The sequence below is a fragment of the Klebsiella sp. HMSC25G12 genome, from assembly GCF_001807705.1.
GTDB lineage: Bacteria > Pseudomonadota > Gammaproteobacteria > Enterobacterales > Enterobacteriaceae > Klebsiella > Klebsiella variicola.
This window is the reverse complement of sequence record NZ_KV789920.1, coordinates 56,042-98,302: the sequence shown is the minus strand read 5'-3', so window position 1 is coordinate 98,302 and position 42,261 is coordinate 56,042. Positions and strand designations below refer to the sequence as shown.

The window sequence follows — 42,261 nt, the reverse complement described above, 5'->3', positions numbered from 1 at the left end:
CTGGGGGTGATCGCCTTCTGCGTGGGCACCGCCGCCGGGGTGCTGATGGCGAAGCTGATGAACGTGTTCAGCCGGCACAAAATCAACCCGCTGATCGGCTCGGCGGGGGTGTCGGCGGTGCCGATGGCGGCGCGGGTGTCGAACAAGGTGGGTCTGGAAGCGGACGGGCAGAACTTCCTGCTGATGCACGCCATGGGCCCGAACGTGGCCGGGGTGATCGGCTCGGCGATCGCCGCCGGGGTGATGCTCAAGTACGTGCTGGCGATGTAGGCCAGCCTGTTCCCGCGGCTGGCATACCGGCCGCGGAGATTTCTCATAAGGAGACGGTGATGAATGAAGCCATAGCATGCTGTCCGGAAAACCGGACATCAACACGGGAGGCGGTGGTTGACGCCATGCTGGCGTCAGGCGATGAACTTGCACAACTGCAGCCGGCGCTGAACCTGCTTTCGCCCCCGCTGAACGCCACGCCTGGTGAAGCGCTGCTGGCCAGCTGTTATGAGGCCGGCGCTGACCATAACGCTGACGAGGCGACACGGGCGGTGATCGCCTTACCGGCGGCGGTCTTGCGCTCTGCGACGCCCTCGCTGCAGCGCAGCGGTCTGCTGTGCATGGCGGCCGGGGCGCTCAGCGCCCGGCAACTTCCGCTGACGCACAACCGGCTGTGCGACGTGGCGGGGCAGTTCGCCCGCGCTATTCCTGAAGGCGATGAAGAGGCGGGCAGTGGATTTTATACCGTGCGCAGCGTGTCCCTGCCCGTTTACCGGCGGCTGCGGCGGGATAACCATTCGCACAGCGTCTGTCTGCAGCAGGCGCTGCTGCATTTGCTGGCCTGGAAGAGTGAGTCGCCCTGGGCGCGGCAGCAGGCGCAGCGCCTGCTCTGGCAGGGTGGCGTGCTGGGTGAGAAGGGGGAATTTGCGCTACTGACGCTGGATGATGAGCTTCGCGAGCGACAGATAGTCTGGCCCGGGCTGAGATCGCTGCTGGCGGTGACCGGGTTTCTGGTCAGATTCCCGGCCGGTCCGGTATTTAGCGATTAACGAGGCTCCCCAAATGGGGAGCCGTTTAGTTGGTGGCCGGGTATTCCTGAACGGCGATATGGAGCGTAATTTTCTTATCATCACGCATGATGACTACCGGAATTTCCGATCCCGGGCGGATCTCGGCCACCTGATCCATCGTCTCCAGTGCAGAAACCGCAGGTTTGTCATTCACGGAGATGATCACGTCGTTGGCGCGGATCCCGGCTTGCGCGGCCGGTCCGTCCGGCGCCACATCGTTAACCACGATCCCCTGGATCTGATCGATCCCGCCGCCCTGTGCGTGCAGCGGGGCGATCTCCCGGCCGCTAATGCCGATATAGCCGCGGATCACCCGGCCATCCCGGATCAACTTATCCATAATTTTGGTCGCTAACTGGAACGGGATCGCAAAGCCAATGCCTTCCGGCGTTTCGCCGTCATTGCTTTTGTCAAAGGAGAGGGTGTTAATCCCCATCAGCTCGCCGAGGGAGTTCACCAGGGCCCCACCCGAGTTACCGTGGTTAATCGAGGCGTCAGTTTGCAGGAAGTTCTGGCGGCCGGTCGGGTTGAGGCCAATGCGCCCTGTGGCGCTGATGATCCCCTGAGTGATGGTCTGCCCCAGGTTATAGGGGTTGCCAATCGCCAGGACGACATCGCCAATATGCGGCGTGCGTTTCGGGTTGATCGGGATCACCGGCAGCCCGCCGGTGGCGTTGATCTTCAGCACGGCGAGGTCAGTCAGGGTGTCGGATCCGACCAGCAGCGCTTCGAAGACGCGGCCGTCCTGCAGTGCGACAATGATCTGATCGGCATCGTTGATAACATGCTTGTTGGTCAGGATATAGCCGCGCTGATCCATGATCACCCCGGAGCCAAGCGTCAGCTGATTATGGCTGGTGCTGTTCAGGGCGCGGTTATAGACGTTCACCACGGCGGGCGCCGCGCGGCGTACGGCGGCGTTATAGCTCACAGGGGAGTCGTCTGCCGTATCGTTTTGGGTGGTCGGCGTCAGTTGCCACTGGCGCAGCGATGGCATCAGGGCCAGCAGCAGTCCCCCGACAATCAAACCGATGAGTATCGAACGTAATAACTTTCCAGGCATGATGCAAATATCGTTAATGAATGGTCAGACGCAGCATAGCATGAGTTGTCCGGACATCGCACATGGCGGCGATGTCCGGGAAGACAATCAGCGTAGCAGCAGATAGATGCTTTCGTTGCCGCGGATCACATTCAGGGCGATGACCGGCGGTTTGCCTTCAAGCACTTTGCGCAGTTCGGCAATCGAATGAATACGTTCCCGGTTAAGGCCAATGATAATGTCATCCTTATGCAGGCCGACCTGGGCGGCGGCGCTGCCTTTATCGACATTATCGATCACCACGCCTTTGGTACCGTCCTTCATCTGACCATCGCTGAACGAGGCTCCCTGCAGGGCAGGGATAATCAGCTCGGCGCTGGCGGTGGAGGAGGTGCTCTTATCCAGCGTCACTTCGACATCGACCGGTTTTCCGTCGCGCAGCAGGCCCAGTTTGACCTTGGTCCCCGGTTCGGTTGTAGCGATACGCGAGCGCAGTTCGGCAAAACTGTTCAGCGGCTTGCCGTTCAGACTGACAATGACGTCGCCGGATTTGATCCCTGCTTTGGCGGAACCGGAGTTTGGTAACACTTCACTGACGAAGGCGCCGCGCTGAACGTCGAGATTCATCGCCTTGGCGATATCGGCGCTCATTTCCATGCCTTTAATGCCCAGCAGGCCGCGCTTGATTTCGCCAAACTGAATGAGCTGGTCGGCGAGGGTTTTCGCCATGTTGCTTGGAATGGCGAAGCCGATGCCGATGCTACCGCCGCCCGGTGCCAGGATCGCGGTGTTGATCCCGATAAGCTCGCCGTTGAGGTTCAACAGCGCGCCGCCGGAGTTACCGCGGTTAATCGAGGCATCGGTCTGGATGAAATTCTCCAGCCCTTCCAGGTTCAGGCCGCTGCGGCCAAGGGCAGAGATAATGCCGGAGGTGGCGGTCTGGCCAAGGCCGAACGGGTTGCCGACGGCGACGGCGAAGTCGCCGACGCGGAGTTTATCGGAGTCAGCAATGGCGATTTGTGTCAGGTTCGCCGGCTTGATCAGCTGCAGCAGAGCGATATCGCTCTGTTCATCGCTGCCGACCAGTTTGGCATCAAATTCACGGCCATCGTTCAGCTGGACGCTGATCTTCTGCGCCTGATTGATGACGTGATTATTGGTTAGCACGTAGCCTTTCGCTGCGTCGATGATGACGCCGGAGCCGAGCCCTTCAAACGGCTGCGCCTGCTCCTGCGGGGCGTTATCACCAAAATATTTCTTCAGCTCTTCCGGCATATTGAGCGTCGGCGAGGCGGTGCCTTCCACCTGCACGCTGACCACCGCTGGCAGGACCTTTTCCAGCATCGGCGCCAGGCTCGGTAACGCGCCCTGGCCGGGCACCTGAGTCGGTAAGGATGCTGCTGCCGGAGGCAGGGCCGACAACGATAACCCAATGCTTAACGCTAACGCACTCAACAGCAAAGTCTGTTTCTTCATTAGATGCTGGCTCTCGTAACCTGAGGTGTATGGAAAAACGTCCTGAATAACCTGATGTTATTGAATTTTTGCACAGGTAACAATGTGGGTACTGGTTTAAATTGTAGCCGGGAAGTGGGGAAAGGAGCGGGCGCGGTGGGCGCGCCCGGAGATATTTTATCAGACGCGATCAGTTAATCGCGTTTTGCGCCACCGCGCAGTAAACCGGATGCGCCTTCAGAGTAGTCGCGCGGCATCTGGACCGGTGCCTGATCGTTGCTGGCTTCAGACTCTTCCAGACGGTTGCGGAACGGGTTGGCGTCTGCCATAGAGTCCGGCAGCAGGTTGTTAGAGCTTTTCGCCATATGCTGATACAGCTGACGATAGTCATGCGCCATGTTATCCAGCAGCTCAGCGCTGCGCGCGAAGTGGCTGACCAGCTCTTCACGGTATTCTTCAAGCTCGGCTTTATTCTTTTCCAGTTCGAACTGCAGCGCCTGCTGCTGGCGCAGTTTGCGGTTGCCGAAACGCATGGCGACGGCACCAATAATGATACCGACGACTAACCCAATTAGCGCGTATTCCCAGGTCATGAACATCTCCCGTTGTTTTGTGGTTCCGTAGGGTGGCTCTTAGGCTCTCCGCCTGCGCCCGATAGTGCCACTATAACCGCTAATTCCACAGAAGTGGAATCCTGGCGTATCATCGCGTAGTGTAGAACGGCCTTTTTTTCGTCAATCGTGAGCTTCGGCATTACGGTTTTCAAGGAATAACAATTAGATCATGCAAAGCCTGTCTCCAACATCGCGTTACCTTTTAGCCCTGAAAGAGGGCAGCCATCAACCCGACGACGTCCAGCAAGAAGCGGTGAGCCGCCTTGATACCATTTACCAGGAACTGCAGACTCAGCCCGCGCCTGTCGCGTCAGGCGGCGGTTTGCGCGCGAAATTCGGCAAACTGCTGGGCAAGCGCGAACCGGTTGTCGAGGCGGCACCTGTCCGCGGCCTGTATATGTGGGGCGGCGTGGGGCGGGGGAAAACCTGGCTGATGGACCTGTTTTACCAGAGTCTGCCGGGCGAGCGTAAGCAGCGCCTGCATTTCCATCGCTTCATGCTGCGCGTGCACGAAGAGCTGACCACCCTGCAGGGACATAGCGACCCGCTGGAGATTGTCGCCGACCGTTTCAAGGCGGAAACGGATGTGCTCTGTTTTGACGAGTTTTTCGTCTCTGATATTACCGATGCCATGCTGTTAGGCGGGTTGATGAAAGCCCTGTTTGCCCGCGGCATCACCCTGGTCGCCACTTCCAATATTCCGCCGGATGAGCTCTATCGCAATGGCCTGCAACGGGCCCGTTTTCTGCCGGCGATCGACGCCATCAAGCAGCATTGCGATATTATGAACGTCGATGCCGGCATCGATTATCGTCTGCGTACGCTGACGCAGGCGCACCTGTGGCTGTCGCCACTGAACAGCGAAACCCGCGAACAGATGGATAAACTGTGGCTGGCGCTGGCCGGGGCGCCGCGCGCTGCTGCCGGGCCGACGCTGGAGATCAATCACCGCGAGCTGCCCACGCTTGGCGTCGAAAACCAGACGCTGGCGGCGTCGTTCGCCACGCTGTGTGTGGATGCCCGTAGCCAGCATGACTATATTGCCCTCTCCCGTCTGTTCCACACCGTGATGCTGCTCGACGTGCCGGTGATGACCGCGCAGCTGGAGAGCGAAGCGCGGCGCTTTATCGCCCTGGTGGATGAGTTCTATGAGCGCCACGTGAAGCTGGTGGTCAGCGCCGCGGTGCCGCTGTACGACATTTATCAGGGAGAGCGGCTGAAGTTTGAGTTCCAGCGCTGTCTGTCGCGTCTGCAGGAGATGCAGAGCGAAGAGTATCTCAAGCGTCCGCATATGCCCTGACAGGGCGCTTTTTCCCGACGGATTGAGAGCCGGAAGGCCACCCCGGGGCCTGCCTGAAAAATCTCATAAAGGGGTCGATCTTTGACCCCGACTTCTCTATAATCTTGCGACCCCACGTTACGAGAAGGTTTTTTTCCCGAAACTTTCTATGCGCCGGCATAGGCTATTCGAAGGGGTAGGTTTGCTGGACAATGTCGTGTGAACCTCAACTGACTAAACGTTTGGGTGTTCACCAACGTGTAACTTATTATTTGGGTAAGCTTTTAATGAAAACTTTTACAGCTAAACCAGAAACCGTAAAACGCGACTGGTATGTTGTTGACGCGACCGGTAAAACTCTGGGCCGTCTGGCTACTGAACTGGCTCGTCGCCTGCGCGGTAAGCATAAAGCGGAATACACTCCGCACGTTGATACCGGTGATTACATCATCGTTCTGAACGCAGAAAAAGTTGCTGTAACCGGCAACAAGCGCGAAGACAAAATGTACTACCACCACACCGGCCACATCGGTGGTATCAAAGAAGCGACCTTTGAAGAGATGATTGCCCGCCGTCCTGAGCGTGTGATTGAAATCGCGGTTAAAGGCATGCTGCCAAAAGGCCCGCTGGGTCGTGCTATGTACCGTAAACTGAAAGTTTACGCGGGTAACGAGCACAACCACGCGGCACAGCAACCGCAAGTTCTTGACATCTAATCGGGATTATAGGCAATGGCTGAAAATCAATACTACGGCACTGGTCGCCGCAAAAGTTCCGCAGCTCGCGTATTCATCAAACCGGGCAACGGTAAAATCGTTATCAACCAGCGTTCTCTGGAACAGTACTTCGGTCGCGAAACTGCCCGCATGGTAGTTCGTCAGCCGCTGGAACTGGTCGACATGGTTGAGAAACTGGATCTGTACATCACTGTTAAAGGTGGTGGTATCTCTGGTCAGGCTGGTGCGATCCGTCACGGTATCACCCGCGCTCTGATGGAGTACGATGAGTCCCTGCGTGGCGAACTGCGTAAAGCAGGCTTCGTTACTCGTGACGCTCGTCAGGTTGAACGTAAGAAAGTCGGTCTGCGTAAAGCACGTCGTCGTCCGCAGTTCTCCAAACGTTAATTGTCTTCTGCTCACGCAGAACAATTTGCGAAAAAACCCGCTCCGGCGGGTTTTTTTATGGATAAAACGGCTGTTATCCACAATCATGCCGCCGGTTTTCGCCACTTTTTCAGCATTTCCAGAATCCCCTCACCACAACGTCTTCAAAATCTGGTAAACTATCATCCAATTTTCTGCCCAAATGCTGGTGATTGTTCATTTTTTGTTTTATTCGTGAACGAAGGTGACATCGCGCTACTGGGGTTTTTACATCTGGCCGGTCATGAGTGACTGGCAGCAGTACAAAATTCTGAATATACCTGGAGGTTTTCATGGCTGTCGCTGCCAACAAACGTTCGGTAATGACGCTGTTTTCTGGTCCTACTGACATCTATAGCCATCAGGTCCGCATTGTGCTGGCTGAGAAGGGTGTCAGTTTTGAGATAGAGCACGTGGAGAAGGACAACCCACCTCAGGATCTGATTGACCTCAACCCGAATCAAAGCGTACCGACGCTGGTGGATCGTGAGCTCACTCTGTGGGAATCTCGCATCATTATGGAGTATCTGGATGAGCGTTTCCCGCATCCGCCGTTAATGCCGGTTTATCCGGTGGCGCGTGGAGAAAGCCGCCTGTATATGCAACGTATCGAGAAGGACTGGTATTCGCTGATGAACACCATCCAGAGCGGTACCGCAGCGCAAGCTGATGCTGCGCGTAAGCAGCTGCGTGAAGAACTGCTGGCCATCGCGCCGGTCTTCACCCAGAAACCTTACTTCCTGAGCGACGAGTTCAGCCTGGTGGATTGCTACCTGGCGCCGCTGCTGTGGCGTTTGCCGGTTCTCGGTGTGGAACTGGTTGGCGCAGGCGCGAAAGAGCTCAAAGGCTACATGACTCGCGTATTTGAGCGTGATTCCTTCCTCGCTTCTTTAACTGAAGCCGAGCGTGAAATGCGCCTCGGTCGGGGCTAAATAATGGATGTATCACAGCTGACGCCGCGTCGCCCGTATCTGTTACGGGCGTTTTATGAGTGGCTGCTGGATAACCAGCTGACGCCGCACCTGGTGGTGGATGTCACTCTGCCGGGCGTGCTCGTACCGATGGAGTACGCGCGCGACGGACAAATCGTTCTCAATATTGCCCCGCGTGCGGTCGGCAATCTGGAGCTGGCGAATGACGAGGTGCGTTTTAACGCGCGCTTTGGCGGCGTGCCGCGTAACGTGTCTGTTCCGCTGGCTGCGGTACTCGCCATCTATGCCCGTGAGAACGGCGCCGGCACGATGTTTGAACCGGAAGCGGCCTATGACGAAGATGTCAGCAGCCTCAACGATGATGACGTCGCGCCTGAGAGTGAAAGCGAAACGGTGATGTCGGTGATCGATGGCGATAAGCCGGATAATCACGACGACGATCCTGACGACACGCCGCCGCCGCGCGGTGGTCGCCCGGCGCTCCGCGTTGTGAAGTAACGCCTGACAGGCCCTCCGGGGCCTGTTTTTTTTCCTGCCTGCTTTGTTAACCCCGCCACACACGACGCGCCCCTGCGGCTGGTACTGTTATTGCCACACTTATCTTTCAGGGAGCAGTCATGTCTTTACTTGCACAACTGGATCGGCGTATTCGCTATTACGGTGGGTTAATTGTCTCCTGTCAGCCGGTGCCGGGCAGCCCGCTGGATAACCCCGCCATCGTCGCGGCGATGGCGCTGGCGGCGGAACAGGCGGGGGCGGTGGCGCTGCGCATAGAAGGTCTGGCCAACCTGCAGGCCGTTCGTCCGTTAGTGACGGTGCCTGTTATCGCGCTGATTAAGCGCGATCTGCATGATAGCCCGGTGCGTATTACGCCGTGGCTTGAGGATGTGAATGCCCTGGCGCAGGCGGGGGCCGATATCATTGCGGTTGACGGCACGCGGCGCCAGCGTCCGGCCTCTGTCGCATCGTTGTTGGCGGCAATTCACCGCCAGGGGAAAAACGCGATGGCAGATTGTTCCTCTCTCGACGATGCCCTGGAATGCTGGCAGTTGGGCTTCGATATGGTTGGCACTACTCTCTCCGGCTATACCGCAGAGGAGACACCGGACGAACCGGACCTGGCGCTGGTGAAAAGCCTGAGCGCCGCGGGCTGCCGAGTGGTCGCAGAGGGGCGCTACAATACGCCTGCGCAGGCGGCTGAAGCGATGCGCTGCGGCGCGTGGGCGGTGACCGTCGGATCGGCGATCACCCGCTTAGAGCATATCTGCGGCTGGTATAATTCGGCGCTGAAAGCGGCGGTTTGCCCGGCGAATGAGCAATAAAAAAGCCCGATGGCGTTAACCATCGGGCTTTTAGGCGCTGAGGCTCAGAGCCTAATCAGACTTCAAGGTAGTTGAGGATCCCGTCCGCCGCTTTACGGCCTTCGGCAATCGCAGTGACCACCAGGTCGGAACCGCGAACGATATCGCCACCGGCGAAGATTTTCGGGTTGCTGGTCTGGAACGCGTTGTCGCTGCCTTCCGGCGCGATGATGCGGCCCTGAGAGTCCAGCTCGACGCTGTGCTTCGCCAGCCACTCCATGCTGTGCGGACGGAAGCCAAAGGCCATTACCACCGCATCAGCCGGCACCACGTGTTCAGAACCAGCGACGATCTCCGCGCGACGGCGGCCTTTCGCGTCCGGCTGGCCCATCTCGGTGCGCGCCATCTTCACGCCGCACACTTTGCCATTGGCATTCACTTCCACGCCCAGCGGCTGGACGTTGAACTGGAACTCAACGCCTTCTTCACGCGCGTTTTTCACTTCGCGTTTTGAACCGGGCATGTTCTCTTCGTCACGACGATAGGCACAGATCACGTGCGCCGCATTCTGACGAATGGAGGTCCGCACGCAGTCCATCGCGGTGTCGCCACCGCCGAGCACGACCACGCGTTTGCCTTCCATGCTGACGTAGGGCTCATCAGCTGTTTCGCCAAAGCCCATGATCTGCTTGGTGTTAGCGATCAGGAACGGCAGCGCGTCGTAGACGCCCGGGGCGTCTTCGTTGTCCAGTCCACCGCGCATCGACTGATAGGTCCCGACGCCGAGGAACACGGCATCGTACTCTTTCAGCAGGTCGTCGAGCTGTACGTCGCGACCCACTTCGGTATTGAGTTTGAACTCAATGCCCATGCCGGTGAAGATTTCACGGCGGCGGGTCATCACCTCTTTTTCCAGCTTGAACGCCGGGATACCGAAGGTCAGCAGGCCGCCGATTTCCGGATGGCGGTCAAACACCACCGCCTTGACGCCGTTGCGGGTCAGCACGTCGGCACAAGCGAGGCCCGCCGGGCCAGCACCGATGATCGCGACGGTTTTACCGGTCGGCTTCACGCCGGAGAGATCCGGACGCCAGCCCATTTCGAATGCTTTGTCATTGATATAGCGTTCGATGTTGCCGATGGTCACCGCGCCGAACTCATCGTTCAGCGTACAGGAGCCTTCACACAGGCGGTCCTGCGGGCAAACGCGCCCGCAGACTTCTGGCAGGGTGTTGGTCTGATGCGACAGCTCAGCCGCCTCAAAAATACGCCCCTCGTTGGCCAGCTTCAGCCAGTTCGGGATGTAGTTATGCACCGGGCATTTCCATTCACAGTACGGGTTGCCGCAGGAGAGGCAGCGATCTGCCTGCGCCTTGGCCTGGCCTTCTGAAAACGGCTCGTAAATTTCCACAAACTCAATTTTACGGATCTTCAGCGGTTTCTTTGGCGGATCAACGCGCTGCAGGTCGATAAATTGATAAACGTTCTGACTCATCTTAACCCCTTACTGCGCCTGCACCCGCAGCTCAGCTGCGGAACGACTACGGTGACCCAACAGTGCTTTAACATCGCTGGACTTCGGTTTAACCAGCGCAAACTTCGCGGAGAAGGCCGGCCAGTTGGCGAGGATCTCTTCGCCACGTTGCGAACCGGTAAGCTGCACATGTTCGGTGATTAAACCGCGCAGGTGCTCTTCATGGATTGCCAGAGAATCAACGTCCAGCACTTCCACCAGTTCCGGGTTCACGCGTTTACGGAAGTCGCCATCTTCATCCAGGACATAAGCAAAGCCGCCGGTCATCCCTGCGCCAAAGTTGACGCCGGTTTTACCGAGCACGCAGACGATGCCGCCGGTCATATATTCACAGCCGTTGTCACCGATGCCTTCCACCACGGTAATGGCGCCGGAGTTACGCACGGCGAAACGCTCGCCTGCGCGGCCTGCGGCGTACAGACGACCACCGGTCGCGCCGTACAGGCAGGTGTTGCCGATAATGCTGGCTTCATGGCTGCGGAACGCAGAGCCGACCGGAGGACGAATGGCCAGCAGACCGCCCGCCATGCCTTTCCCGACATAGTCGTTGGCATCGCCGGTCAGATGCAGCTCTACGCCACCGGCGTTCCACACGCCGAAGCTCTGGCCTGCGGTGCCGCTAAAGTGGGCGACGATCGGATCCCCGGCCAGTCCCTGGTCACCATGGGTCTGGGCAATATACCCGGACAGCGAGGCCCCCACGGAGCGGTCGGTATTGCGGATATCGAACCAGAACGTTTTGCTCTGCTTTTCATCCACGTACGGTTTCGCCTGCTGCAGCAGCTGCGCGTTGAGTACACCGTTATCGAACGGTGGGTTGTTCTCGGTGCAGTACAGCGCTTTGCCCGGATGCGGCTCTGCGGTCTCCAGCAGTTTACCCAGATCCAGTTTCTGCTGCTTGGCAGTAAACCCATCCAGCTCTTTGAGCAGATCGGTGCGGCCAATCAGATCCACCAGACGTTTGACGCCCAGCTGGGCCATCAGCTCGCGGGTCTCACGGGCGATAAATTCAAAGTAGTTGGTCACTTTGAACGGCAGACCGTGATAGTGGTTCTTACGCAGTTTGTCATCCTGAGTCGCCACGCCGGTCGCGCAGTTGTTCAGGTGGCAAATACGCAGGTATTTACAGCCCAGCGCGACCATCGGGCCGGTACCGAAACCGAAGCTTTCTGCGCCAAGGATCGCCGCTTTGATGATATCGAGGCCGGTTTTCAGGCCGCCGTCCACCTGCAGACGGATCTTGTGACGCAGACCGTTAGCGACCAGCGCCTGCTGGGTTTCCACCAGGCCAAGCTCCCACGGACAGCCGGCATATTTCACCGACGAGAGCGGGCTCGCCCCGGTACCGCCGTCGTAGCCGGCGATGGTGATCAGGTCGGCATAGGCTTTGGCCACGCCGGTGGCGATGGTGCCAACGCCCGGTTCAGAAACCAGTTTGACCGAAATCATCGCTTTCGGGTTGACCTGCTTGAGGTCGAAAATCAGCTGCGCCAAATCCTCGATAGAGTAGATATCGTGGTGCGGCGGCGGGGAGATCAGCGTCACGCCCGGTACGGAATAGCGCAGTTTGGCGATATATGGGGTGACTTTATCACCCGGCAACTGACCGCCTTCACCCGGTTTCGCCCCCTGGGCGACTTTGATCTGGATGACGTCGGCATTGACCAGATAGGCTGGCGTGACGCCGAAGCGGCCGGACGCGACCTGCTTGATGCGCGACACTTTATTGGTGCCGTAGCGCGCCGGGTCTTCACCGCCTTCACCGGAGTTAGAGAAACCGCCGATGCTGTTCATCGCTTCCGCCAGCGATTCGTGTGCTTCAGGGCTCAGCGCGCCGATCGACATCGCCGCGGTATCGAAGCGTTTGAACAGCTCTTTCGCCGGTTCTACGTCGTCGATACTGATAGCGTCTTCGCCTGGATTGAGCGCCAGCAGATCGCGCAGCGTGGCCGCCGGACGTTCGTTAACCAGTTTCGCGTATTGTTGATAGTCACTGTATTCGCCGCTCTGCACGGCCTTCTGCAGGGTCTGAACCACGTCCGGGTTGTAGGCGTGATATTCACCGCCGTGCACGAACTTCAGCAGGCCGCCCTGAGCCAGTGGCTTACGTGCCAGCCAGGCGCGTTTCGACAGATTCAGCAGATCCTGCTGGAAATCGTCGAAGCCGGCGCCGCCGATGCGGCTGACCACGCCCTGGAAGCAGAGATCGGAAACCTCGCGATGCAGACCGACGGCTTCGAACAGCTTCGAGCAGCGGTAGGACGCGATGGTGGAGATCCCCATCTTCGACATGATTTTGTACAGACCTTTGTTGATACCGTTGCGATAGTTCAGCATCACCGCACGGTAGGCTTTATCGATAGCTTTGCTGTCGACCAGCTTCGCCAGCGTTTCATAGGCGAGGTACGGATAGATAGCGGTCGCGCCGAAGCCGAGCAGGACCGCAAAGTGATGCGGATCGCGGGCGCTGGCGGTTTCAACGATGATGTTGGCATCGCAGCGCAGACTTTTATCGACCAGACGGGTCTGGATCGCGCCAACGGCCATCGGCGCCGGTACCGGCAGACGGTCTTTGGCGATGTTGCGGTCGGACAGCACCAGCAGCACGGTACCCTCGCGCACCATTTGCTCTGCTTTGTCACACAGGGCTTTCACCGTCTCGCTGAGCGAGGCCTCTGCCGGGTTAAACGTGATGTCGAGGACGTCGGCACGATAGTGCTCTTCTTCCATCGTCGTCAGCTGTTTGAAATCGGAGTACAGCAGGATCGGCGATTTGAAGCTCAGGCGATGGGCCTGGCCTTCCGCTTCGCAGAAGACGTTCATTTCGCGACCGATGCTGGTGGCCAGCGACATGACGTGCGCTTCACGCAGCGGATCGATAGGCGGGTTAGTCACCTGGGCGAACTGCTGACGGAAGTAATCGTAGATAATGCGCGGCTGGCTGGAGAGCACGGCGAAAGGTGTGTCATCGCCCATCGAACCGACTGCTTCCTGGCCATTTTCGCCGAGCACGCGCAGGACGGAGTCCAGCTCTTCCGCGCTGTAGTTAAACTGTTTCTGGTAGCTGGCGAGCGTGTCGTCATCCAGTTGGCGGCTGCCGACTTCTTCTTCCGGCAGATCTTCGAACGGCACCAGGCGACGAACGTTTTTCTCCATCCACTCTTTGTACGGGTGGCGGCTCTTCAGATCGTCATCGGTTTCCGCCGAGTGCAGAATGCGTCCGGCGCGGGTATCGATAACCATCAGCTCGCCTGGGCCCACGCGGCCTTTCTCGACCACTTCGTCCGGCTGGTAGTCCCAGATACCGACTTCAGAGGCGCAGGTGATGAGCTTATCTTTGGTAATGACGTAGCGCGCCGGGCGCAGGCCATTACGATCGAGGTTACAGGCAGCGTAGCGGCCATCGGACATGACGATGCCCGCCGGGCCGTCCCACGGCTCCATATGCATGGAGTTAAAGTCGAAGAACGAACGCAGCTCCGGATCCATATCCGGGTTGTTCTGCCAGGCTGGCGGCACCAGCAGGCGCATGGCGCGCACGATATCCATCCCGCCGGCCAGCAGCAGCTCCAGCATGTTGTCCATTGAACTGGAGTCAGAGCCGGTTTCGTTAACGAACGGCGCGGCGTCGTGCAGATCCGGGATCAGCGGGGTCTGGAACTTATAGGTACGGGCGCGGGCCCACTGGCGGTTGCCGGTGATGGTGTTGATTTCACCGTTGTGCGCCAGGTAACGGAACGGCTGCGCCAGCGGCCAGCGCGGCACGGTGTTGGTGGAGAAGCGCTGGTGGAACAGGCAGATAGCCGACTCCAGGCGCAGGTCCGCGAGGTCCAGGTAGAAGCGCGGCAAATCCGCCGGCATACACAGACCTTTATAGATGTTGACCAGGTTGGACAGGCTACAAACGTAGAAATCTTTGTCTTCCTGCAGGCGTTTTTCAATGCGACGACGCGCAATAAACAGACGGCGCTCCATATCGCGCGGGCGCCAGCCAGCCGGGGCGTTCACAAAGATTTGCTCAATACGGGGCAGCGAGGAGAGGGCGATTTCACCGAGGACGCCTTCGTTGGTCGGCACATCGCGCCAGCCGACAATCGACAGGGTCTCAAGCTGAAGTTCTTCTTCAACGATGCGGCGCGCCGCTTTAGCCAGCTCAGGATCTTTATTCAGGAACAGCATCCCAACGGCGTAGTTTTTGGCTAAACGCCAGCCGCGCTCTTCAGCAACGATGCGGAAGAAACGATCGGGTTTTTGCAGCAGCAGACCGCAACCGTCGCCGGTTTTACCATCGGCAAGGATTGCGCCACGGTGCTGCATGCGGGCCAGTGCGTGTATCGCGGTTCGCACTACCTTGTGGCTAGGTTCGCCTTCTATGTGGGCGATCAGGCCGAAACCACAGTTATCCCTCTCAAGGGATTTGTCGTACAACATATCAGTGAACCTCCCCAGGCTCTGCGGACACCCTCCGATACCGATTGCGCACAGGCACAGAAAGAGTATGGCGACGGGGTTTGCACCTCGCATTCGCCCTCTTTAAATCCTTTTCGCATCGGTACACAAGTTTGAGGACTTGCTGTTAAGAGGGAATCTCAATTACTGCATAAATATGATGAGCAGAGTGCTCATCCAGAAAGCTTCCAGCGGATTCCCAACTTATCGGGAATCCACACTTACGTCAAATGGCAATCTTATTAATACAAAAATGTGCTATACAGGTGTTAACTTGTTGTTTTAAAAATAAATAGTGCCATTTTTCGTGCTATGAATACGCCTCAGGAAGGTCAGGCTAGTGTGATCTGTCTCACTGTGCACGCGGCTTTGCATTACCGTTATGCGCTGAAATGCATGTCATCATTAGCATATTTGACTGCCATATATTTTCTCAATGGATATTAATACTGTTTTTTACCGTGAAGAAGATTAGGGCTATCCGCAGGTGAAATATAAGGAAAACTCATCACCACAGAGGTGAATGAAATTGCAGTAATCATGATTGTTTATGCAATGAGGGTGGCCGCCGCGCTGACGATTGATCCAGGTCATCGCCGTCGGTGACAAAAAGTGGCAGGCTTGGCCCCCTTTGTTGAGGCCGGTCTATCAGATTATGCAGTTACAGAAATTAGTCAATATGTTTGGTGGGGATCTTATGCGCCGCTATGGCGAAAAGGTCCATAAGCTGACGCTGCACGGCGGTTTTAGCTGCCCGAACCGCGACGGCACGCTGGGCCGCGGCGGTTGCACTTTCTGTAATGTGGCTTCCTTTGCCGATGAGGCGCAGCAGCATCGCTCCATCGCCGAACAGCTCGCTCATCAGGCGCAGCTCGTCAACCGGGCAAAGCGCTATCTGGCCTATTTCCAGGCCTATACCAGCACCTTCGCTGAAGTGCAGGTGCTCCGCTCGATGTATCGTCAGGCCATCAGCCAGGCGAATATTGTCGGCCTCTGCGTCGGCACCCGCCCGGACTGCGTGCCGGAGGCAGTCCTCGATCTGCTGAGTGAATATCATGAGCAAGGATATGAGGTATGGCTGGAGCTGGGACTGCAAACCGCGCACGATAAAACCCTGCATCGGATTAACCGTGGGCATGATTTCGCTTGCTACCAGCGTACTGCGCGTCTGGCGCGAGCGCGAGGGCTGAAGGTCTGCGCACATCTGATCGTCGGCCTGCCCGGAGAGGCCCTGGGCCATTGCCTGGAGACGCTGGAGCGGGTGGTGGCGACCGGCGTGGACGGCATCAAGCTGCACCCGCTGCACATTGTCAAAGGCAGTATTATGGCCAAAGCGTGGCAGGCCGGGCGTCTCAATGGCATTGAGCTGGAGGCGTATACCGTGACCGCCGGGGAGATGATTCGCCATACGCCGCCGGAGGTGATCTATCACCGGATATCGGCCAGCGCCCGTCGACCCACGCTATTGGCGCCGCTGTGGTGCGAAAATCGCTGGACCGGAATGGTTGAACTGGATCGCTATCTGAATGAGCAGGGCGCTCAGGGCTCGGCGCTAGGCCGCAGCTGGGCAGTGCCCCTGGCGGAGAAGTAGAAGCAGACGATGTCCGGGCCAAGGCCGGACATCGCTCTTCAGCCATTTATGCCTGACTGGCTTTCATCGTCATCCGTGGGGTTTTAATCACCAGCAGCACCAGCACGGCGCCAAGCGCGGCGATAGTGCCGGCGAGAATAAAGGCGCTGTCGAATTTGCCGGTGGACTGCACGATATAGCCCGTGACAATCGGCCCCACGATGCCGGAGACGCTGCCGATAAGATGGATAAAGCCGCTGGCGCCGCCGACGCGGGATTTATGCACCACGTCCTGAATAATCGCCCAGTAGATCGCCCCGGTCACATAGAGGAAAAAGATGGAGACCGACATCAGCAGAACGGCAGGAACGACGCTGCTAACGGTACCGGCGAGCCCCACGCAGAGCGCGGCCATTAGCAGGCATACCACCAGCACGATTTTGCGCGACAGCAGCAGCCTTCCGGTAAGGTTAAATATTTTATCGGATATATAACCCCCCAGCGCCAGACCGACAAAACCGACGATCCACGGGATCATGGTGGTGAGACTCATCTGTTTAATATCCAGATGGTGCTGCTGGACCAGATAGGACGGAAACCAGCTGAGAAAGAAAAACAGAATATAGTTGTAGCAGAAGAAGGCAAATGCCGTCACCAGAATAATAGGCTGCTTGAGATAATAACCCAGTGAGTGGGCCGTTTGATTTTCTACGGTTTCCAGGGCGTCCTCCTCTTGCTTCATTTTATTAATGAGCATGAGCTCTTCCTGACTGACATGCTTATGTTTGTCAGGCGAGTTGGCGGCAATAAAAAACCACACGACCATCCACACAATACCGATGGCGAAAATAATCATAAACGCGGGACGCCAGCCGAAAGCCAGGGCCAGATAACCGACGATAGGTCCGGCGACCGCGCCGCCCAGCGGAGAGCCGGCGCTGAGGAACCCCACTGCGGTTGCTGCTTGCTTTTTAGGAAACCAGCCGTTAATCATCTTGTTCGCTGAGGCGCAAATCGGGCCCTCTGCCATCCCGAAGAGCACGCGGAGCACCAGCATGGAATAAAAGCCGGTGGCAACCGCGGTTAAGCCGCAAAACAGCGACCATAACCCAACCGCCAGGCCCATCACCAATGTGGCGCCAAATTTATCGACGGCGAGGCCGCCAATAAAATTAAAGACCGCGTAGCCGAAGAAAAAGCTGCCGAAAATCATACCAAATTGTTCAGCGTTAAGTGCAAGGTCCTTTTCAATCATCGGCACCGTAATGGATAACGCCACCCGGTCCAGATAATTTATCATATACACTAAAAATAATAACAGGACGATAATCCAGCGAATATTTTTTCCCATGATAACACCATGCTCATTATATGATTTATATCAGGCGCGGCGGATCTACAGATATCCGTCGGCCGTTATTTAAAAATAATGTCGGCTTAGCCTAATTGCAGCAGCACTTTGCAGCAGGTCTTCCGATCGTTGGCGAAAATCTCCATGGCTTCTTTCACCTGCTCCAGCGGCATACAGTGGGTGATTAACGCCTCAGGATGGATAAGGCCTTTTTCCATCCAGTCGATGACCAGCGGAAAGCGCCCGCTGTTCAGCCGCGAGGAGAAAATGGAGATCTCTTTACTGGTGATGCTTTGCTGGGTCAGCGTGGACGCCTCGCCGGAGAAACCGAGTATGCCGATGCGGGCGGCAGGGGAGGCGAGGAGGATTGCCTCCTGCAGAATGGCTGGGTGGCAGGCGGCATCAATGACCAGAGTGGGGGCTATCTGCCGCTGCGCCAGCTGATCCGCCAGCGGCTGATGGGTGTTATCGAGCGTCAGATCGGCGCCGTTGTCCCGTGCCATCTGTAGACGTTCGGCAATGCGGTCCACAACGATCACCTGCTTAACGCCATACACCCCCTTCAGCGCCTGGATCACCGTCAGGCCCATCGGGCCAGCGCCGTAAACCAGGGCGATATCCTGCGGCGTGGGCTGCAGCTGGGCGGTAATATTTGCCGCAATAGTAAAAGGCTCAACCATTGTCGCCTGACGATCGCTGATAGCCTCCGGAATGCGCCAGGCATTTTTGGCCGGCACGCAGGCATAGTCGCTGAATCCCCCATCGCGGTGCACCCCGATGACCTGGAGCTGCGCGCAAACATTCGGCCGGCCAACCGAGCAGGGATAACAATGGCCGCAGCTGACCACCGGATCGACCGCGACGCGTTCGCCAATACGCGCCGGAGAGACCTGCTCGCCGACGGCATCGACAATGCCGAAGAATTCATGACCAATAACGCGGGGATATTTCGCGAAGGGGTTGTGGCCCTGATAGATGTGTACATCGGAACCGCAGATCCCGGCAAAGGCGATTTTCACCCGTACTTCATGGCTGCCCGGAACGGGAACCGGACGTGATGCAATGTTCAGTTGGCCTGGCTCTTTGACGATGACGCTTCTCATTTCTGTTCCTTCCATTGTCTGTTTCGCGAACGAATTTCGCCTGTTTTTATTACCATACAAGTATGCATTTGATCATAAATAGCTCTGGATCACATTTGGAAGAGGTCGTCAGAAAAAGCCAGACTATTATTAATCTATTGAAATAAATTGAAAAAAAATATGAATGCGCCGGGATGGGCTTGCCCGGTGCAGGAATGTGATCGTTATCACGACAGGAAAGGGCAATTCGATTATGATTGCTGGTATGGTAGTAGGGTAAAAACACAAATTATGAAGCAGGTGATAACGATGCAGATGACAATGCGCTGGTTTGGGCCAGAGGAAGACAAGGTTTCATTAGAGCATATACGACAGGTGCCCGGCGTGGAGGGGGTCGTCGGCGCGCTCTATGACGTCGCGGTGGGTGAGGTATGGCCAGTCGATAAAATTGAGCGTCTGGTCAGCCAGGCCCATGCCGCGGGCCTGAAAATGGAGGTGATAGAGAGCGTCAACATTCATGATGACATTAAAATCGGCCTTCCTTCCCGTGACCGCTATATTGCCAACTATCAGCAGACCATTCGCCACCTTGCCCGCTTCGGCGTCAAAGTTATCTGTTATAACTTCATGCCGGTTTTTGACTGGATGAAGACAGATATGAACTACGTCCTGCCGGATGGTTCGTTGACGATGGCTTTTGAGAAGAAAGATATCGATAAACGGCTGGAAGACGTAGTGAAAGAGGTACTGGAGAACTCAAACGGCTTCGCCTTGCCGGGCTGGGAGCCAGAACGGCTGGCGGAGGTGCAGACCCTGTTTGCCAAATATAGCGCGGTGGATGACCACAAGCTGCGGGAGAACCTGGTCTATTTTCTGCGGGCGGTGATCCCGGTCTGTGAAGAGGTCGGGGTGAAAATGGCGATCCATCCGGACGATCCGCCGTACTCCATTTTTGGCCTGCCGCGGGTGGTCAAAAACCGCGACGATCTGGACTGGATCTGCCGGGCCGTCGATTCGCCCGCTAACGGCATCACGCTCTGCACCGGCTCGATTGCCGAAGATCCGGATAACGATGTGTACGCCATCCTGGCCGAGTTTACCCGGCGCAAACGGATCCACTTTGCCCACGTCCGCAATATTAAGCTGATACGGGATAAAGATTTTTACGAGTGCGCCCATCCGTCAGAGTACGGTTCCCTGGATATGTACAAGGTGATGCAAGCGCTGTATGACAACGGGTTCGACGGCTATATTCGCCCGGATCATGGCCGTTTTATCTGGGGAGAGACCGGACGGCCAGGCTATGGCTTGTACGACCGCGCTCTCGGCGTGACCTACCTGAAGGGGCTCTGGGAGGCGTTAAGCAAGCGCTAACCGTTCTCCTGACCTTGCCTCTTTTTAGCGGCTGGTTCGCCTTGGCGACCAGCCGTCATATCAGCTCCTTCCCGCATTTTTTGCACAACTTACAGCGCATTGCTCAGAATTGAGTATTATTGTGCGGAGTTGTCGTGAAGGAATCCCCTATGAAGCAAATTCGTATGCTGGCGCAGTATTATGTCGACCTGATGATGAAGCTGGGTCTGGTCCGCTTTTCGATGCTGTTGGCTCTTGCGCTGGTGGTGCTGGCCATTGTGGTACAGATGGCGGTCACTATGGTGCTGCATGGCCAGGTTGAAAGTATCGACGTTATCCGCTCTATCTTCTTCGGTCTGCTGATCACCCCCTGGGCGGTCTACTTTCTCTCGGTGGTGGTGGAGCAGCTCGAAGAGTCCCGCCAGCGTCTTTCGCGGCTGGTGGACAAGCTGGAGGAGATGCGAGAGCGCGATCTGAAGCTGAACGTGCAGCTGAAAGATAACATCGCGCAGTTGAATCAGGAGATTGGCGAACGTGAAAAGGCGGAAGCCGAGCGCGAGACCACTCTCGAGCAGTTGAAGATCGAGATGAAAGAGCGTGAAGAGACGCAGATCCAACTCGAACAGCAATCCTCCTTTCTGCGCTCTTTCCTTGATGCTTCCCCGGACCTGGTCTTCTATCGCAATGAAGATAAGGAGTTTTCAGGCTGTAACCGGGCGATGGAGCTGTTGACCGGCAAAAGTGAGAAACAGCTGATCCATCTCAAACCGCAGGACGTCTATAGCGAAGAGGCCGCGGAAAAGGTGCTGGAAACCGACGAGAAGGTGTTCCGCCACAATGTATCGCTGACCTATGAGCAGTGGCTGGACTATCCCGATGGTCGCAAAGCGTGCTTCGAAATCCGCAAGGTCCCGTACTACGATCGCGTCGGTAAGCGTCGCGGCCTGATGGGCTTCGGGCGCGATATCACCGAACGAAAACGCTATCAGGACGCCCTCGAGCGCGCCAGCCGGGATAAAACTACCTTTATCTCGACCATCAGCCATGAGCTGCGTACCCCGCTAAACGGGATCGTCGGGCTGAGCCGTATTTTGCTGGATACCGAACTGACCAGCGAGCAGGAGAAATACCTGAAAACCATCCATGTCTCGGCGGTGACGCTGGGGAATATCTTCAATGATATTATCGACATGGATAAAATGGAGCGCCGTAAGGTACAGCTCGATAACCAGCCGGTGGACTTCACCAGCTTCCTTGCCGACCTTGAAAACCTCTCCGGTCTGCAGGCCCAGCAGAAGGGCCTGCGCTTTGTGCTGGAGCCGAGCCTGCCGCTACCGCATAAAGTGATCACCGACGGTACGCGTTTGCGCCAGATCCTGTGGAACCTTATCAGCAACGCCGTGAAGTTTACCCCCCAGGGCGGCGGGGTGAATGTCCGCGTGCGCTATGACGAAGGCGATATCCTGCACTTCGAAGTGGAAGACTCCGGTATCGGTATTCCTGAAGCGGAACAGGACAAAATTTTCGCCATGTATTACCAGGTCAAAGACAGCCACGGCGGCAAACCAGCCACCGGAACCGGCATTGGTCTCGCCGTCTCGCGTCGCCTGGCGCGCAATATGGGCGGCGATATCAGCGTAACCAGCCAGCCGGGTAAAGGGGCGACCTTTACGCTCACCGTCCATGCGCCTGCCATTGCGGAAGAAGTGGAAGATACGTTGGCGGAAGACGACATGCCATTACCCGCGCTTAACGTGCTGCTGGTGGAAGACATTGAGCTCAACGTCATTGTGGCCCGTTCGGTGCTGGAAAAGCTGGGCAACAGCGTGGATGTCGCCATGACCGGGAAAGCCGCGCTGGAGATGTTTGAGCCAGGCGAGTACGACCTGGTGTTGCTGGATATTCAATTGCCGGATATGACGGGGCTGGATATCTCTCGCCAGCTAAAACAGAACTTTGCCGCGGATGAGCTGCCGCCGCTGGTGGCCCTGACCGCCAACGTACTGAAGAATAAGAAAGAGTATCTCGACGCCGGGATGGACGATGTGCTGAGCAAGCCGTTGTCGGTGCCAGCGCTCACGGCCATGATCAAGAAATTCTGGGATGCGCCGGAAGAGGAAGCGCAGGAAGCGCCGGCGGCCGATCTGCATAAAGCCGACGCGGTGCTGGATACCGATATGCTGGAGCAATATATCGAACTGGTGGGACCGAAGCTTATCAACGATGGCCTCGCGGTGTTTGAGAAGATGATGCCGGGCTATATGTCTGTCCTCGAGTCCAATCTCACCGCCCGCGATCAAAAAGGGATTGTCGAAGAGGGGCATAAGATCAAAGGGGCGGCGGGTTCTATTGGTCTGCGCCACATCCAGCAGCTGGGGCAGCAGATCCAGACGCCGGATCTGCCAGCCTGGTCTGATAATGTCGCTGAATGGGTTGAAGAGATGAAATCTGAGTGGCAAAACGACGTGGCGGTACTGAAGGCGTGGGTGGCGAAGGCCGGGAAAAAATGACCCCGGACAGACCGGGGTGCGCGAATACTGCGCCAACACCAGGGAACTGGTGGTTGAGCCAGTGTTATTTGAGTGATGTTGTTACGTGGCGCAACCTGAGAAGTGGATTGCTCGCTCATTAAGATAGCAAAGCTTAACTAATTTGTTACATGAATCAGTAAAATATGTGAAGCATAGCGAGTAAATCGACATTTTTGACTGGTTTCAGCGAGTTGCATGGAGGAGCGAAAGCGATGAAAAAAATTGGTGTGGTACTGAGCGGCTGCGGCGTGTACGACGGCAGTGAAATTCATGAAGCGGTGATTACCCTGCTGGCGATCGCGCGCAACGGCGCGCAGGCGGTGTGCTTTGCACCCGATAAACCGCAGCGCGACGTCATCAACCATCTGACGGGGGAACCGCTGACGGAGCAACGCAATGTGCTGGTGGAAGCGGCGCGAATTGCCCGCGGCGACATCTTACCGCTGACGCAGGCGCGTGCGGAGACGCTGGACGCGCTGATCGTCCCCGGCGGCTTCGGCGCGGCGAAAAATTTAAGCAGCTTCGCCGCCGAGGGCAGCGAATGTCAGGTGGACCGCGATCTGCAGGCTCTGGCACTGGCGATGCATCAGGCCGGCAAACCGCTGGGTTTCATGTGCATTGCCCCGGCGCTGCTGCCGAAGATTTTTGCGTTTCCGCTGCGCATAACCATCGGGACCGATCTCGATACTGCCGATGTGGTCGAAGAGATGGGGGCGGAGCACGTGCCTTGCCCGGTCGACGACATCGTGGTGGATGAAGAGAACAAAGTGGTCACCACCCCGGCGTATATGCTGGCAGAGAATATTGCTCAAGCCGCCACCGGGATCGAAAAGTTGGTCGCCCGCGTGCTGGCGCTGAGCGCATGAGGCTCCGCGTTGCGCCCTTTGCGCTGCTAAAACGACTGGCGCTGCGTCTGCTGCTGATCGCCGCCGTCTTCTGGGGCGGGGGGATCGCGCTGTTTAGCGTGCTGCCGGTGCCGTTTTCGGCGGTGATGCTTGAGCGGCAGGTGAGCGCCTGGCTCTCCGGAGATGTCCACTATCTGGCGCACTCTGATTGGGTCGGCATGGATGAGATCTCTCCGTGGATGGGGCTGGCGGTGATTGCCGCCGAAGATCAAAAGTTCCCGGAACATTGGGGGTTCGACGTATCGGCGATAGAAAAAGCGCTGGCGCACAATGAGCGTCATGATACCCGCATCCGCGGCGCGTCAACGCTGTCGCAGCAGACGGCGAAAAACCTGTTTTTATGGGATGGCCGCAGCTGGTTGCGTAAGGGGCTGGAAGCCGGGCTGACGGTCGGTATAGAAACCGTCTGGAGTAAAAAGCGGATCCTGACCGTCTACCTGAATATTGCCGAGTTTGGCGATGGGATATTTGGTGTGGAAGCGGCCGCGCAGCGCTATTTTCATAAGCCTGCCAGCCAGCTGACGCCGGGGGAAGCGGCTCTGCTGGCCGCGGTGCTGCCAAATCCGATCCGCTATCGCGCTGACGCGCCTTCGGGCTATGTGCGCAGCCGCCAGGCTTGGATCTTACGCCAGATGCGACAGCTGGGCGGGGAAGGGTTTATGCGCGAGCATAAGCTGTATTAGCGCGTGAATCCGGCGCCGGGGCTGGTACTGTCGCCAGTCGGCCGTCGCCGGGAAGCGTGACGCTTAGTCTTCATCAAATCCGGCATTAAAAAGAGCAATCACTGCGGCGAGCGCCTCAACTTCCTGCGGACCGCTGGCTTCCACCTCTATCTGCCGCCCTTTCGCGGAGTCCAGCATCAGCAGGGCAATCACGCTGTTTGCTTCCGCCTCCGTGCCTTCATCGTTGCGCAGCAGTACTTCGGCATCGAAATTCTGCATCAGCTCAAACAGTTTCATCGCCGGGCGGGCGTGCATGCCCAGCTTATTGGTGATTTCAACGGTCTGCTTTACGGTCATGATTTACGTTTTTCCAGCGTCCGATGACGAGACTGTACGTTCTTGCCGCGGGAGCGGAAGTAGTCAGCCAGTTGTTCAGCAATATAAACCGAACGATGTTTACCGCCGGTGCAGCCAATGGCCACCGTCAGATAGCTGCGATTGTTGGTCTCCAGCATCGGTAACCATAGCTCAAGATAGCTCCGGGTCTGGTAAATAAAGTTGTGCACTTCAGTGTGCCGGTCAAGGAAGGCGGCCACCGGTTTATCCAGACCGGTCATTGGACGCAGTTTCGGATCCCAGTGCGGGTTTGGCAGAAAGCGCACGTCAAAGACGTAATCAGCATCGATCGGAATACCGTGCTTGAAGCCGAAGGATTCGAAGACCATCGTCAGTTCGCGCTCGCGTTTGCCTAACAAGCGAGTACGCAGCATTTCCGCCAGCTCATGCACCGACATTTCGGACGTATCGACGATCAGATCCGCACGGGAGCGCAGTGGCTCCAGCAAGTCGCTCTCTTCGTCGATGGCGCTTTCGAGCGACAGGTTCTTGCTGGAGAGCGGGTGTAAGCGACGAGTATCGCTGTAACGGCGGATCAGGGTATTACGATCGGCATCAAGGAACAGCAATTGCGGAGAAAAGCATTCCGGCAGGTTCTGCATCGCCTGTTCAAAGATTTCCGGTGATTCCGGCATGTTACGCACGTCGATGCTGACGGCCGCGGAGATATTACGGTCAGCCAGCGACCGCGCCAGATCGGGCAGCAGCACGACCGGCAGGTTATCCACGCAGTAAAAGCCCATATCTTCCAGCGCTCGCAGAGCGACGGATTTCCCCGAGCCCGAGCGGCCGCTGACGATCATCAGTACCATGTACCGTTTCTCCTCAGTACGATAAAGGATAAGGTGCGACTGCCGTTATGCGTCATCGCTGCTTCCTGCTTCGGTGATGATCTCATACAACTCTTCATCGCTCTGCGCCGCGCGCAGGCGACGGCAAATCGCTTTGTCCGCCAGCCGTTTGGCCACCAGGGAGAGCGTATGCAGGTGAGTCTTTGTCTGGTCGGCTGGCACCAGCAGCGCGAACAGCAGGTCGACAGGCTGATTGTCGATCGCGTCGAAGGCGATGGGGGTTTCCAGCTGGACAAAAACGCCGACAGCACGCAGCGTATCCTCTTCCAGTTTACCGTGAGGAATGGCAATACCATTGCCAATCCCGGTACTGCCCATTTTTTCGCGGGTGAGGATCGCTTCGAACACCACCTGCGGCGGCAAACTTAACTGTTTGGCGGCCAGTTCGCTAATGATTTCCAGAGCACGCTTCTTGCTCTGGCAGTGAACCTGGCTACGGGTACATTCCTGGTTCAGGACGTTGCTCAGTTGTAGAGCCGAATCGTTGTTCATCATAATTTCACCTGAGCGCCCCCGCGCCCGCCGCCGATGTTAAACCACGACGGACGCAGGGGGGCCCGGACAATTAGTGTTGTTTTAGTTTATCTTTGTGCTTCGTTAACTGCCTTGCCAGCTTGTCGATAAGACCATCGACAGCTGCATACATATCCTGCCCTTCCGCACTGGCATGGATTTCGCCACCGTTGACATGCAGATTCGCGTCCGCAATTTGCGTCACTTTCTCTACTTTTAACACAATATAGACCTGATTGATCCGGTCGAAAAATTGCTCCAGTTTGCTGAACTTCGCCGTGACGAAGTCGCGCATCGCGGGGGTGATCTCGACGTTGTGTCCTGTAATGTTGAGCTGCATAGTGTCTTCCTTATCGGTTGTGTCAGACCAGTTGTTTACGCTGGTTTGACGGCGGAATGGATAAAGACTCTCTGTACTTCGCGACAGTGCGGCGCGCGACCATGATACCCTGCTCGGACAGCATGGAGGTGAGCTTACTGTCGCTCAACGGCTTCGCGGGGTTTTCCGCGGCGATTAACTTCTTCACCAACGCGCGAATGGCCGTCGACGAGGCTTCGCCGCCGCCTTCGGTATTCACATGGCTGGAGAAGAAATACTTCAGTTCAAAAATACCGCGCGGACTGTGCAGATATTTTTGCGTGGTGACACGGGAAATGGTGGATTCATGCATCTCGACAGCCTGGGCGATATCGGCCAGCACCATCGGCTTCATATACTCTTCACCCTGTTCGAAAAAAGCCTGCTGCTGTTCAACGATGCAGCGGCTGACGCGCAGCAGCGTATCGTTGCGGCTTTCGAGACTTTTGATTAGCCAGCGGGCTTCCTGCAGATTGCTGCGAATGAACTGGCCGTCGGCGTCATTGCGGGCGCTGTTGCCCATTGCCGCATATTGCTGATTAATCTTCAGCCGGGGAATGCTGTCGGCGTTGAGCTCCACGGTCCAGCGGCCACTGACCTTGCGGACCAGTACGTCGGGAATGACATATTCCGGTTCACTGGTATGAATGGACTGGCCAGGGCGGGGATCCAGCGACTGGATCAGATTCACCGCCTCTTTCAGCACCTCTTCTTTCAGGCGCGTTACTCGCATCAGGGTGCGGAAATCGTGGTTAGCCAGCAGATCGAGATGGTCGCTGATAATCAACCGGGCCTCTTCCAGCCACGGCGTCTCTTTAGCGAATTGCGACAGCTGGATCAGCAGGCAGTCGCGCAGATCTTTCGCCGCGACGCCAACCGGATCAAAACGCTGGATGCGCTTCAGAACGGCCTCCACCTCTTCCAGGCCGATTTCGTCATCGCCAATGCTGTCGACGATGTCTTCAATCTGAATGGTGAGATAGCCCGTATCGTCGACGGCGTCGACGATGGAGGTGGCAATGGCGCGGTCGGTGTCGGTGAAGGGCGTCAGCTCGACCTGCCACATCAGATAATCCTGCAGCGTCTGAGTGGTTTCGCCTTGATAGACGGGCAGCTCGTCGTCCTGATAATCCACGCCGTTGCCTGACGGCGTACCGGCGGTATAGATTTCATCCCAGCTGGCATCGAGAGGGAGCTCGTCCGGCATCTCTTTTTGCTCAAGCGCATCGACGGTATCGAGGGACTCGCGATCCTCCACTTCTTTCGCCTCTACCTCGTCGTGAAGATCGGTTTGCTCAAGCAATGGGTTACTTTCCAGCGCTTGCTGGAGCTCTTGCTGGAGTTCTAACGTGGACAACTGCAGCAAACGAATAGCCTGCTGCAGTTGCGGCGTCATGGCAAGCTGTTGGCTAAGCCTTAATTGCAAACCTTGCTTCATGTTCAGGGTAAATATCTCCGGCTAAAACGTCTGTAACCTCTACCCTATCAGAGTCTGAAGTCTTCCCCAAGATACACGCGCTTAACCTGCTCATCTTCGAGGATCTGCTGCGGCGTACCATGAGCAATAAGGTGTCCCTGACTGACAATATACGCCCGTTCGCAGACGGCGAGGGTCTCTCTGACGTTATGGTCGGTGATCAGTACGCCGAGGCCGCTGTCGCGCAGGTGCTCAATGATGCGTTTGATATCGATAACGGAGATGGGGTCAACACCGGCAAAGGGTTCATCCAGAAGGATAAATTTCGGGTTCGCCGCCAGCGCGCGAGCGATTTCGACACGGCGGCGTTCACCACCGGAGAGCGCCTGACCGAGGCTGTCGCGCAGGTGCTCAATATGAAACTCTTCCATCAGCTCTTTGGCGCGATCTTCCCGCTGTTCGCTGGTTAAATCGTCACGGATCTGCAGGACCGCCATCAGGTTGTCATAGACGCTCAGACGACGAAAAATAGAGGCTTCCTGCGGCAGATAGCCGATGCCCCGGCGCGCGCGCGCGTGCAGCGGTAGCAGACTGATGTCTTCGTCATCGATAATAATATTGCCCGCGTCGCGCGGCACAATGCCGACCACCATGTAGAAGGTGGTGGTTTTACCGGCGCCGTTCGGGCCGAGCAAGCCGACAATCTCTCCGGAGTTAACGGTGAGACTGACATCTTCCACCACGCGGCGGCCTTTATAAGCTTTGGCGAGGTTCTTCGCAGTTAAGGTTGCCATAACGAATTAGTTACTCTTCTTTTGCTGATTGCCGCTTTTATCCTGCAGCTCAGACGGCACCAGAACGGTGGTGACGCGTCGACCTTTGTCGCTGAAGGCCTGCATTTTTTGCTCTTTCACCAGATAGGTGATCTTATCGCCCTTGATATTGCTGTCGAGCTGCTCAAGGTAAGCGTTGCCGGTCAGCACGACGTAATCATTCTGCAGCTCGTAGCGCATTTTCGACGCCCGGCCTTTTACCGGCTTGCCGTTATCCTGCATCTGGTAGAAGGTGGCCGGGTTACCGAAGCCTTCGATCACCTCTTTACCTTTCTCATTGCCCGGACGGGTGACCACCACTTTATCAGCGTTAATTTTGATCGTCCCCTGGGTGACGACCACGTTACCGGTGAAAGTGACGACGTTGCCCTGCATATCCAGTGACTGCTGATCGGACTCGATATGGATCGGCTGATCGGTATCTCCCGTCTTGGCCAGGGCCGGCAGGCTGGCGGCCAGTAAAGCGCCGGCGAGCGCAATCTTAAGGCTGAGTTTGTTTGTTCTGAATTTCATAAGAGGTTCTCACCTTTTCAATCAGCTCGGCATTTTTGCTGCGAAGGTTTCCACGCATTTTCAGGCCGCTGGAATTAAATGTGGTGCCGTATAACGTCACCATGTCATCGGAGGTAACGTCCTGTGTGACCAGATTTATCTGGGCGTTATCCGTCGTAATTTTGCGCAGTTGAGAGTCAGGCGCGAGCGCATTCACCTCAACGTGCCCGTAAAGATAGAGCATACGGTCATTCGTCAGCTTCGCTTTATCTGCCCTGATTGACCAGGTTGGCACCTTATTGGTATCAAAGGTGGTCATCACCGGCTTGGTAAACCAGGAAACCTCCTGATCGGAAAAGTATTCCACATGCTCGGCAATCAGCCGATAGCTCAGGGCGCCTTCCGGGCTGTACACGACGGTGTCGGTATGTTCGCTTTTATACGTCGGGTCGTTGGGATTGACCTCCGGCTGGGCCGTGTCGTCCGTATTCGCCAGATTCAGGCCGATGAGGATCAGCGCGAGCAGCGACAGTAAAATGATAACCCAACGTCTGGTTTTACTCATATTGATTGCCCTTTGGCCTCATCCAACTTGCCCTGCGCCAATAGTAACAAATCGCAGACTTCGCGTACCGCGCCGCGTCCGCCGTTAATGCGCGTGACATAATTCGCCCGCGGCAGCAGCAGCGGATGCGCATCGGCGACGGCGACGCTTAAACCCACTTCCGCCATCACCGGCCAGTCGATCAGATCGTCGCCGATATACGCCACTTCATCCGGACGAACCGCCAGTTTGCTGACTAATTCGCGAAACGCCAACAGCTTATCCGACTGACCTTGATAGAGATGCGTAATGCCCAGCGTCTGGCAGCGGTCTTCTACCAGTTTAGCTTTTCGCCCGGTAATAATCGCCACTTCGATGCCGGAGGTCAGCGCGCAGCGGATACCATAGCCATCGCGGACGTTGAACGCTTTCAGCTCCTCGCCGTGATTACCCATATAGATAAGTCCGTCGGATAATACACCGTCAACATCGAGGATCAGTAGACGGATCTTAGCCGCGCGATCGAGAAACGCCTGGCTTACCGGCCCATAGCATGTCGCTAACTGAGCATCAGCATTATTCATTATTTTTTCCTTACTTACACTACGCCCGCGCGCAGGAGATCGTGCATATGTACCACACCTAGCAGGTGGTCGCCATCGGCAACCAGCACGCAGGTGATATGACGGGATTGCATCAGGTTTAGCGCATCTACCGCCAGGGTGCCGGGACGGATGCGGATCCCTCCCCGGGTCATGACATCGGCAATGCTGGCATTACGCATATCGACGCCGGTATCAAAGACCCGGCGCAGGTCACCATCGGTGAAGATCCCGATGATGTTCATATCGTCATCGCAGACGGCGGTCATGCCTAAATTTTTACGCGTGATTTCCAGCAGCGCATCGCGCAGGGTGGCCTGCAGGCCGACGTGCGGGATTTCATCACCGGTATGCATAATATCATTGACGCGCAGCAACAGCTTACGACCGAGTGCGCCGCCAGGATGAGACAGGGCGAAATCTTCGGCGGTAAAGCCACGGGCTTCCAGCAGAGCGACGGCGAGGGCATCACCCATCACCAGCGCCGCGGTGGTGCTGGAGGTGGGCGCCAGCCCTAACGGGCAGGCCTCTTTGGGCACTTTCACGCACAGATGGATATCCGCTGCGCGCGCCATGCTGCTCTCAGGCCGGCTGGTGATGCAGATAAGCTTCACCTGCTGGCGCTTCAGGACCGGGATCAGCGCCAGAATTTCATTCGATTCGCCGGAATTCGACAGCGCAATCACCACATCCTGTGGAGTGACCATTCCTAAATCGCCGTGCGCCGCTTCGCCGGGGTGGACAAAAAAAGCCGAGGTGCCGGTACTGGCGAACGTCGCCGCCATTTTGCGGCCGATGTGGCCGGATTTGCCCATCCCCATCACCACGACTTTGCCGCCGCAGCGGAAAATCGTTTCGCAAGCATGGGTAAAGTCTTCATTTATATATTGATCGAGCTGGGCCAGACCTTCACGTTCAATTTCCAGCACCTGACGGCCTGCCTGTTGAAAGTCAAAATCCGTGGGCAAATCTATTTGCGACATGATGTTATCCCGAGTCATTCAACGAAGAGCGGCGCTGTCCAGAACAGCATCGCCAACCAAACCACAAAGCCGCCGACCAGCAGTGCGCCAACCAGCCGTCCCGGCTGCTGCTGGCGGCGCCAGCACAGCACCGCGAAGATCAGGCTGACCAGCAGCATCACGCCATAATCGCGAGTGAAGGCTTCGCTCGCAAAGCTCCCCGGCGCGATCAGCGCCGGTAAACCCAGCACCAGCGCAATATTGAGGATATTGGCGCCGATGATATTGCCGATAGCAATGTCATCTTCCCCTTTCCGCGCCCCGGCGATAGCGGTGGCCAGCTCTGGCAGGCTGGTACCTATCGCCACCACCGTCAGACCGACGGTCAGCTCGCTAATGGCAAAAAAGTTTGCCAATACCGTGGTGTTATCCACCACCATACGGGTAGCCATGGGCATGACAATCATCGCGACCCCTAACCAGAGCAGAGCGACCGGCAGCGATCCTTCACGCGGCAGCTCCGCCAGCTGTTCGCGAGTCAGGCTATCGCTGCCCTGGCGCTCCGCCAGACGGGCGATTTTGATGGTAAACAGCAGCCACAGAAGCGCTAACGCCAGTAAAAACAGCCCGTCGAGACGGGACAGCTGTCCATCGTAGAGCACCAGCCCGGCCAGCACACTGACCAGCAACATTAGCGGTAATTCGCGGCGCAGAATATCAGAATGCACGGTAAATGGCCTGAGTAAGGCGGCGAGTCCGAGGATCAGAAGAATATTGGTAATGTTGGAGCCGAGCGCGGTGCCGACCGCCAGATCGATCTGCCCATGCAGCGAGGCCGTGGTGGAAACCATGATCTCGGGCAGGCTGGTGCCGATACTCACCACCGTCATACCGATGATCAGCGGCGGGATCCCCAACATACGACACAGGATGGAAGCGGCATAGACCAGACGATCGGCGCTGTAGACAACCAGCAGTAAACCAATAATTAACAGAGCCGTCGCTAAGAGCATCTAAAGTCCTTTCTTCAGGTATAATCGTCGCCTCGCTGGGTTATCCCTACGCAGCGTAACGAATTCTTAATTTTGACTTTATGTGTGCCAAAAGTAAAACAAATGCCAGCTTTCGCTAACCTGTGCAGGTAAGATTCTGTAAAAATGTTGTGATTGTGGCGCAAGAAAGGGCCATGCTTGCCCGTCAGGTGTTTAGTAAGGATGATTTTATGAGCCAAACTCAGGCGAATTTAGTTGAAGTACGCGGTATCCGCTTTTCACGCGGCGATCGTGTGATCTTCGACGACATCTCGCTGTCGGTGCCGCGCGGTAAAATTACTGCGATCATGGGACCTTCGGGGATCGGCAAGACTACCCTGTTACGCCTGATCGGCGGGCAGATCCCGCCGGACAGGGGAGAGATCCTGTTTGATGGCGAGAACGTGCCGCAGATGACGCGATCGCGTCTTTATACGGTGCGTAAGCGGATGAGCATGCTGTTCCAGTCTGGCGCGCTGTTCACCGATCTCAATGTCTTTGATAACGTTGCCTATCCGCTGCGCGAGCATACGCAGCTGCCGCCTGCGCTGCTGCATACGACGGTGATGATGAAGCTGGAAGCGGTGGGGTTGCGTGGGGCGGCGAAGTTAATGCCCTCCGAGCTTTCCGGCGGGATGGCGCGCCGCGCCGCCCTGGCGAGAGCGATTGCCCTTGAGCCGGATCTGATTATGTTCGACGAACCGTTTGTCGGGCAGGATCCCATCACCATGGGCGTGCTGGTGAAGCTGATTTCTGAACTCAACAACACGCTGGGTGTCACTTGCATCGTGGTTTCGCACGATGTGCCTGAGGTGCTTAGCATTGCGGACTACGCGTATATCGTGGCGGATAAAAAGATTGTCGCCCACGGTAGCGCCCAGTCGCTGCGGGAGAATACCGATCCTCGGGTTCGTCAGTTTATTGATGGTATTGCCGACGGCCCGGTGCCGTTCCGTTATCCGGCTGGCGACTATCACCATGATTTATTAGGCATAGGGAGTTGAGCGACTCATGCTGTTTAATGCGCTGGCCGCGCTAGGGCATCGCGGGATTAAAACCACCGCGACGTTTGGACGCGCCGGATTAATGCTTTTCAACGCCGTTGTGGGCAAACCAGAGTTTCGCAAGCACGCGCCGCTGCTGGTTCGTCAGCTCTATAACGTTGGCGTTCTGTCGATGCTGATTATCATTGTATCGGGCTTGTTTATCGGTATGGTGCTCGGGCTGCAGGGGTATCTGGTCTTAACCACCTACAGCGCAGAGACCAGTCTTGGCATGCTGGTGGCGCTGTCGCTGCTGCGCGAGCTGGGGCCGGTGGTCGCTGCGCTGCTGTTTGCCGGGCGCGCCGGATCGGCGCTGACCGCCGAGATTGGCCTGATGCGGGCCACGGAGCAGCTCTCGAGTATGGAGATGATGGCGGTGGATCCGCTGCGTCGCGTGATTTCTCCACGCTTCTGGGCTGGCGTCATTTCGCTGCCGCTGTTGACGATTATCTTTGTCGCGGTAGGGATCTGGGGTGGTGCGCTGGTAGGCGTAAGCTGGAAAGGCATTGACGGTGGTTTTTTCTGGACCGCGATGCAAAATGCCGTCGACTGGCGAATGGACCTGGTGAACTGCCTGATTAAGAGTCTGGTATTCGCCATTACGGTAACCTGGATTGCGTTATTTAACGGTTATGACGCTATCCCCACTTCCGCCGGGATTAGCCGGGCGACAACACGCACCGTGGTGCATGCGTCGCTGGCGGTTCTGGGGCTGGATTTTGTGCTGACTGCGCTGATGTTTGGGAATTGAGTTCATGCAAACGAAAAAAAATGAAATCTGGGTAGGGGTGTTCTTACTGGTGGCGCTGCTGGCGGCGCTGTTTGTCTGCCTGAAGGCGGCGAACGTCACCTCGCTACGTACCGAGCCAACTTACCGCCTTTACGCGACCTTCGATAACATCGGCGGCCTGAAGGCGCGTTCGCCGGTACGCATCGGCGGTGTGGTTGTGGGACGGGTAGCGGACATCACTCTCGACCCGAAAACCTATCTGCCACGCGTGGAGCTCGATATCGATGAGCGCTACAACCATATCCCGGATACCAGTTCGTTGGCGATCCGCACCTCGGGTCTGCTGGGCGAACAGTATCTGGCGCTGAACGTCGGTTTTGAAGACCCGGACCTTGGGACGACTATCCTTAAAGACGGCGGTACTATCCAGGACACCAAGTCCGCCATGGTGCTGGAAGATCTGATTGGTCAGTTCCTTTATAACAGCAAGGGCGGCGACAATCAGAATTCTGGCAATGATAAGGCCGAGGCAGAAGGTCATACTGACGCGACGCCGGCAGCCGGCACGACGCATTAATTTCAGGAGAAACACGATATGTTTAAACGCTTACTCATGGTCGCCATGCTGGTGATTGCCCCGCTGACCGCTGTCCAGGCGGCAGACCAGTCCAACCCGTATAAGCTGATGAATGAAGCGGCGCAGAAAACCTTCGATCGCCTGAAGAATGAACAGCCGAAGATCAAAGCCAACCCTAACTATCTGCGCGACATCGTCGACCAGGAGCTGTTGCCGTATGTGCAGGTGAAATATGCTGGCGCGCTGGTGCTGGGCCGCTATTACAAAGAAGCGACCCCCGCGCAGCGTGAGGCCTACTTTGCCGCCTTCCGTGAATATCTGAAGCAGGCCTACGGCCAGGCGCTGGCGATGTACCACGGGCAGACTTACCAGATTGCGCCGGAGCAGCCGCTGGGCAGCGCAACCATCGTTCCGATCCGCGTCACTATCATCGACCCGAACGGTCGTCCGCCGGTGCGTCTGGACTTCCAGTGGCGTAAAAATACCCAGACCGGTAACTGGCAGGCCTACGATATGATCGCCGAAGGCGTCAGTATGATCACTACCAAACAGAATGAGTGGAGCGATCTGCTGCGCACCAAGGGCGTTGACGGCCTGACCGCGCAGCTGAAAGCGATCTCCGCTCAGCCGATCACGCTGGAACAGAAAAAATAATGACCGGGCAGCTGAGCTGGACTCGCGAGGGCGAGACGCTGGTGCTGCACGGAGAGCTGGACCAGGATCTGCTGGTCCCGCTCTGGGAAGCACGCGCCAGGGCGACGGAGGGGGCGACGATCATCGATCTCAGCCAGACTACGCGCGTGGACACGGCGGGCCTGGCGCTGTTAGTGCATTTTGTGGCACTGATCCGCCGTCAGGGGCGGGAAGCGCAGCTGATCGCGAAGAGCGAAAATCTGCAAACGCTGATCGGTCTTTACAACCTGCCTGTCGATATGATCCCATAATCTTTTCAGTGTCTTAGCGTTGAAGCGATTCCGAAAGCCCCGGCAATCTTTTCGTCGGGGCTTTTTGCTTGTTTAAGACCGCGCCACTTTCCTCTAAGATGTTGGGCTGTTTTCACTATCAGATAAATTTGAGCCCATGGAAAATCATGAAATTCAGACCGTGCTGATGAACGCACTCCCCCTCCAGGAAGTCCACGTCTCTGGCGATGGCAGCCACTTTCAGGTTATTGCTGTGGGTGAGATGTTCGATGGCATGAGTCGGGTTAAAAAGCAGCAGAGCGTCTACGCGCCGCTGATGGAATATATTGCTGACAACCGTATCCATGCGCTGTCGATCAAGGCCTTCACTCCGCAGGAGTGGGCGCGAGACCGCAAACTAAATGGCTTCTAAGCTGTGGGGGGTCCCCTGCAGCGTATGTGAATTTTTAATAGAGAACAGAATCAATGGATAAATTCCGTGTTCAGGGGCCGACTCGCCTTCAGGGCGAAGTCACCATTTCTGGTGCAAAGAACGCCGCCCTGCCAATCCTCTTTTCCGCGCTGCTTGCCGAAGAGCCGGTAGAGATCCAGAACGTACCTAAGCTGAAAGATATCGATACCACCATGAAGCTGCTGAGCCAGCTGGGCGCGAAGGTTGAGCGCAATGGTTCGGTATGGATTGACGCCGGTCCGGTTGATGTATTCTGTGCTCCGTACGACCTGGTGAAAACCATGCGTGCCTCCATCTGGGCGCTGGGCCCGCTGGTAGCGCGTTTTGGTCAGGGACAAGTTTCTCTGCCAGGCGGCTGCGCCATCGGCGCGCGTCCGGTCGACCTGCACATTAGCGGTCTGGAACAGCTGGGCGCCGAGATCAAACTGGAAGAAGGTTATGTCAAAGCCTCGGTCAACGGTCGCCTGAAAGGCGCGCATATCGTGATGGATAAGGTGAGCGTCGGCGCTACCGTAACTATCATGAGCGCAGCGACCCTCGCGGAGGGGACGACGATTATCGAAAACGCCGCGCGCGAGCCGGAAATTGTCGATACCGCCAACTTCCTTAACGCGCTGGGCGCGAAAATCAAAGGCCAGGGCACCGATCGCATTACCATCGAAGGCGTGCAGCGTCTGGGTGGCGGCGTATACCGTGTACTGCCGGACCGTATCGAAACCGGCACCTTCCTGGTGGCCGCGGCGATTTCCGGCGGCAAGATCCTCTGCCGTAACGCGCAGCCGGATACTCTGGATGCCGTTCTGGCGAAACTGCGTGACGCCGGGGCTGACATCGAAACGGGCGAAGACTGGATTAGCCTCGATATGCACGGCAACCGTCCGAAAGCGGTCAACGTGCGTACCGCGCCGCACCCGGGCTTCCCGACCGATATGCAGGCCCAGTTCACGCTGCTTAACCTGGTGGCGGAAGGGACCGGCGTGATCACCGAAACGATCTTTGAAAACCGCTTCATGCACATTCCGGAACTGATCCGTATGGGCGCGCACGCGGAGATCGAGAGCAATACCGCTATCTGTCACGGCGTGAAGCAGCTTTCGGGCGCGCAGGTGATGGCGACCGATTTGCGTGCGTCGGCGAGCCTCGTGCTGGCAGGCTGCATCGCTGAAGGGACCACCATCGTTGATCGCATCTACCACATCGATCGTGGCTATGAGCGTATCGAGGATAAACTGCAGGCGTTGGGTGCCAATATTCAGCGCGTGAAGGGCGAGTAACCGTGTCCTGACAGGGCCCCGGGGCGTTGGTTCGGGACCCTGTCGATTATCACATCACCTGTCTGTCTTCTTTTGACGCATCATCTGCGTTCTGTCGATAAACTCATGAGTCACCGGGTCGTGGTAGCGTGACGGCCAGATGACCCACGGCTGCGTTTCCAGCGCCGTGGCGATAATCAACTCGCCTTTCGGCCAGGGGCGGGTCAGGGCGTTCGCCAGCGTTGAAGAACTCAGGCCGTGCCGTCGCGACTCTGCCGCCAGCGATGTTCCCCGTTTACGTAACCCAGCAACAATATCGGCGGGATGCCAGTCGATGAACTTATCCATAAATTCTCCTGGTGTTAAAGGTCCAGATCGTCCACATGGGCGATGGGGACACTATACCCGCGTACTATGTAGGGTTCTAACAAGTTCTGTTAAGGCGCCAGAATATTCAGAATCTATCAAGATATTCGGAAGTTTAGGGAGAGAAGTGGCATTTTACTGGAACTTTCCCGCGCATCGCGCGGGAAAGGAGGGGGGATTAATGATCGCGCTGGACCGCAATATGTGCCAGTCCAATCAAAGCTTCGCGCCACGGTGTGTCCGGGAGGATCTGCAGGGCTGCAATCGCTTTATCGGCTTCTTCTTCAGCACGCTTCTGCGTCCACTCCAGCGAACCGCAGGTGGCCATGGTTTCCAGAACAGCATCCAGCAGATGGCGACCATTGCCCTGCTCGATCGCCCCGCGGATCATCGCCGCCTGATCGGGGGTGCCATGATGCATAGCATGCAGCAGCGGTAGCGTCGGTTTGCCTTCGTTCAGGTCATCACCGACGTTTTTACCGAGTCGCTCTCCGTCGGAGCTGTAGTCGAGTAAATCGTCGATCAGCTGGAAAGCGGTGCCGAGATAGCGACCATAATCCTGCAACGCGCGCTCTTCTTCCGCGGAGCAGTCGGCCAGCATTCCCGCACACTGCGAGGCCGCCTCAAACAGGCGCGCCGTCTTGCTGTAGATGACGCGCATATAGTTCTCTTCCGTGATATCCGGATCGTTGACGTTCATCAACTGCAGCACTTCGCCTTCGGCAATGACGTTCACCGCCTCCGACATGACCTCGAGGATCTTCAGTGAGCCTAGCTGGGTCATCATCTGGAAGGCGCGGGTATAGATGAAATCGCCAACCAGCACGCTGGCGGCATTGCCGAACGCCGCATTGGCCGTGGCTTTGCCGCGACGCATGTCAGACTCATCGACGACGTCGTCATGCAGTAGCGTGGCGGTATGAATAAATTCAATCAGCGCAGCAATAGTGACATGCGCGCTCCCTTGATAGCCCACCGCGCGCGCGGCAAGCACAGCAATCATCGGGCGAATGCGTTTGCCGCCGCCGCTGACGATGTAATAGCCTAACTGATTGATAAGCTGAACATCGGAGTTGAGTTGCTCAAGAATCGTCGCATTGACACCCGCCATATCTTGCGCGGTTAACTCATTGATTTTTTCTAAATTCATCGCAAAAGCCGGGCCAAATGTCCTGTTACCATGAATCCAGGTGGGATCACAGAAGGATTAAGACAGAATTAAAAGAAGATATGATTGTACTGAAAAATTGCCGTAGATAAACGTTGTCGTGAAAGTTGTGTTTTTTTTCTGCATTGATCGCTAATCGCTCTTGTCAAAGGCTCGCGTTTTGCGTAATATTCGCGCCCTATTGTGAATATTTATAGCGCACTCTGAATCACATAAAGAGGTGCGCGGAAGCGGAGTTTTATATGTACGCGGTTTTCCAAAGTGGTGGTAAACAACACCGAGTAAGCGAAGGTCAGACCGTTCGCCTGGAAAAGCTGGACATCGCAACTGGCGAAGCTGTTGAATTCGCTGAAGTGCTGATGATCGCAAACGGTGAAGAAATCAAGATCGGCGTTCCTTTCGTTGAGGGCGGCGTAATCAAAGCTGAAGTTGTTGCTCACGGTCGTGGCGAGAAAGTTAAAATCGTTAAGTTTCGTCGTCGTAAACACTATCGTAAGCAGCAGGGCCATCGTCAGTGGTTCACTGATGTGAAAATCACTGGCATCAGCGCCTAAGACCTGAGGAGTAGATTTAAATGGCACATAAAAAGGCTGGCGGCTCGACTCGTAACGGTCGCGATTCAGAAGCTAAACGTCTGGGCGTAAAACGTTTCGGCGGTGAAGCAGTTCTGGCAGGTAGCATCATCGTTCGTCAACGTGGTACCAAATTCCACGCTGGCACCAACGTTGGTTGCGGCCGTGACCACACTCTGTTCGCTTTGACTGACGGTAAAGTCAAGTTCGAAGTTAAAGGCCCGAAAAACCGTAAATTCATCAGCATCGTTGCTGAATAAGTTTTTCGCGTCCCGGTAACGGATGAAAGCCCCGCAACACGTTGCGGGGCTTTTTACATTCGTCTACTGGAAAATTTTGCAGGGAAACAGGCATGAAGCAGCAGGCTGGGATTGGCATTATTCTGGCGCTTACCACCGCGATGTGTTGGGGAGCGTTGCCGATTGCGATGAAACAGGTTCTTGAGGTGATGGAGCCGCCTACGGTGGTGTTTTATCGCTTCCTGATGGCCAGCATTGGGCTTGGCGCGATCCTCGCGATCAAAGGCAAACTGCCGCCGCTGCGAATTTTTCGCAAGCCGCGCTGGCTGGTTTTGTTAGCCATTGCCACCGGTGGCCTGTTCGGTAACTTCATTCTGTTCAGTTCTTCCCTGCAATATCTCAGCCCCACTGCTTCTCAGGTCATCGGCCAGCTATCGCCGGTGGGCATGATGGTGGCAAGCGTCGTGATTCTGAAAGAGCGCATGCGCGGTACCCAGGTGGTGGGCGCGTTGATGTTGCTCAGCGGGCTGGTGATGTTTTTCAACACCAGCCTGATTGAAATCTTTACCCGCCTGACGGATTACACATGGGGGGTAATTTTCGGCGTTGCTGCTGCAACGGTGTGGGTAAGCTATGGCGTCGCGCAAAAGGTGTTATTGCGCCGTCTGGCATCACAGCAGATACTATTTTTGCTGTACACTTTATGTACGATTGCATTACTGCCGCTCGCTAAGCCCGGGGTGATATCCCAGCTAAGCGACTGGCAACTGGCATGCCTGATTTTTTGCGGGCTAAATACCCTGGTCGGCTATGGGGCGCTGGCGGAAGCCATGGCGCGCTGGCAGGCGGCGCAGGTCAGCGCGTTAATCACCTTGACGCCACTGTTTACGCTACTGTTTTCTGATTTATTATCAATGGCCTGGCCCGATGTTTTCGCCAGACCGATGTTAAACCTGATTGGTTATCTCGGTGCGTTTGTCGTGGTTGCGGGCGCGATGTATTCCGCCATCGGCCATCGTCTTTGGGGGCGTTGGCGTAAGCGAGAGGCGGTAGTACCGCTGCCCCGCTCAGGCGAATGATTTACGGAGAGTAAAATGAAGTTTGTAGATGAAGCAACGATCCTGGTCGTAGCAGGTGACGGCGGCAATGGTTGCGTAAGCTTCCGCCGCGAAAAGTATATTCCGAAAGGCGGTCCGGACGGCGGCGATGGCGGTGACGGCGGCGATGTCTGGCTGGAAGCGGACGAGAACCTGAACACCCTGATCGACTACCGTTTTGAAAAATCGTTCCGCGCCGAACGCGGGCAGAATGGCCAGAGCCGCGACTGTACCGGTAAGCGCGGTAAAGACGTGACGGTGAAAGTGCCGGTCGGGACCCGGGTTATCGACCAGGGCACCGGCGAGACCATGGGCGACATGACCAAACACGGTCAGCGTCTGATGGTGGCGAAAGGTGGCTGGCACGGTCTGGGCAACACCCGTTTCAAATCATCCGTTAACCGCACCCCGCGTCAGAAGACCATGGGTACCCCGGGTGATAAACGCGACCTGCAGCTGGAGCTGATGCTGCTGGCCGATGTCGGGATGCTGGGGATGCCGAACGCCGGCAAATCCACCTTCATCCGCGCGGTCTCCGCCGCCAAGCCGAAAGTGGCTGACTATCCGTTTACCACCCTGGTGCCGAGCCTGGGCGTGGTGCGTATGGACAACGAGAAGAGCTTCGTGGTCGCCGATATCCCGGGGCTGATTGAAGGCGCAGCGGAAGGTGCAGGCCTTGGTATCCGCTTCCTCAAGCACCTTGAGCGCTGCCGTGTGCTGCTGCATCTCATCGACATCGAGCCTATCGATGGTTCCGATCCGGTTGAGAATGCCCGCATTATCATTGGCGAGCTGGAGAAATACAGCGAGAAGCTGGCCTCCAAGCCACGCTGGTTAGTCTTTAACAAGATTGACCTGATGGACAAAGCGGAAGCCGAAGCCAAAGCGAAGGCGATTGCCGAAGCGCTGGGTTGGGAAGATAAATTCTACCTGATCTCAGCGGCCAGCCAGCAGGGCGTGAAAGAGCTATGCTGGGACGTGATGACCTTTATCATCGAAAACCCGATCGTGCATGTGGAAGAAGAGCAGAAGCCGGAGAAAGTCGAGTTCATGTGGGACGACTATCACCGTCAGCAGCTTGAAGAAGCCGAAGTCGAAGTGGAAGATGACGAAGACTGGGATGACGACTGGGACGAAGACGACGAAGAAGGCGTCGAATTCATCTACAAACGCTAATCCTGACTTCGCTGGATCAAAAAGGGCCGCATCTGATGCGGCCCTTTTGTTTTAGTTGTTCTGGTACAAATCTTTATACAAGCGGCTTTCAAAGCGGACCAGCGGGATGCGGCGATTACGCTGGTCGGCGGGTTCCACGGCGTAACCGGAGAGATATTGCACGAAGGCCACCTTTTGTCCGCTGGCGGTAGTGATAAAGCCTGCAAGGTTATAAACCCCCTGCAACGAACCTGTTTTCGCCGAGACTTTGCCATCCACGCCCGCCTGGTGGAGACCGGCGCGGTATTGCAGCGACCCGTCGTGGCCCGCCAGCGGCAGCATGGAGATGAAGTTGAGCTCGGTATCGTGCTGGGCGATATACTGCAGCACCTGCATCATGGTCGCCGGGGCGATCAGGTTGTGGC

Annotated in this window: 46 protein-coding genes (1 of these 46 running past the window's edge); 25 read left to right on the top strand and 21 right to left on the bottom strand. The window is 56.7% G+C overall.

Going from position 1 to position 42,261, the window contains the following annotated elements; translation table 11 throughout:
- Together HMPREF3096_RS24580 and HMPREF3096_RS24575 are read left to right on the top strand one after the other, a co-directional pair.
- Positions 1-270, top strand: a 270-nt coding sequence (locus HMPREF3096_RS24580) for a sodium ion-translocating decarboxylase subunit beta (RefSeq protein WP_141749346.1), incomplete at its 5' end; no start/stop codon positions are given.
- Between the two features lie 59 nt (positions 271-329).
- Positions 330-1,040, top strand: a complete 711-nt coding sequence (locus HMPREF3096_RS24575; RefSeq protein ID WP_032731322.1) for a membrane protein associated with oxaloacetate decarboxylase — start codon at positions 330-332, stop codon at positions 1,038-1,040.
- Between the two features lie 25 nt (positions 1,041-1,065).
- Here HMPREF3096_RS24575 and degS read toward each other — a convergent pair whose 3' ends face one another.
- The 3 genes from degS to zapG all read right to left on the bottom strand — a co-directional run bounded on the left by degS (position 1,066) and on the right by zapG (position 4,151).
- Complete coding sequence (gene degS / locus HMPREF3096_RS24570) at positions 1,066-2,124, bottom strand: outer membrane-stress sensor serine endopeptidase DegS (RefSeq protein WP_008806667.1); 1,059 nt, start codon at positions 2,122-2,124, stop codon at positions 1,066-1,068.
- Between the two features lie 87 nt (positions 2,125-2,211).
- Positions 2,212-3,579, bottom strand: a complete 1,368-nt coding sequence (gene degQ / locus HMPREF3096_RS24565) for a serine endoprotease DegQ (RefSeq protein ID WP_008806666.1) — start codon at positions 3,577-3,579, stop codon at positions 2,212-2,214.
- Positions 3,580-3,752: 173 nt separating this feature from the next.
- Entirely contained in the window at positions 3,753-4,151 is a 399-nt protein-coding gene (gene zapG, locus HMPREF3096_RS24560; RefSeq protein ID WP_012540461.1) for a Z-ring associated protein ZapG, read from the bottom strand.
- Between the two features lie 190 nt (positions 4,152-4,341).
- Here zapG and zapE point away from each other — a divergent pair, with 190 nt between their 5' ends.
- The 7 genes from zapE (at position 4,342) to HMPREF3096_RS24530 (ending at position 8,847) form a co-directional block, all read left to right on the top strand.
- Entirely contained in the window at positions 4,342-5,472 is a 1,131-nt protein-coding gene (gene zapE, locus HMPREF3096_RS24555; RefSeq protein ID WP_008806664.1) for a cell division protein ZapE, read from the top strand.
- A gap of 266 nt (positions 5,473-5,738) precedes the next feature.
- Entirely contained in the window at positions 5,739-6,167 is a 429-nt protein-coding gene (gene rplM, locus HMPREF3096_RS24550; protein ID WP_002918559.1) for a 50S ribosomal protein L13, read from the top strand.
- Positions 6,168-6,182: 15 nt separating this feature from the next.
- Positions 6,183-6,575, top strand: a complete 393-nt coding sequence (gene rpsI, locus HMPREF3096_RS24545) for a 30S ribosomal protein S9 (RefSeq protein ID WP_000829815.1) — start codon at positions 6,183-6,185, stop codon at positions 6,573-6,575.
- A 57-nt stretch (positions 6,576-6,632) separates the two neighbouring features.
- Positions 6,633-6,845, top strand: a complete 213-nt coding sequence (locus tag HMPREF3096_RS30650) for a hypothetical protein (protein WP_136047529.1) — start codon at positions 6,633-6,635, stop codon at positions 6,843-6,845.
- A gap of 41 nt (positions 6,846-6,886) precedes the next feature.
- The gene (gene sspA / locus HMPREF3096_RS24540) at positions 6,887-7,525 is read left to right on the top strand and encodes a stringent starvation protein SspA (protein WP_002918467.1); all 639 of its coding nucleotides are present in this window, start codon (positions 6,887-6,889) and stop codon (positions 7,523-7,525) included.
- Between the two features lie 3 nt (positions 7,526-7,528).
- Entirely contained in the window at positions 7,529-8,023 is a 495-nt protein-coding gene (sspB, locus tag HMPREF3096_RS24535) for a ClpXP protease specificity-enhancing factor (protein WP_008806663.1), read from the top strand.
- A gap of 119 nt (positions 8,024-8,142) precedes the next feature.
- Positions 8,143-8,847, top strand: coding sequence for an N-acetylmannosamine-6-phosphate 2-epimerase (locus HMPREF3096_RS24530; RefSeq protein ID WP_032731321.1), 705 nt, complete (start codon positions 8,143-8,145; stop codon positions 8,845-8,847).
- 55 nt (positions 8,848-8,902) lie between these two features.
- Here HMPREF3096_RS24530 and gltD read toward each other — a convergent pair whose 3' ends face one another.
- Positions 8,903-10,321, bottom strand: a complete 1,419-nt coding sequence (gene gltD / locus HMPREF3096_RS24525) for a glutamate synthase subunit GltD (protein ID WP_008806661.1) — start codon at positions 10,319-10,321, stop codon at positions 8,903-8,905.
- A gap of 9 nt (positions 10,322-10,330) precedes the next feature.
- Positions 10,331-14,791, bottom strand: a complete 4,461-nt coding sequence (gene gltB / locus HMPREF3096_RS24520; RefSeq protein WP_008806660.1) for a glutamate synthase large subunit — start codon at positions 14,789-14,791, stop codon at positions 10,331-10,333.
- 673 nt (positions 14,792-15,464) lie between these two features.
- Here gltB and HMPREF3096_RS24515 point away from each other — a divergent pair.
- Positions 15,465-16,400 (top strand): tRNA modification radical SAM protein MnmL/YtqA, encoded by a 936-nt coding sequence (locus HMPREF3096_RS24515; RefSeq protein WP_032731319.1) that lies wholly within the window; start codon positions 15,465-15,467, stop codon positions 16,398-16,400.
- Positions 16,401-16,446: 46 nt separating this feature from the next.
- On the opposite strand, the gene HMPREF3096_RS24510 is transcribed toward HMPREF3096_RS24515, so the two are convergent.
- Positions 16,447-17,730, bottom strand: coding sequence for an MFS transporter (locus HMPREF3096_RS24510; RefSeq protein ID WP_008806658.1), 1,284 nt, complete (start codon positions 17,728-17,730; stop codon positions 16,447-16,449).
- Between the two features lie 86 nt (positions 17,731-17,816).
- A complete protein-coding gene (locus HMPREF3096_RS24505; RefSeq protein WP_012967168.1) occupies positions 17,817-18,833 on the bottom strand; it encodes a Zn-dependent oxidoreductase in 1,017 nt (338 codons plus the stop codon).
- A 288-nt stretch (positions 18,834-19,121) separates the two neighbouring features.
- Between HMPREF3096_RS24505 and uxuA the strand changes: the two genes are divergently transcribed.
- From uxuA to mtgA, 4 genes are all read left to right on the top strand, one after another.
- The gene (gene uxuA, locus HMPREF3096_RS24500; RefSeq protein ID WP_008806656.1) at positions 19,122-20,186 is read left to right on the top strand and encodes a mannonate dehydratase; all 1,065 of its coding nucleotides are present in this window, start codon (positions 19,122-19,124) and stop codon (positions 20,184-20,186) included.
- Positions 20,187-20,335: 149 nt separating this feature from the next.
- Positions 20,336-22,675, top strand: coding sequence for an aerobic respiration two-component sensor histidine kinase ArcB (gene arcB, locus HMPREF3096_RS24495; RefSeq protein WP_012540466.1), 2,340 nt, complete (start codon positions 20,336-20,338; stop codon positions 22,673-22,675).
- A 233-nt stretch (positions 22,676-22,908) separates the two neighbouring features.
- Positions 22,909-23,562 (top strand): isoprenoid biosynthesis glyoxalase ElbB, encoded by a 654-nt coding sequence (gene elbB / locus HMPREF3096_RS24490; protein ID WP_008806654.1) that lies wholly within the window; start codon positions 22,909-22,911, stop codon positions 23,560-23,562.
- Positions 23,559-24,284 carry a monofunctional biosynthetic peptidoglycan transglycosylase gene (gene mtgA / locus HMPREF3096_RS24485; RefSeq protein ID WP_008806653.1) on the top strand — a complete coding sequence of 242 codons (726 nt, stop codon included), beginning with the start codon at positions 23,559-23,561 and terminating at the stop codon, positions 24,282-24,284. The genes elbB and mtgA overlap by 4 nt, the downstream gene beginning before the upstream one ends.
- Before the next feature lie 63 nt (positions 24,285-24,347).
- On the opposite strand, the gene npr is transcribed toward mtgA, so the two are convergent.
- The 11 genes from npr to HMPREF3096_RS24430 all read right to left on the bottom strand — a co-directional run bounded on the left by npr (position 24,348) and on the right by HMPREF3096_RS24430 (position 32,244).
- Positions 24,348-24,620 (bottom strand): PTS phosphocarrier protein NPr, encoded by a 273-nt coding sequence (gene npr / locus HMPREF3096_RS24480; RefSeq protein ID WP_002918431.1) that lies wholly within the window; start codon positions 24,618-24,620, stop codon positions 24,348-24,350.
- Entirely contained in the window at positions 24,617-25,471 is an 855-nt protein-coding gene (gene rapZ, locus HMPREF3096_RS24475) for an RNase adapter RapZ (RefSeq protein WP_002918428.1), read from the bottom strand. The genes npr and rapZ overlap by 4 nt, the downstream gene beginning before the upstream one ends.
- A 45-nt stretch (positions 25,472-25,516) precedes the next feature.
- Positions 25,517-26,005, bottom strand: coding sequence for a PTS IIA-like nitrogen regulatory protein PtsN (gene ptsN / locus HMPREF3096_RS24470; protein WP_004144926.1), 489 nt, complete (start codon positions 26,003-26,005; stop codon positions 25,517-25,519).
- Between the two features lie 70 nt (positions 26,006-26,075).
- Positions 26,076-26,363, bottom strand: coding sequence for a ribosome hibernation promoting factor (gene hpf, locus HMPREF3096_RS24465; protein WP_004206206.1), 288 nt, complete (start codon positions 26,361-26,363; stop codon positions 26,076-26,078).
- A gap of 22 nt (positions 26,364-26,385) precedes the next feature.
- Entirely contained in the window at positions 26,386-27,819 is a 1,434-nt protein-coding gene (rpoN, locus tag HMPREF3096_RS24460; protein WP_012540467.1) for an RNA polymerase factor sigma-54, read from the bottom strand.
- 47 nt (positions 27,820-27,866) lie between these two features.
- Positions 27,867-28,592, bottom strand: a complete 726-nt coding sequence (lptB, locus tag HMPREF3096_RS24455; protein WP_002918417.1) for an LPS export ABC transporter ATP-binding protein — start codon at positions 28,590-28,592, stop codon at positions 27,867-27,869.
- A 6-nt stretch (positions 28,593-28,598) separates the two neighbouring features.
- A complete protein-coding gene (lptA, locus tag HMPREF3096_RS24450) occupies positions 28,599-29,144 on the bottom strand; it encodes a lipopolysaccharide ABC transporter substrate-binding protein LptA (RefSeq protein WP_002918415.1) in 546 nt (181 codons plus the stop codon).
- Entirely contained in the window at positions 29,113-29,688 is a 576-nt protein-coding gene (gene lptC, locus HMPREF3096_RS24445; protein ID WP_008806651.1) for an LPS export ABC transporter periplasmic protein LptC, read from the bottom strand. Before lptC ends, lptA begins: the two co-directional genes overlap by 32 nt.
- The gene (kdsC, locus tag HMPREF3096_RS24440) at positions 29,685-30,251 is read right to left on the bottom strand and encodes a 3-deoxy-manno-octulosonate-8-phosphatase KdsC (protein WP_008806650.1); all 567 of its coding nucleotides are present in this window, start codon (positions 30,249-30,251) and stop codon (positions 29,685-29,687) included. The genes lptC and kdsC overlap by 4 nt, the downstream gene beginning before the upstream one ends.
- A gap of 14 nt (positions 30,252-30,265) precedes the next feature.
- Positions 30,266-31,270 carry an arabinose-5-phosphate isomerase KdsD gene (kdsD, locus tag HMPREF3096_RS24435; protein ID WP_075206807.1) on the bottom strand — a complete coding sequence of 335 codons (1,005 nt, stop codon included), beginning with the start codon at positions 31,268-31,270 and terminating at the stop codon, positions 30,266-30,268.
- Entirely contained in the window at positions 31,267-32,244 is a 978-nt protein-coding gene (locus HMPREF3096_RS24430; protein ID WP_008806648.1) for a calcium/sodium antiporter, read from the bottom strand. Before HMPREF3096_RS24430 ends, kdsD begins: the two co-directional genes overlap by 4 nt.
- Before the next feature lie 209 nt (positions 32,245-32,453).
- On the opposite strand from HMPREF3096_RS24430, the gene mlaF reads away from it, so the two are divergent.
- From mlaF to murA, 7 genes are all read left to right on the top strand, one after another.
- On the top strand, positions 32,454-33,266 hold the full coding sequence (gene mlaF, locus HMPREF3096_RS24425; protein WP_012540470.1) for a phospholipid ABC transporter ATP-binding protein MlaF: 813 nt from the start codon (positions 32,454-32,456) through the stop codon (positions 33,264-33,266).
- 7 nt (positions 33,267-33,273) lie between these two features.
- The gene (mlaE, locus tag HMPREF3096_RS24420) at positions 33,274-34,056 is read left to right on the top strand and encodes a lipid asymmetry maintenance ABC transporter permease subunit MlaE (RefSeq protein ID WP_004150949.1); all 783 of its coding nucleotides are present in this window, start codon (positions 33,274-33,276) and stop codon (positions 34,054-34,056) included.
- A 4-nt stretch (positions 34,057-34,060) separates the two neighbouring features.
- Complete coding sequence (gene mlaD / locus HMPREF3096_RS24415) at positions 34,061-34,612, top strand: outer membrane lipid asymmetry maintenance protein MlaD (RefSeq protein ID WP_004206195.1); 552 nt, start codon at positions 34,061-34,063, stop codon at positions 34,610-34,612.
- An 18-nt stretch (positions 34,613-34,630) separates the two neighbouring features.
- A complete protein-coding gene (mlaC, locus tag HMPREF3096_RS24410; RefSeq protein WP_002918386.1) occupies positions 34,631-35,266 on the top strand; it encodes a phospholipid-binding protein MlaC in 636 nt (211 codons plus the stop codon).
- Complete coding sequence (gene mlaB / locus HMPREF3096_RS24405; protein WP_032731315.1) at positions 35,266-35,556, top strand: lipid asymmetry maintenance protein MlaB; 291 nt, start codon at positions 35,266-35,268, stop codon at positions 35,554-35,556. The genes mlaC and mlaB overlap by 1 nt, the downstream gene beginning before the upstream one ends.
- Before the next feature lie 136 nt (positions 35,557-35,692).
- On the top strand, positions 35,693-35,947 hold the full coding sequence (gene ibaG, locus HMPREF3096_RS24400) for a BolA family iron metabolism protein IbaG (RefSeq protein ID WP_004144910.1): 255 nt from the start codon (positions 35,693-35,695) through the stop codon (positions 35,945-35,947).
- 53 nt (positions 35,948-36,000) lie between these two features.
- Positions 36,001-37,260 carry a UDP-N-acetylglucosamine 1-carboxyvinyltransferase gene (gene murA, locus HMPREF3096_RS24395; RefSeq protein ID WP_008806645.1) on the top strand — a complete coding sequence of 420 codons (1,260 nt, stop codon included), beginning with the start codon at positions 36,001-36,003 and terminating at the stop codon, positions 37,258-37,260.
- A gap of 54 nt (positions 37,261-37,314) precedes the next feature.
- On the opposite strand, the gene sfsB is transcribed toward murA, so the two are convergent.
- Both sfsB and ispB read right to left on the bottom strand, forming a co-directional pair.
- Entirely contained in the window at positions 37,315-37,587 is a 273-nt protein-coding gene (gene sfsB, locus HMPREF3096_RS24390; RefSeq protein ID WP_008806644.1) for a DNA-binding transcriptional regulator SfsB, read from the bottom strand.
- 196 nt (positions 37,588-37,783) lie between these two features.
- Positions 37,784-38,755 carry an octaprenyl diphosphate synthase gene (gene ispB / locus HMPREF3096_RS24385; RefSeq protein ID WP_008806643.1) on the bottom strand — a complete coding sequence of 324 codons (972 nt, stop codon included), beginning with the start codon at positions 38,753-38,755 and terminating at the stop codon, positions 37,784-37,786.
- Between the two features lie 260 nt (positions 38,756-39,015).
- Here ispB and rplU point away from each other — a divergent pair, with 260 nt between their 5' ends.
- The 4 genes from rplU to cgtA all read left to right on the top strand — a co-directional run bounded on the left by rplU (position 39,016) and on the right by cgtA (position 41,857).
- Complete coding sequence (gene rplU / locus HMPREF3096_RS24380) at positions 39,016-39,327, top strand: 50S ribosomal protein L21 (protein WP_002918379.1); 312 nt, start codon at positions 39,016-39,018, stop codon at positions 39,325-39,327.
- 20 nt (positions 39,328-39,347) lie between these two features.
- Positions 39,348-39,605 (top strand): 50S ribosomal protein L27, encoded by a 258-nt coding sequence (gene rpmA / locus HMPREF3096_RS24375; protein WP_002434222.1) that lies wholly within the window; start codon positions 39,348-39,350, stop codon positions 39,603-39,605.
- A 92-nt stretch (positions 39,606-39,697) separates the two neighbouring features.
- On the top strand, positions 39,698-40,663 hold the full coding sequence (locus HMPREF3096_RS24370) for a DMT family transporter (RefSeq protein WP_008806642.1): 966 nt from the start codon (positions 39,698-39,700) through the stop codon (positions 40,661-40,663).
- Between the two features lie 15 nt (positions 40,664-40,678).
- The gene (gene cgtA, locus HMPREF3096_RS24365) at positions 40,679-41,857 is read left to right on the top strand and encodes an Obg family GTPase CgtA (protein WP_008806641.1); all 1,179 of its coding nucleotides are present in this window, start codon (positions 40,679-40,681) and stop codon (positions 41,855-41,857) included.
- A 51-nt stretch (positions 41,858-41,908) separates the two neighbouring features.
- Here cgtA and dacB read toward each other — a convergent pair whose 3' ends face one another.
- Positions 41,909-42,261, bottom strand: partial view of a serine-type D-Ala-D-Ala carboxypeptidase gene (gene dacB, locus HMPREF3096_RS24360; RefSeq protein WP_008806640.1) — the 3' end only. Its footprint extends 1,081 nt past the window's final position; only the last 353 of its 1,434 coding nucleotides appear in the window; the start codon falls outside the window, past its right edge; its stop codon occupies positions 41,909-41,911.

Excerpts from the sequence above, each read along its gene's own strand:
- HMPREF3096_RS24575 (WP_032731322.1), top strand. The coding sequence starts at position 330 with ATGAATGAAGCCATAGCATGCTGTCCGGAAAACCGGACATCAACACGG.
- degS (WP_008806667.1), bottom strand. The coding sequence starts at position 2,124 with ATGCCTGGAAAGTTATTACGTTCGATACTCATCGGTTTGATTGTCGGG.
- degQ (WP_008806666.1), bottom strand. The coding sequence starts at position 3,579 with ATGAAGAAACAGACTTTGCTGTTGAGTGCGTTAGCGTTAAGCATTGGG.
- zapG (WP_012540461.1), bottom strand. The coding sequence starts at position 4,151 with ATGACCTGGGAATACGCGCTAATTGGGTTAGTCGTCGGTATCATTATT.
- zapE (WP_008806664.1), top strand. The coding sequence starts at position 4,342 with ATGCAAAGCCTGTCTCCAACATCGCGTTACCTTTTAGCCCTGAAAGAG.
- rplM (WP_002918559.1), top strand. The coding sequence starts at position 5,739 with ATGAAAACTTTTACAGCTAAACCAGAAACCGTAAAACGCGACTGGTAT.
- rpsI (WP_000829815.1), top strand. The coding sequence starts at position 6,183 with ATGGCTGAAAATCAATACTACGGCACTGGTCGCCGCAAAAGTTCCGCA.
- HMPREF3096_RS30650 (WP_136047529.1), top strand. The coding sequence starts at position 6,633 with ATGGATAAAACGGCTGTTATCCACAATCATGCCGCCGGTTTTCGCCAC.
- sspA (WP_002918467.1), top strand. The coding sequence starts at position 6,887 with ATGGCTGTCGCTGCCAACAAACGTTCGGTAATGACGCTGTTTTCTGGT.
- sspB (WP_008806663.1), top strand. The coding sequence starts at position 7,529 with ATGGATGTATCACAGCTGACGCCGCGTCGCCCGTATCTGTTACGGGCG.
- HMPREF3096_RS24530 (WP_032731321.1), top strand. The coding sequence starts at position 8,143 with ATGTCTTTACTTGCACAACTGGATCGGCGTATTCGCTATTACGGTGGG.
- gltD (WP_008806661.1), bottom strand. The coding sequence starts at position 10,321 with ATGAGTCAGAACGTTTATCAATTTATCGACCTGCAGCGCGTTGATCCG.
- gltB (WP_008806660.1), bottom strand. The coding sequence starts at position 14,791 with ATGTTGTACGACAAATCCCTTGAGAGGGATAACTGTGGTTTCGGCCTG.
- HMPREF3096_RS24515 (WP_032731319.1), top strand. The coding sequence starts at position 15,465 with ATGCAGTTACAGAAATTAGTCAATATGTTTGGTGGGGATCTTATGCGC.
- HMPREF3096_RS24510 (WP_008806658.1), bottom strand. The coding sequence starts at position 17,730 with ATGGGAAAAAATATTCGCTGGATTATCGTCCTGTTATTATTTTTAGTG.
- HMPREF3096_RS24505 (WP_012967168.1), bottom strand. The coding sequence starts at position 18,833 with ATGAGAAGCGTCATCGTCAAAGAGCCAGGCCAACTGAACATTGCATCA.
- uxuA (WP_008806656.1), top strand. The coding sequence starts at position 19,122 with ATGCAGATGACAATGCGCTGGTTTGGGCCAGAGGAAGACAAGGTTTCA.
- arcB (WP_012540466.1), top strand. The coding sequence starts at position 20,336 with ATGAAGCAAATTCGTATGCTGGCGCAGTATTATGTCGACCTGATGATG.
- elbB (WP_008806654.1), top strand. The coding sequence starts at position 22,909 with ATGAAAAAAATTGGTGTGGTACTGAGCGGCTGCGGCGTGTACGACGGC.
- mtgA (WP_008806653.1), top strand. The coding sequence starts at position 23,559 with ATGAGGCTCCGCGTTGCGCCCTTTGCGCTGCTAAAACGACTGGCGCTG.
- npr (WP_002918431.1), bottom strand. The coding sequence starts at position 24,620 with ATGACCGTAAAGCAGACCGTTGAAATCACCAATAAGCTGGGCATGCAC.
- rapZ (WP_002918428.1), bottom strand. The coding sequence starts at position 25,471 with ATGGTACTGATGATCGTCAGCGGCCGCTCGGGCTCGGGGAAATCCGTC.
- ptsN (WP_004144926.1), bottom strand. The coding sequence starts at position 26,005 with ATGATGAACAACGATTCGGCTCTACAACTGAGCAACGTCCTGAACCAG.
- hpf (WP_004206206.1), bottom strand. The coding sequence starts at position 26,363 with ATGCAGCTCAACATTACAGGACACAACGTCGAGATCACCCCCGCGATG.
- rpoN (WP_012540467.1), bottom strand. The coding sequence starts at position 27,819 with ATGAAGCAAGGTTTGCAATTAAGGCTTAGCCAACAGCTTGCCATGACG.
- lptB (WP_002918417.1), bottom strand. The coding sequence starts at position 28,592 with ATGGCAACCTTAACTGCGAAGAACCTCGCCAAAGCTTATAAAGGCCGC.
- lptA (WP_002918415.1), bottom strand. The coding sequence starts at position 29,144 with ATGAAATTCAGAACAAACAAACTCAGCCTTAAGATTGCGCTCGCCGGC.
- lptC (WP_008806651.1), bottom strand. The coding sequence starts at position 29,688 with ATGAGTAAAACCAGACGTTGGGTTATCATTTTACTGTCGCTGCTCGCG.
- kdsC (WP_008806650.1), bottom strand. The coding sequence starts at position 30,251 with ATGAATAATGCTGATGCTCAGTTAGCGACATGCTATGGGCCGGTAAGC.
- kdsD (WP_075206807.1), bottom strand. The coding sequence starts at position 31,270 with ATGACTCGGGATAACATCATGTCGCAAATAGATTTGCCCACGGATTTT.
- HMPREF3096_RS24430 (WP_008806648.1), bottom strand. The coding sequence starts at position 32,244 with ATGCTCTTAGCGACGGCTCTGTTAATTATTGGTTTACTGCTGGTTGTC.
- mlaF (WP_012540470.1), top strand. The coding sequence starts at position 32,454 with ATGAGCCAAACTCAGGCGAATTTAGTTGAAGTACGCGGTATCCGCTTT.
- mlaE (WP_004150949.1), top strand. The coding sequence starts at position 33,274 with ATGCTGTTTAATGCGCTGGCCGCGCTAGGGCATCGCGGGATTAAAACC.
- mlaD (WP_004206195.1), top strand. The coding sequence starts at position 34,061 with ATGCAAACGAAAAAAAATGAAATCTGGGTAGGGGTGTTCTTACTGGTG.
- mlaC (WP_002918386.1), top strand. The coding sequence starts at position 34,631 with ATGTTTAAACGCTTACTCATGGTCGCCATGCTGGTGATTGCCCCGCTG.
- mlaB (WP_032731315.1), top strand. The coding sequence starts at position 35,266 with ATGACCGGGCAGCTGAGCTGGACTCGCGAGGGCGAGACGCTGGTGCTG.
- ibaG (WP_004144910.1), top strand. The coding sequence starts at position 35,693 with ATGGAAAATCATGAAATTCAGACCGTGCTGATGAACGCACTCCCCCTC.
- murA (WP_008806645.1), top strand. The coding sequence starts at position 36,001 with ATGGATAAATTCCGTGTTCAGGGGCCGACTCGCCTTCAGGGCGAAGTC.
- sfsB (WP_008806644.1), bottom strand. The coding sequence starts at position 37,587 with ATGGATAAGTTCATCGACTGGCATCCCGCCGATATTGTTGCTGGGTTA.
- ispB (WP_008806643.1), bottom strand. The coding sequence starts at position 38,755 with ATGAATTTAGAAAAAATCAATGAGTTAACCGCGCAAGATATGGCGGGT.
- rplU (WP_002918379.1), top strand. The coding sequence starts at position 39,016 with ATGTACGCGGTTTTCCAAAGTGGTGGTAAACAACACCGAGTAAGCGAA.
- rpmA (WP_002434222.1), top strand. The coding sequence starts at position 39,348 with ATGGCACATAAAAAGGCTGGCGGCTCGACTCGTAACGGTCGCGATTCA.
- HMPREF3096_RS24370 (WP_008806642.1), top strand. The coding sequence starts at position 39,698 with ATGAAGCAGCAGGCTGGGATTGGCATTATTCTGGCGCTTACCACCGCG.
- cgtA (WP_008806641.1), top strand. The coding sequence starts at position 40,679 with ATGAAGTTTGTAGATGAAGCAACGATCCTGGTCGTAGCAGGTGACGGC.